This is a genomic window from Sphingomonas molluscorum, assembly GCF_039522995.1.
Taxonomy (GTDB): Bacteria; Pseudomonadota; Alphaproteobacteria; order Sphingomonadales; family Sphingomonadaceae; genus Sphingomonas; species Sphingomonas molluscorum.
Genome location: NZ_BAAAEL010000001.1, coordinates 872,609 through 922,372, shown reverse-complemented (window position 1 = coordinate 922,372; position 49,764 = coordinate 872,609). Strand labels below are relative to the sequence as shown.

Genomic DNA, 49,764 nt, shown 5'->3' with positions numbered 1-49,764 from the left:
CCGGTAGCTCGTCAGGCTCATAACCTGAAGGTCACAGGTTCAAATCCTGTCCCCGCAACCAAACACACAACACAACAAAGCCCGCTTGTCGCAAGACAGCGGGCTTTGTTGCGTCCGGGGCATGGCGGTGGAGGACGACCTGAAGCGGCGATCGCGCACGGGAGCGGTCGTGCGCGTCCGAGCCTTGGCGCTTCGCTCGCGCGCGTCAGACCTACCCTGCCTCATACGCTGCGCTCCCCAACAGGGCTCACCGCAACTGGGCCCCGGCCTCCGCCGGGGTACGATGAAGTGGTTCCCGGGATCGACGGCGTCTTTCGAGCGCGGGCGCCAGGCGCGGTTTCGCTGCTTTGCTGGTGTTGCGTGGGTGCGCAGAGGATCGTCGCGGTGCTGCGGCCGACCACGGGCGGTCGCTAGCGGCGGGCGGGGGCGGTGCTGTTGCGGATGACGAGGTCGTGGGTGAGGGTCAGCTGGCGGCGGGCGGGGGTGCTGCCGCGCAGGATGTCGACCAGCAGCTCCACGGCGCGCTGGCCGATCAGGCCCTTGGGCTGGGCGATGGTGGTGAGCGGCGGCGAAAAGAAGCGGGCGAGGGGCAGGTCGTCGAAGCCGATCACCGAGACCTGGCCGGGACAGGAGAACCCTGCCTGGGCGATCGCGCTCATTGCCCCCATCGCCATCTCGTCGCTGAAGCAGAAGATCGCGGTGACCCCGCCCGCAAGCAGTTCGCCCGCGCGCTGGAAGGCGGAGGCGGCGGAATAGTCGCCGGCACGCAGCTGCAACTGGTCGCCGAGGCCGTGGCGGTCGGCGGCACGCAGGGCGCCCGTCAGGCGATCGCGGCTGATCGGGCTGATCGCCGGGCCGGTGATCACGCCGATATCGCGGTGCCCGAGCGCGATCAGATGCTCCATCGCGTCGCTGCTGGCGGCCGCGTTGTCGATGTGGACGCTCGGCACGCCGATGTCGGGGCTGTATTCGCAGCCGTTGACGATCGGCGCCGCCGGTCCCTGGTCGGCGAGCAGCGGGGCGAGGCTGGCCGGCAGGCGATGCCCGAGGAACACCAGCCCGTCGACCTCGCGGCGCGAGAGCATGTCGGCGTATTGATCCTCCACCTCCGGATCGTGGCGGGTGTCGCCCACCACCACCGAATAGCCGGCATCGCGCGCCGCCTCCTCCGCGCCACGGATCACGCTGGCGAAGAAGGGATTGGAGATGTCCGGGACGGTCAGCAGGATCTTGGCCGCGCGCAGCGTGCGCAGGCTGCGCGCGGCGACATTTGGCTGGTAGCCAAGCGCGTCGACGGCATCGAGCACGCGCCGGCGCGTCTGCTCGGCCACGCGCGCAGGCTGGCTCAGCACGCGCGACACCGTGGCGGTGGACACCCCGGCGACGGCGGCGACCTGGATGATCGTCGTCATGCCCACTTCATGTCGCGTGCCGCGTACGCTGTCGATAGCGGGTGATGTAATCCTTTACATGGCGGTTCGCGCTGTTAGGCTGTCCTCAAGAGCAGGAAAACTGCGGCGGAGGGGATAAGCGCATGGTCGCTGCCGAAGGGACGTTGACGGGTGACGTGCGCCCGGCGTCGGGAATGCTGACGGGGCGGCTGAGCGCCCTGATGTTCATGCAGTTCTTTGTCTGGGGCGCGTGGAACGTGACCCTGGGTCTGGTGATGCAGACCGTGGGCATCGGCAATTTGATCGCCAACGCCTTTTCGGTGGGGCCGATCGCCTCGATCGTGGGCTCGTTCCTGCTCGGCATGGCGGCCGCGCGCTATTTCAGCCCCAAGATGCTGATGGTGATCCTGCACCTGGTGGGCGGCGTGCTGCTGTTCGTGCTGCCCTCGCTGGTGACGCCCGAGCATGGCGACAGCTTCGTCTGGCTGCTGCTGGGCTACATGATCCTCTACATGCCGACCGTCGGCCTGGCGAATACCATCGCCCTCAAGAGCTTTGGCGAGCGGGTCGATCGTTTCCCGTTCGTGCGCGCGTTCGGCACGCTGGGCTGGATCGCGGCGGGGCTGATCATCGGCTGGGCGGGGCTGTCGGCGAGCCCGCAGATCTTCACCGTCGCCGCCGTCGTCTCGATCGCGCTCGGGGTCTACAGCGCCACCCTTCCCAATGTGGAGGCGGACGCGCCGCGTGACGAGAGCGTGATCCGGCAGGTGCTGTGCGTCGAGGCGTTCGGCCTGATGCGCCAGCGCTCGTTCCTGATCTTCATCGCGGCAGCGACGCTGATCTCGATCCCGCTGGCGATGTATTACGCCTATGCCTCCGCCTATATCGGCACGGCGGGCATCGAGAATGTCGGCGGCACCATGACGATCGGGCAGATGTCCGAGCTCGCCTTCATGTTCTCCATGCCGTGGCTCTATCGCCGCTTCGGGGTGAAGCCGCTGCTGCTGGTCGGCATGATCGCCTGGGCAGTGCGCTATGCGCTGTTCGCGATCGGCGACGGGGGCGACTCGCTGTGGGCGATCTACCTGGGCGTGGCGCTGCACGGCGTGTGCTACGACTTCTTCTTCGTGGCGGGCGCGATCTACACCGGCACCATCGCGTCGCCCAAGGGCGTCAACGCGCAGGCGCAGGGGATGCTGACGCTGTTCACCTATGGCGTGGGCATGTTGCTGGGCTCGCAGATCGGCGGCCTGCTCTATGCCCAGCTGCCCGAGACGCCGAGCGTCGCCGACTGGCAGCACATGTGGTGGTACCCCGCGATCGCGGCGGCGGTGGTCGCGATCCTGTTCCAGATCAGCTTCCGCGACGAGACCAAGGGAGAGGCGCGCGCATGACCGCGATGAAGGGGCCGGGCATCTTCCTGGCGCAGTTCCTGGGCGACACCGCGCCGTTCGATACGCTGGACGGGCTGGCCGAATGGGCCGCGGGCCTGGGCTTCGTGGGGGTGCAGATCCCGTGCGACCCGCGGCTGATCGACCTGAAGACCGCGGCCGAGAGCAAGGATTATTGCGACGAGCTGCGCGGGCGGCTCGCGCGGTTCGGGATCGAGCCGACCGAACTGTCGACGCATCTCCAGGGCCAGTTGGTGGCGGTGCACCCGGCCTATGACGCGCTGTTCGACGGCTTCGCGCCGGCCGAGGTGCACGGCAAGCCCGAGGCGCGCCAGGCCTGGGCAGTCGAGCAGGTGACGCTCGCCGCCAAGGCGAGCGCCAACCTGGGGCTGTCGGCGCATGCGACCTTCTCGGGCGCGCTGGCCTGGCCCTATGTCTATCCCTGGCCGCAGCGGCCCGCGGGGCTGGTCGAGGAGGCGTTTGCCGAACTGGCGCGGCGCTGGACGCCGATCCTGGACGCGTTCGAGGATGCGGGCGTGGACTGCGCGTTCGAGATCCACGCCGGCGAGGACATTCACGACGGCGCGTCGTGGGAGCGGTTCCTGGCGGCGGTGGGCGAGCACCCGCGTGCGCGCATCCTGTTCGATCCGTCGCACTATGTGCTGCAGCAGCTCGACTATCTCGACTTCATCGACCGCTATCACGACCGGATTGCGTGCTTCCATGTGAAGGATGCCGAGTTCAACCCGACCGGTCGCTCAGGCGTCTATGGCGGCTATGAGAGCTGGGTGAACCGGGCCGGGCGCTTCCGCTCGACCGGGGACGGCCAGGTCGACTTCGTCGGCGTGTTCAGCAAGCTTGCCCAATATGGCTACAAAGGTTGGGCGGTGCTGGAGTGGGAATGCGCGCTCAAGCGTTCCGAGGATGGCGCGCGCGAGGGGGCGCCGTTCATCCGCGACCATATCATCCACGTGACCGAGCGGCCGTTCGACGATTTCGCTGCGAGCGGCGTCGACCGGGCCGCGATCCGATCGCTGCTGGGCCTGAAGGAAGGCGGCGAGTGATGCGGCAGCCGCTCCGGCTCGGCATGGTGGGTGGCGGCGAGGGCGCGTTCATCGGCGCCGTGCATCGCATGGCCGCCGCGCTGGATGGCGACTGGCGGCTGACCGCAGGGGCGTTCAGCACCGATGCGGGGCGCAACACCCGCACCGGCGAGCAACTGGGGCTCGATCCCGCGCGCGTCTATGACTCGCTCGATGCCCTGCTGGCAGGCGAGCGTGCGCTGCCGGCGGAAGTGCGCATCGATGCGCTGGCGATCGTAACGCCGAACCATCTCCACGCGCCGATGGCGATCGCCGCGCTCGAGGTGGGCTTCCACGTGTTCTGCGAAAAGCCGATGGCGATGAGCGTCGCCGAGGCGGAGGCGATCGCGGCGGCGGCCGAGGCGAGCGGGCGGACGTTCGCGCTGGCCTTCACCTACAGCGGCTATGCGCTGGTCGAGGAGGCGCGGGCGCGCATCGCGCGCGGCGACCTGGGCGCGATCCGTCTGGTGCAGGTCGAATATCTCCAGGGCTGGCTGAGCGCGCCGATCGACGAGGCCGGCAACAAGCAGGCCGAGTGGCGCACCGACCCGGCGCGGGCCGGGATCGGCGGCTGCCTGGGCGACATCGCCACCCATGCGTTCCAACTCGCCGAGCATGTCTCCGGCCTGCGCGCCGAGGCGGTGGCGGCGGACCTGACCATCCATGTGCCGGGGCGCCGGCTCGACGACGACGTGAGCGCGCTGCTGCGCTTCGAGGGCGGCGCGCGCGGCACGCTGAAGGCGAGCCAGGTCGCGGCCGGCGAGGAAAATGGCCTGAAGCTGCGCATCCATGGCGAGCGCGGCGGGCTGGAATGGGCGCAGATGGAGCCCAACACGCTGACGCTGCGCTGGCTCGACCGGCCGGCGGAGATCCTGCGCGCGGGCGGGCCGGGCTTGAGCGACGGTGCGAGCGGGCTGCTGCGCACGCCCGCGGGGCATCCCGAGGGCTATGTCGAGGCGTTCGCCAACCTCTACCGTGGCTTCGCGGCGGCGATCCGTGGCGAAGGGGAGCGGTGGTTCCCCGGGGTCGGCGACGGGCTTCGCACCATGAAATTCGTCGAGGCCGTGGTCGCCAATGCGGCCTCGGACCGGAAGTGGACCAGCATCGATCCGGGAGAGAGTGTATGAAGCGTATCATCAGCCTGGGGGCGGCGGCAGCGATGCTGGCCGTCACCGCGGCACCGGCCGTCGCGCAGACCGCGCCGCCGCCGGCCTTTGCCGCGTGCAAGGCCTGCCACACGGTCGACAAGGGTGGCCGCAACGGCGTCGGGCCGAACCTGAACGGCGTGGTCGGCCGGCCCGCGGCCGCGGTGCCGGGCTTCAACTATTCCAACGCCATGAAGGCGTCGAAGCTGCGCTGGGACGAGGCGACGCTGGACCAGTTCCTGGCCGCGCCGACCAAGAAGGTGCCGGGCACGCGCATGCCGATCGGCATGGCCGACGCCGCCAAGCGCAAGGCGATCATCGCGTTCCTGAAGGCGCAGGGCGGCAAATGATCGGGCGGGGGGCATGACGGTCTCGCGTCGCACCGTGCTGGCTGCCGGCGCGGTCGCGCCGCTCGCGGCGAGCGCCGGCCTGGCGCAGGGCGGCGGCGGCTCCAACGCCGCCCGCTTTTCGCTCGGCTATGCGCCGCACGAGGGCAGCTTCGCCAGCCGCGGCGGCCTGCTCGAGCAGATCGCCTATGCCGCCGACCAGGGCTTCACCGCCTGGGAAGACAATGAGGCGCGCAGCCGGCCGGTCGCGGAACAGCAGCGCATGGCCAAGGCGCTGCAGCAGCGCGGCATGGCGATGGGCGTGTTCGTCGCCAGCATGCCGAAATGGTCGCAGTCGCGGCCGCTGCTGGGTGCCAACGACGGCGCCGAGCGCGAGGCGTTCCTGGCCGACGTCCGCAGCGCCATCGACGTCGCCAAGCGCCTGAATGCGACGCGGATGACGGTGGTCACCGGCTTCATGGACCCCAAGGTGCCGGTGGAGATCCAGACCGCGCGGGTGATCGACGTCATGCGCCGCGCCGGCGACATCGTCGCACCCCACGGCATCGCGATGGTAATGGAGCCGCTCAACACGCGCACCAACCATCCCGGCGTCTACATGCAGAGCATCGCCCAGGGCTATGCCGTGGCGCGCGGCGCCAACAGCCCGGGCGTGAAGATCCTGGCCGACCTCTACCACGAGCAGATCCAGTCCGGGAACCTGATCCCGGTGATGGACGCCTGCTGGAGCGAGATCGGCTATATGCAGTTCGGCGACAATCCCGGGCGCAACGAGCCCGGCACCGGCGAGATCCATTACGCCAACATCGTCCGGTGGCTGCGCCAGCGCCGCTATGCCGGGGTGATCGGCATGGAGCACGGCAATTCGGTCAAGGGCCGCGCCGGCGAGGACCGGCTGATCGCCGCCTATCGGGAAATCGACGCACAATAAGAAGGGGAGGCACGAATGCTTCGCACCACGGGAGGAGAGGCCAAGTGATCGATCGCAGAACGGCGCTTGCCGGCGTCGTCACGATGTTCGGGGCGGGACTGTTCGCGCCGATCGCGCGCGCGGCCGGTGCGGCCCAGGCATCGCGGGTGCCGGTGATCTCCGACGGCCCGCCGAGCACGGCCGTCTTCACACCCGACCAGCGCGCGCTGGTGACGGCGCTGAGCGAGCGGATCATCCCGACCACCGACACGCCGGGCGCGATCGCAGCGGGCGTGCCGATGTTCATCGAAAAGCTGCTCGCCGATTGGGGCGTGCCGGACGATCGCAAGCCGATCCTGGCCGGGCTGGAGGCGGTCGAAGCCCGCAGCCTGAAGGACTATAAGGTCTCCGCCGCCAAGGCGACGCCCGAGCAGCAGGATGCGCTGCTGACGCTGGCGATGAACGGCCAGATCCCGGGCGGCAAGGACTTCTTCGAAGCGATGCGCCAGATGGTGATCACCGGCTATTACACGTCGGAGATCGGCATCACCCAGGAGCGCGAATATCTGCCGGTGCCGGGCGAATACAACGGCGCCTTCCCCTATTCCCAAGTCAACAAGGTCTACAGCGCATGATCAGCCGCCGTACCCTGCTCGCGGGCGCCGGGGGCGCCGCGGCCATCGCCCTGTCGAACCGGATCATCCCGGCCGCCCATGCAGCCCAGATCCCGGCGGTGGGGCTCCAGCTCTACACCGTGCGCGAGCTCTTCCAGAAGGACCCGGTGGCGACGCTGGGGCAGGTGGCGCGCATCGGCTATCGCGAGGTCGAGTTCGGCGGCGGCGGCTATGACGCGATGGATCATGCGCTGCTGCGCCGGACGATGGACCGGCTGGGGCTGCGCGCGCCGTCGGTGCACATCGGCTATGACGCGCTGCTCGGCCAGTTCGAGCGATCGGTGACCATGGCGAAGACCTTGGGCGCCGACACGGTGGTGCTGCCGTACATGACGGACCAGCACCGCACAGAAGCCGGGTGGAAGGCGGCGCTGCCCAACATCGCGCGCTTCGGCGCCGAGTTGAAGAAGGCGGGGCTGGGCTTTGCCTACCACAACCACGACTTCGAATTCACGGTGAAGCCGGGCGGCAAGAGCCTGTTCGACCGGCTGATCGAGGAGACCGACCCGTCGCTGGTGCAGGTGGAGCTCGACCTCTACTGGGCAGCACACGCGGGCGAGGACGTGGCCGGGCTGATCGAGCGGCTGAACCGCCGCATCTATGCCTATCACGTCAAGGACATGCGCGCCGACCGCAGCATGACCGCCGTGGGCCAGGGCAAGACCGACTTCGCCGCGCTGTTCCGCCTGAAGGGAAGCGCCGGGGTCCGCCACTTCTATGTCGAGAACGACGAGGCGCCCGCGCCCTATCTTCCGGACATCACCACCAGCTTCAAGACGCTCCGCGCGCTGCGGTTCTGAGCACGTACGGGCAGGGGAACAACATCATGGCTTCGACCAACAGGTTCGACGCGATCGTCATCGGATCGGGCGTGAGCGGAGGCTTCGCCGCCAAGGAACTGACCGAAAAGGGGCTGCGCGTCCTGATGCTCGACCGGGGCGTCATGGTCGAGCATGGCGAGGGCTATCCGTACGACGGCAAGCCCGCGTTCGAGGTGCCGGCGCGCAACATCATGCCCAAGCCGGTGATGGACAGCAATTACTTCATCGCGCGCCACGGCTATGTGCAGCCCAGCAACCAGCGCTTCTACAACGACGACCGGCAGAACCCCTATGCCTATGACGAGGGGGACAAGTTCTACTGGATCCGCCCGGGCGCGGTGGGCGGCAAGTCGCTGATCTGGGGCCGGTGGAGCTTCCGCTGGGCGCCCGAGGACTTCGAGGCGAACAAGCGCGACGGCATCGATGGCGCCTGGCCGATCGGTTATGACGACGTCGCCCCCTGGTACAGCTATGTCGAGAAGTATGTCGGCGTATCCGGCTCGCGCGAGAACCTGCCCTATCTGCCGGACAGCGAGTTCCAGCCGCCGATGCCGATGAACGTCGCGGAGCAGTGGCTGAAGCAGCGGCTGGAGACGAAGTTCCCGGGCCGCAAGCTGATCCACACCCGCCTGTCGAACCTGACCGAGGACAAGCCCGAGCAGAACCGCACCAAGTGCCAGATGCGCAACCAGTGCAGCAACGGCTGCTCGTTTGGGGCCTATTTCTCGACCCAGGCGGTGACGCTGCCGGCGGCGCGCGCGACCGGGCGGCTGACGCTCCAGTCGGACGCGGTGGTCACCAACGTCGAATATGATTCCGCGCGCAAGCGGGTGACGGGCGTGCGCTATGTCGATGCCAAGACGGGCCAAGCGCAGACGGTGTCGGCGGATCTGGTGTTCGTCTGCGCATCGGCGATGGCGTCGGTCCAGATCCTGATGAACTCGCGCGCGCCGGGAAGCGAGCGCAGCCACTTCGACAGCAGCGGGACGCTGGGCCGCTATGTGATGGACCATATCTTCCGCGTGGGCGTGTCGGGCGAGATCCCCGGCATGACCGATTTGATCGAATATGGCCGGCGTCCGGGCGGCGTCTATATCCCGCGTTTCCGCAACATCGGCGGCGAGGAGGGCGTGGGCTTCAGGCGGGGCTATGGCTATCAGGGCAGCGCCAGCCGCGACCCGTCACCGCCGGTCGGCTTCGGCGCGTCGATGAAGCAGGGCCTGCGCCGCTATGCGCCGTGGAAGTTCAGCATGGGCGCGTTCGGCGAATGCCTGCCGTACAAGGACAACCGCGTCTCGCTCCACGCCAGCAAGGTGGACCGGTTCGGGATCCCGCTGATGCGCTTCGACGTGCGCTTCCGCGAGAACGAGCTCAAGATGATGGCGGACGCGCGGGTGCAGGGCGAGGCGATGCTGAAGGGCGCCGGCCTCCTCAACGTGCGCAGCTGGGAGGGCGAGCATGTGCCCGGCGACGCCATCCACGAGATGGGCGGCGCGCGCATGGGCGCCGACCCCCGCACCTCGGTGTTGAACGGCTGGAACCAGGCGCACGACGCGTCCAACCTCTATGTGACGGACGGCGCGCAGATGGCGTCGGCGTCCTGCGTCAACCCGTCGCTGACCTACATGGCGATGACCGCGCGTGCGGCCGACCATGCGGTGAAGCAGCTGCGGGCGTAACCGGCAGCGCCCCGGGGGATTGCCCCCGGGGCGCTGCGCCTGACCGCGAGAGGCTTTGCGCGTGCTGCTGCGGGTCGGGTCCGCCCCAGGCGGGGCCTAGCCTCCGAACAGCTGCGCCAGGTGCACGTCGACGCGCAGGCCCAGCACCACGGCATCCGGAATGTCGGTCTTGCGGCTGGTCGCATAGATCGGGTCCGGATTGATGACGTACTGGACGTTGGGCATGATCCGGAGCCCGGGCAGCGCCGCCCAGCCATAGTTCAGTTCGGTGATGATCTCGTTCGCCTCGGGCGATCCGGTGCCGCCCGCCTTGGCGCGCAGGTCGCGGAGATAGGCGATCTGCTGGTCGCTGAAATGCGTGTTGGTGACGAGCAGGCCGATCGTGTCGTTGTCGCGGCCCTTGAACGTCCCGGTCTTCACGAACCCGGCCGAGGCGAACCAGTCGATCGACTGGACGTTGCCGGCGTTGAGGAAGAAGCGGCCGAACAGCGCCAGGTTGCGCTTGCTGGCGCCTTGCGCGCGCGCCACCGTCTGGTCCGCCATCGCATACAGGCCCAGCCGGTTGCCGCCGCGCCCGGCGCGGGGAAGGCCGCTCAGCGCCGCGGAATTGCCGTTCGCGTCAAAATAGGGGCTCTGGCCGCCGTCGGTGTTGAGATAGAAGCCGAGGCGGTAGCGACGCGGCAGGCGCTCCTGCGCGAAGCTGGTCTGGTAGCCGACTTCGCCGGGGATCAGCACGCCCGTTCCCTTGCCGAGCGAGAAGTCGAGCCCGCCCTTGCCCTTGGCGTTGAGGTCGTTGTTGTATTCGAAGGCGCCGGTCTGGACGTACCAGCGGTCGTCGATCGCATAGCGCGCCTTGGCCGCCCAGGACGAGTTCGGATAGGCGGTGATGCCGATGTCGCTGATCGCGCCATAGGCGGTGAGGCAGCTGGTGTTGCTCATGAACGCGCAGTTGAGCGGCGAGTTGTTGAAATAGCTGTTCACCGCCGCGCGCCCCACCATCAGGTTGAGCTTGCCGAAATCATGCTCGATGTTGAGCTGGGTGAGGCGAGGGCCGGAGACGGGCCGCCACGTCTGCTGGAAGCTGATCGAGTTTCCGATCGAATCGCGTCCCAGGCTGTCGCCGGTGAACCAGGCGCCCTGGACGTGGAGCTTGGTGTCGGACCAGCCGAGCGCCTTTTCGAGATCGATGTCGGCAGCGGCCATCACCCAGTGCGATTCCGCGCTGCCGTGGCGCACGCCGCCGATCGGATTGGCGGCGACGTTGCCGACGAAGTCGAGCGTGAGATCGACGCCCTGGTCGTTGAGCGAGCGTAGCGCCTTGCCGATCGCGTTGTTCCGCTGGAACCGCGCGAAGCCGGTGGGCGCCTTGCTCTGGTCGGCGGGGGCGGCTTGGGTTGCGCCCGGGGAGAAGGCGGCGGCGGCATCGCGGCCGCTCTCGCGCTCGCCCTCCCCGGTCAGCGGCGGTGCGCTGGTGGTGGGGGTGGCGGTGGCGGGCACGTCGCGCGTGTCGGGCGGCAGCGGCGCCGCCTGCGCCTGTCCGGCGAGCAGCAGCGCGGCTGCGGTGGTGGTCAGAACGGGCATCGAAATCTCCTGTCCGGCCGCGTTCGCGCCGCGGCCGGTTGTCATGGTCGTCGCAGCCGGATCAGGCGGCGGCGATGTTGTGCTTGGCGCGCAGCTTGCGCGTGCCGATGGTGGCGGCGAGGGTGCGTTCGTCGAGCTTGCCCTCCCACTTGGCGATCACGACGGTGGCGAGCGCATTGCCGATCAGGTTCACGAAGGTGAGCCCTTCGGCGAGGATGCGGTGGATGCCCAGGATCAGCGCGATGCTGGCGACCGGGATGACGCCCGTGGTGTTGAGTGTCGCGGCCAGCACCACGAAGGCCGCACCGGCGATGCCCGCCGCGCCCTTGGACGTGAGCAGCAGCACCGCGATCAGCGCCAGCTCGTGGCCGAAGGTCAGGTGGGTGTTGGTCGCCTGCGCCAGGAACACCGCGACGGTGGTGAGATAGAGGCAGGTGCCATCGAGGTTGAACGAATAGCCCGCGGGGATCACGAAGCCGACGACGCTTTCCTCGCAGCCGACCTTCTGCATCTTCTGGATGAGGCGCGGCAGCACCGTCTCGGTCGAGGTGGTGGCGGCGACCACGACGATCTCGTCCCACAGATAGCCGAGCAGGCGCCACAGGCTGACGCCGCACCACCAGGCGACGCCGCCCAGCACCACCGCGGTGAACAGGGCGCAGACGACGAAGAACTCCAGGATCAGCTCGCCCAGCGACAGCAGCGAGGCGGTGCCGAACTGGCCGACGGTGAAGGCGATCGCGCCGAACGCGCCCAGCGGCGCGAAATACATGATGTAGCCGATGATCCGGAAGAAGCCCTGCGACGCGCTGTCGATCACGTCGATGACGGGCTTCGCGCGCTCGCCGATGGAGGCGATGGCGATGCCGAACAGCACCGCCACGAACAGCACCTGCAGCACATGCGCCTCGGTCAGCGCGCTCACGAAGGTGTCGGGGATGATCGCCATCAGATAGCTGGTGATCGACTGGTCGTGGGCGGAGGCGACATAGCCCTGGATCGAGGCGGTATCGATCGCGGCGGCGTCGATGTTCATGCCCGCGCCCGGCTGCCACAGGTTGACCGCGACCAGGCCAAAGACCAGCGCGATGATCGTGATCACCTCGAAATAGAGGATCGACTTCAGCGCGACCCGGCCCACGGCGGTCATGTCGTTCATGCCGGCGATGCCGTGGACGACCGTCACGAAGATGATCGGGCCGATCATCATGCGGATCAGCTTGATGAAGGCGTCGCCGAACGGCTTCATCGCGACGGCGGTGCCGGGTGCGAAGTGGCCGAGCAGGATGCCGATCACCGTGCCGGCGAGCACCTGGAACCACAGCTGGCCCAAGATGCCGAACCGTCCGGCCCGCTTCGTCGTCTCTCCTATGCTTGTCATTCTTTTTATCTCTCGTTGGGGCGGCGGGCGGCGGTTCAGCCGAACAACATGCCGTCGAACAATTTGCGGGCGGTGCGCAGCATGGCCGCGCCGGTGATCGTGCCGCGCTCGTCCACGTCGATCACGCAGCCGGTGGCACCGGTCGGATGTTCGACGTCGAGCGTCTTGGAGCGGCCCTCCGGCACCACCGCCAGCGCGTGCGCGGGCGATCCGTCGATCAGGCAGGCGGTGGCGACGCTGACGGCTCCCAGCACGCCGATCGAGGCGTGGCAGCGGTGCGGGATGAAGGAGCGCACGCTGATGGCGCCGCCGTGTCGCGGGGCGGCGACCAGCATCATCTTGGGCACCGATTGGTCGGCGACATCGCCCAGGTTCATCATCGGCCCAGCCTCCAGCCGGATCGCCTCGATCCGCGCCTTGAGCGACTCGTCGGCGTCGAGGGTCTCGCGATCCTCATAGCCGGTGATGCCGACATCGGCGGCCCGCAGCACCACGCAGGGCATGCCGTTGTCGATCAGCGTGGTCTCCACGCCCCCGATCACGTCCACGGCGTTGCCGGTGGGGAGCAGCGCGCCGCAGCTGGAGCCGGCGATGTCGGCAAAGGCGAGCGGCACCGGCGCGGCGGTGCCGGGCACGCCGTCGATGCGGGCGTCGCCTTCATAGGTGACGGTGCCGCCGGGGGTGCGGACGGTCGCGGTGGCGAGCTTGCCGGTGTTGACCATGAAGATCGAGACCGGGGTCTCGCCGTCCTGCGCCTCGACCAGCCCGCGCTCGATCGCGAACGGGCCGACGCCGGCGAGCATGTTGCCGCAGTTCTGCGCATCGGTGACGATCGTCTGGTCGACGAACACCTGCAGGAACAGATAGTCGACGTCGGCGCCTTCGTGCGCCGAGCGCGAGACGACCGCGACCTTGGACGTCAGCGGGTCGGCGCCGCCCATGCCGTCGATCTGGCGGGGATCGGGCGAGCCGAAGGCGCGCAGCAGGAAGGCGTCGCGTGCGGCCGGCTCCGCGGGCAGGTCTTCGGCGAGGAAGAAGCCGCCCTTGGACGTGCCGCCGCGCATCCACATCGCGCGAATGCCCTCAGACATAGCGAAGGCCCTTCTGTTCCAGCCGCTCGCGCATCGCATAGATGTCGAGGCCGAGTTCGCCCTTGGCCAGCCGCTCGCGCTTCTCGGCTTCCTTGGCCTCGCGCGCCTGGGCCTTCTCGAGCACCGCCGCGGCATCGGTGCGGCGGACCACGCAGACGCCGTCGTCGTCGGCGACGATCACGTCGCCCGCGTTCACCAGCTCGCCGGCGCAGACGATCGGCACGTTGACCGATCCCAGCGTCTCCTTGACCGTGCCCTGCGCCGAGATCGCGCGCGACCAGACGGGGAAGCCCATCTCGGTCAGGTCGCGCACGTCGCGCACGCCTGCGTCGATCACCAGCCCGCGGCAGCCGCGCGCCAGGGCGGAGGTGGCGAGCAGGTCACCGAAATAGCCGTCCTCGCACGGGGAGGTCGGTGCCACCACCAGGATATCGCCTTCTTTTACTTGCTCGATGGCGACGTGCATCATCCAATTGTCGCCCGGCGGCACCGACACGGTGACCGCACAGCCGGCGATGCGCGCGCCGGAATAGATGGGGCGCAGGCGGCTGCCGAGCAGGCCGATGCGGCCCTGCGCCTCGTGCACGGTGGCGACGCCGGCATGGGCGAGACCGGCGACGACGGCCGGATCTGCGCGTTCTACGGTGGTGACGACGCTGGGCATCCTGGCTCCTTCGACAAACTCGTTGCGCCGCTCTCTAGGCCGCCGTTCCGGAATCGGGGACGTGGATTTGCGCACGAGCCATAAGCTGTGCTGAAGTGTGTCACATGATCGCATTCGCTCAGATGAACCTGCGGCACCTGGATGCGGTGGCGCAGGCGGCGCGGCTGGGAAGCATCAGCGCCGCGTCCCAGGCCATGAACCTGTCGCAGCCGGCGCTGACCCAGGCGGTGGCCAAGGTCGAGGCGCAGCTGGGCCACGCATTGTTCGACCGCCAGCCCGGCGGCGTGAGCCCCACCGAGGCCGGGCGGCTGATGACCGCGCGCATCGAGCGGGCGCTCGGCTATGTGGCGCGCGGCGGACATCGCGTGCGGCGGGGCGCGCGCCTGCCGCCGCTGCCGCGCGTGGAACGGCGGATCACGCTCGGCCAGCTGCGCGCGCTGATCGCGGTGGACGAGGCGGGGAGCTTCGCGCTCGCCTCCACCCGCACCGGCATGTCGCAGCCGGCGCTGCATCGTGCCGCGCGGGAACTGGAGCAGCTGCTGGGCGTGCCGCTGCTCACCCGGCAGGGGCGCACGGTGCAGCCGACCCGGGCGGCGGTGCGGCTGCTGCGCTTCGCCAGGCTGGCGCGTGCCGAGCTGCAGGCGGGCGTGGATGAGCTGGAGGCGCTGCGCAACCAGGGGGCGGGACGCGTCACCGTCGGCACCATGCCGCTCGCCCGCGCGATCCTCCTGCCGCAGACCCTGGCGCGCTTCGCCCGCGCCTACCCGGGTGCGTCGGTGAACGTGGTCGAGGGGCCGTATCTGGAGATGCTGGGGGCGCTTCGGCAGGGCGACCTGGACCTGCTGGTCGGGGCGATGCGCGATCCGCTGCCGGTGGGCGACGTGGTGCAGGCGCCGCTGTTCCTGGACGATCCGGTGATCGTCGGGCGCGCCGGGCACCCGCTACGCGCCGAGCCCGGCTTCGCATTCGAACGGCTATTGGATTTCCCGTGGGTCATCGCCGCGGAAGGGGCGCCGGTGCGCGCGCGCTGGGAGCGGATGTTCGTCGATCGCGGGCTGGAGCCGCCGCGGCTGCGGATCGAGTGCGGATCGGTGCTGGTGCTGCGGGGACTGATGCTGGAGGACGACTGGCTGACGCTGATGTCGCGCGACCAGTTCCTGTTCGAGCAGCGCGCGGGGCTGCTGGTCGAGATCGCCGGCGCGGGCGAGACGCTGCGCCGGAGCATCGGCCTCACCCACCGCGACGACTGGCACCCGACGCAGCTGCAAAGCACGTTCGTGGCACTGTTCCGGGAGGTGTGCGCGGACTGGACTTCCGGAAAAGCAATGGAGAGCCAACCGTTCCGATATGCCTGAGGACGTGCCGGCGCACTAGCTCGGGACCATGGACCGAGCAGTATCCCTGGCGTTCATCGGCTTCGGCGAAGCCGCGCAGGCCTTTTGCGAAGGCTGGGGCGCGCAGCCGCCGGGCGCGATCCGCGCCTTTGACATCAAGACCGAAGGCGGGGCCGCCGTCGCCAAGCGCGCCGACTATGCGCGCTGGCAGGTCACCGGCTGCGACCGCGCCGCCGACGCGCTCCGTGGCGCCGGGGCGGTGCTGAGCCTGGTCACTGCGGACCAGGCGCTTGCGGCGGCGAGCGATGCGGCGGCGGGGCTCATGGCCGGAAGCCTGTTCTTCGACATGAACAGCGTCGCGCCCGAGACCAAGCGCGCCGCGGCAGCCGCGATCGAGGCGGCCGGCGGCCGCTATGTCGACGTGGCGGTGATGGCGCCGGTGCGCCCGGCGCTGCTGTCGGTACCGCTGCTGGTGGCGGGACCCCATGCCGAGGCGGGCCGGGCGCTGCTGGAGCGGATCGGCTTCCGGGCGCGCGTGGTTCCCGGCGACGTCGGGGCCGCAAGCGCGATCAAGATGCTGCGCTCGATCGTCATCAAGGGGCTGGAGGCGCTGACCGCCGAATGCCTGCTGTCCGCGCGCGCTGCCGGGATCGAGGAGGAAGTGCTCGCCTCGCTCGACGCGAGCTTCCCCGGCTGGGACTGGCGGACGCGGGGGGACTACAACCTCGACCGCATGCTCGTCCACGGGCTGCGCCGCGCCGCCGAGATGCGCGAATCCGCCGCCACCGCCGCCGCGCTCGGCCCGTCGGGTGCCATGGCGGCCGCGACCGCCGACTGGCAGCAGCGGCTGGGCAGCCTCGGCCTTTCTCCGCTTCCCGAGGGGCTGGCCGCCAAGGCCGATGCCGTCCTCGCCGCCACAGGAAAGCACGACCAATGATCATCGACTGCCACGGCCATTATACGACCGCACCCGCCAAGCACACCGAGTGGCGCGAGCAGCAGAAGGGCGCGTTCAAGGCGGGCGGGGACATCGATCCCGCCTATCCGCAGATCAGCGACGACGAGATCCGCGAGACGATCGAGGCCAACCAGCTGCGCCTGCTGCGCGAGCGCGGCGCCGACATGACGATCTTTTCGCCGCGCGCCTCCGCCATGGCGCCGCACGTCGGCGATGCCGCCACCAACCGCATCTGGGCCGAGCGCTCCAACGACCTCATCAAGCGGGTGGTCGACCTCTACCCCGAGACGTTCGTCGGCGTGTGCCAGCTGCCGCAGACGCCGGAGCTGTCGATCGACCAGTCGATCGCCGAGCTGGAGCGGTGCGTGACCGAGCTGGGCTTCGTCGGTTGCAACCTCAATCCCGATCCGTCGGGCGGCAAGTTCAGCGCGCCGCCGCTCACCGACCGCGCCTGGTACCCGTTCTTCGAGAAGATGGTCGAGCTGGACGTGCCGGCGATGATCCACGTGTCGGGCAGCTGCAACCCGGCGATGCACGCGACCGGCGCATACTACATCGCCGCCGACACCATCGCCTTCATGCAGTTCATCGAGGGCGACCTGTTCCGGGATTTCCCCGACCTGCGCTTCATCATCCCGCACGGCGGCGGCGCGGTGCCCTATCACTGGGGGCGGTATCGCGGGCTTTCGGACATGCTCAAGCGCCCGCCGCTTACCGAGCACGTCATGAAGAACGTGTTCTTCGACACCTGCGTCTATCACCAGCCGGGAATCGACCTGCTGTTCGAGGTGATCGACGTGGACAACATCCTGTTCGGGTCGGAGATGGTGGGCGCGGTGCGCGGCATCGACCCGCAGACGGGCCAGTATTTCGACGACACCAAGCGCTATATCGACGCGCTGGCGATTCCCGACGCGGACAAGCGCAAGGTGTTCGAGGGCAATGCCCGCCGCGTCTATCCGCGGTTGGACGCGCAGCTGAAGGCACGGGGGCTCTGATGGCCGACTTTCAGATAGATCCGAACTGGCTGTGCTGGGACCCGGCGCCGAGCACGCCGCGCTTCACCCCGCCGCCGGGCGCCGTGGACGCGCATTGCCATGTGTTCGGGCCGGGCGACGTGTTTCCCTATGCGCCGGAGCGCAAGTACACGCCCTGCGACGCCAGCAAGGAGCAGCTGTTCGCGTTGCGCGATCACCTGGGCTTCGCGCGCAACGTGATCGTGCAGGCGACCTGCCACGGCGCCGACAATCGCGCGCTGGTCGATGCGCTTCAGGCGGCGGACGGGCGCGCGCGCGGCGTGGCGACGGTGCGCGACACGGTGACGGACGCGGAACTGGCGGCGCTGGACGCGGCCGGCGTCCGCGGCGTGCGCTTCAACTTCGTGCGGCGGCTCGTCGATCCCAAGCCCGACGCCTATTACCGCGCGATCATCGACCGTATCGCGCCGCTCGGCTGGCACGTCGTCATCTATTTCGAGGCGGCCGACCTGGAGGAGCGCTGGAACTTCTTCACGTCGCTGCCGACGACGGTGGTGGTCGACCATATGGGCCGCCCGGACGTGACCAAGCCGGTCGACGGGCCGGAGTTCGGCCGCTTCGTCCGGCTGATGGCCGAGCACGAGAATGTCTGGAGCAAGGTCAGCTGCCCCGAGCGGCTGTCGAAGTCGGGTCCGCCGAGCTACGACGACGTGGTCCCGTTCGCGCGCACGCTGGTGGAGCGCTTCCCGGACCGGGTGCTGTGGGGCACGGACTGGCCGCACCCCAACATGACCAGCCACATGCCCGACGACGGCGCGCTGGTGGACATCATCCCGCGCATCGCCCCGAGCGAAGACCTGCAGCGGCGGCTGCTGGTCGACAATCCGATGCGGCTCTACTGGGGCGCCCGCTAGGAGCGCCCCGTCCGGTCAGGCGGCGCTGCGGCCGCCGGCCGGCGGCGTCTCGCGAAGGCTGGAGGAGCCTTCCCACAGGTTGATCCCGCCTTCGGCCGCATGGGCGTCGATGCGGGCGAGCTCGTCCTCGGAAAAGTCGAGGCGGTTCAGCGCATCGAGGCTGTCGTCGAGCTGGGCGACGGTGCGCGCGCCGATCAGCGCGGAGGTGACGCGGGGATCGCGCAGCACCCAGGCGATCGCCATCTGGGCGAGGCTCTGGCCGCGCGCCTGGGCGATCTCACCCAGCGCCCGTACCCGCGCGAGATTCTCTTCCGTCAGCAGCCCCTGCGATAGCGAGCCGCCGCGCGAGGCGCGGGCATCGGCGGGGACGCCGCCGAGATATTTGTTCGTGAGCATGCCCTGCGCGAGCGGGGAAAAGGCGATGCAGCCGGTGCCGAGGTCGGCGAGCGTCTCCAGCAGGCCCCCTTCGATCCAGCGGTTGAGCATCGAATAGCTCGGCTGGTGGATGAGGAGCGGCACCTTGTGCTCGGCGAGGATGGCCGCGGCCTGGCGGGTCAGCTCGGGCGAATAGGAGGAGATGCCGACGTAGAGCGCCTTGCCCTGGGCGTGGATCTGGGCGAGCGCGCCCATCGTCTCCTCGAGCGGCGTGTCGGGATCGACGCGGTGCGAATAGAAGATGTCGACATAGTCGAGGCCCATGCGCTTCAGGCTCTGGTCGCAGCTGGCGATCAGATACTTTTTGCTGCCGCCGATGCCGCCGTACGGCCCGGGCCACATGTCCCAGCCGGCCTTGGTGGAGATCAGCAGCTCGTCGCGATGGGCGCGGAAGTCGTGCGCCATCACGCGCCCGAAATTCTCCTCGGCCGAGCCATAGGGCGGGCCATAGTTGTTCGCGAGATCGAAGTGGGTGACGCCGCGGTCGAACGCGCGGCGCAGGATCGCGCGGCCGGTCTCGAACACGTCCGCGCCGCCGAAATTCTGCCAGAGGCCGAGGCTGATCGCCGGCAGGTCCAGGCCGCTGCGACCGCACCGCCTATAGGGCATGCGCCCATCATAGCGGGCGGGATCGGGCTGGTAGGGGGGCTCGAACGACATTCGGCAGGTCTCCGGTTGCGGGGGCCTGCGCCTTGTAGATGCAACGGCGTGCCGGAGCTATTCCGGACGCGGCCCCGGGCAGGGAAAGCGCGCGCCAGCCAGCGGCGTCGTGCCGCCGGCTGGACGTGCGAAGGGTCCCGGCGGGTGCCGGGAGGGGCGATCAGCGACCGCCCGAGCTGCCGCCGGTGCCGCCACCCGAGCTGCCACCGGTGCCGGTGGTTCCGCTCCCGGTGCTGCCGGTGCCCATCGTCCCGGTCGTGCCGGTGGTGCCAGTCGTTCCGGTGACGGTGGTGCCGGTGGTGCCGGTGCCCGTGGTGCCGCTGCCGCCGGAGCTGCTCCAGCTACCGCTGGTGCCGCCCGAGCTGCCGGGGAGGCCGTCCGGAGACGTGGTGGTCGAGCCGGGCGTGTTCGAACGGTCCGGCATGGTCGTGGTGGAACCGCGGTTCGTCCGCGAACCCCGGCGCGACGGACGATCGGACCGGTTGGGGGTCGTCGTCGTCGACGTGTCGGGGCTGGTGGTCTGCGTCCCGCGCTGCAAGTCGGTGGTCGTTTCCGTGCCCGGCGTGGTCGTCGGATTGGCCGTCGGGTTCGTCGTCGTCGGGCTCGTGGTCGTCTGTGCGATCGCGGCGGCTGAGCCACAAACCGCCAGCATACCGATCAGGATTGTCTTGCGCATGATGGGGTTTCCTTCTCCAAAACCGAGGGCTCAACGCCGTGGATTGCGAGAAGTGCCATGTTTTCGCCAAGATTCTCGGCCGAAAAATCCTTATTTTATCATAGGTTGATTCCGCCGCATTGGGCGCGGTGCAGCAGTTTCTGATCGGCGAGGACCAGCGCGACCATCGCCTCGACTACGGGGACGCCGCGAATGCCGACGCAGGGGTCGTGCCGGCCGCGGGTGGCGAGCGTCGTCGCCTCTCCGGCGCGGTTGATGGTCTCCATCGGCGTCAGGATCGAGCTGGTCGGCTTGAAGGCGACGCGCAGGCGGACCGGCTGGCCGGTGGCGATCCCGCCCGCGATGCCGCCGGCGTGGTTGGCGAGGAAGCGGGGGCCGTCCTCGCCCGGGCGCATCGGATCGGCATTCTCCTCGCCCGAAAGCGCCGCGGCCGCGAAGCCGTCGCCGATCTCGACGCCCTTCACCGCATTGATCGACATGGCTGCGGCGGCGAGCTCGCTGTCGAGCTTGGCATAGAGCGGCGCGCCCCAGCCGGCGGGCACGCCGGTCGCCTCGCAGGCGACCACGGCGCCAAGCGACGAGCCGGCCTTGCGCGCGCGGTCGACCAGCGCCTCCCAACGGACGGCGGCTTCGGGATCGGGGCAGAAGAAGGGATTGCGGCCGATCTCGGCAGCATCGAAGCGGGCGTAGTCGATCGCGTCGCCGCCGATCGCCTCGACCCAGGCGGTGATCGTCACTTCCGGAATCACCAGCCGGGCGACGGCGCCGGCGGCCACCCGCGACGCGGTTTCGCGCGCGGACGAGCGCCCGCCGCCGCGATAGTCGCGGAAGCCGTATTTGGCGTCGTACGCGTAGTCGGCGTGGCCGGGGCGATAGGCCTGGGCGACCTCCGAATAATCCTTGGAACGCTGGTCGACGTTCTCGATCATCAGCGAGATGGGCGTGCCGGTGGTGCGGCCCTCGAACACGCCGGAGAGGATGCGGACTTCGTCGGGCTCGCGGCGCTGGGTGGTGAAACGTGAGGTGCCGGGACGGCGCGCGTCGAGGAACGGCTGGATCTCGGCTTCGGTGAGGGCGATCCCCGGCGGGCAGCCGTCGACCACCGCGCCGATCGCCGGGCCGTGGCTCTCGCCCCAGGTGGTGAAGCGGAACACCCGGCCAAAGCTGTTGACGCTCATGCGGCCTCCCCCAGCAGCGCAAAGGCGCCGGCGTGCGTCGCTTCGCCGCGGACGCCGCAGGGCATGGCGCCCTGCTGCAGCGGCAGCGCCATCAGATAGTCGCCCGCGTAGGGCGAGGCGAAGCCCTTTGCCCAATCGGCGGCAAAGCCGAAGCGGCCGTAATAGTCCGGATCACCGAGCACGAAGCACAGGTGCACGCCCGCGTCGGCGAGATGCTGGAGCCCGGCGCGCACCAGCGCCTCGCCCACGCCCTGGCGGCGGTGGGAGGCGGCGACCGCGACCGGCGCCAGCGCGACGGCGGCGACGGGCTTGCCCGCGATGTCCACGGCCATGCGGCTGAACGCCACCATGCCCGCGAGCATGCCGTCGTCCTCGTCGTCCGCGACCAGCGTCAGCACCATGTCGCCGTCGATGCACAGCCGCTGGACCAGCATCGCCTCGTCGGGTGCCGGAAAGGCGGTGCGCAGCAGCGCGTCGATGGCGGCCACGTCCCCGCCCGAGGCCGGGCGGATGGTGATGCTCACGACAGTGCGATGTCGGGTGCGTCCTCGGCCTTCATGCCGATGACGTTGTAGCCACCGTCGACGTGGTGGATCTCGCCGGTGACGCCGCTCGCCAGGTCGGAGAGCATGTACAGGCCGGCGCCGCCGACATCCTCGATGGTGACATTGCGGCGGAGCGGCGAGTTGAGCTCGTTCCACTTCAGGATGTAGCGGAAGTCGCCGATGCCCGAGGCGGCGAGCGTCTTGATCGGGCCGGCCGAGATCGCGTTGACGCGGATGTTGTCGCGCCCGAGGTCGACGGCCAGATACTTGACCGAGGTGTCGAGCGCGGACTTGGCCACGCCCATCACGTTGTAATGGGGGACGACCTTTTCCGAGCCATAATAGGTCAGCGTCAGCAGGCTGCCGCCATTCGGCATCATCTCCCGCGCGCGCTTGGCGACGGCGGTGAAGCTGTAGACCGAGATGTTCATGGTCATCAGGAAGTTTTCGAGGCTGGTGTCGTAATAGCGACCGCGCAGCTCGTTCTTGTCGGCAAAGCCGATCGCATGGACGACGAAGTCGATCGTCGGCCACTTCTGCGCCAGCTCGTCGAACGCGCGGTCGAGGGCGCCCATGTCCGACACGTCGCATTCGATCAGCGTGTCGGAGCCCAGCTGCTCGGCGAGCGGCTTCACGCGCTTGCCCAGCGCCTCACCCTGGTAGGTGAAGGCCATTTCCGCGCCCTGCTCGTGGAGCGCCTTGGCGATGCCCCATGCCAGCGAACGATCGTTGGCAAGCCCCATGATGAGCCCACGCTTGCCCTGCATCAGTCCCGTCACGCCGCTGTATCCTCCTTCAACTCGGCCGGCTCCTCTAGCCCCGCTTCGGGGGTTTCCGCCAGCGCCGCGTTCAACTCTGCGCCGACGACCACCCCCAACCCCACGACGAAGAAGAAGATCAGCGCGATCATGACGCCTGCCAGGCTCCCGTAGGTGAGATCATAGCCCCCGAGCAAGTCGAGCGACAGCGGCAGCAGCGCGGTGGTGCCCAGCCACCAGCCGGCCGTCAGCGCCGCACCCGGCCATTTGGGGCACTTGCTGTAGCGATACTTGCTGGGGGTGAGGGTGTAGAAGAGCATGTAGAGCGCGACGAACAGCGCGACCGCCGGCGCGAGCCGCGCGACCGAGAGGATGCGCGCCGTGTCGGTCAGGAAGGGCATCACGCGCAGGATGAACTGCTCGACGCCCAGGAGCGCCACCTGAAAGCTGAACGCCGCCATCGCCAGGATCACCGAGCCGACGATCAGGCCGATCGAGCCCAGGCGATATTCCCAGAACGGCCGGCTGAAGGGGATGCCATAGGCCTGGCGCAGGATCGAGCGCACCGTCTCGATGAAGCCGGTGGTGGTCCACAGCCCGACCAGCGCGCCCAGCCACAGGAGCGAGCCCGAGCGCGCCTGGAGCACGTCCAGGATCGGCTTTTCGAGCACGCTTGCAACTTCGGGCGGGACGGTGCGCAGGAACGCCTCGACCGCGTGAACGCCATCGCCGGTGCGCCCCACCAGCCGCGCGACCGCAGCCGCCACGATGAAGAAGGGGAACAGGGTGACGAGCGAGAGATAGGCGAGGTTGCCGGCGTGGGTGAAGCCGTCGGTATAGGTGCCGACCGCGACCCGGCGGACGATCTCGATCACCCGCTCGCTCAGCCCCATGCGCGACAGGAGCGGCGCGCGGCGGTGCCGCCGTGCCTCCGGGCTTTCGGGGGAAACCGCGCCGACCGGAAGGTCGGAGCCGGCGCGGGGATCACTCACAGGCCGAGCTTCGACCGGGGATCCTGGTCGCGGCCGGGCCAGCCCTGCACGAACTCGACCAGCGCGTCGTCGCCGACCGGCAGGTCCACCATCAGCGTCACCAGCTGGTCGCCGCGACCGCCGCCCTTCTTGTGGAAGCCGCGGCCCTTGAGGCGCAGCACCTTGCCCGAGGTCGAGCCCTTGGGCACCTTCAGCATCACCGCGCCCTCGACGGTGGGCACGCGCACCTCGCCGCCCAGCACCGCCTCTGCCAGGCTGATCGGCAGGTCGAGCCGCACGTCGTCGCCGTCGCGGGTGAAGAAGCGGTCGGGCTGCACCTCGATGGTGACGATCGCGTCGCCGGCGCCGCCAGGGCCCGGATCGCCCTTGCCCGCGAGGCGCATCTGGGTGCCGCTTTCGAGGCCGGCCGGAAGCTTCAGGTCGATGGTCTTGCCGTCGCGCAGCATGATGCGCTGCGGGCTGAGCGTCGCGGCATCGGTGAAGGAGACCGCGAGGCGATAGGGGACGTTGGCGCCCTTGGGCGCCTGGCGCCGGCCGAAGCTGCCGCCGCCGAAGCCGCCGCCACCACGCTGGCCGCCGCCGAACAGCCCCTCGAACAGATCCTCGAAGCCGCCGGCATCGCCGCCGCCGCCGAAGTCGAACTGGGTGCGCCCGCCGCCGCCCGGCCGGGGGCCGCCGCCGCCGAAGCCGAAGGGCGCGGTGGGATTGCCGTCGCCGTCGATCTCGCCGCGATCGAACCGGGCGCGCTTGTCCTTGTCGGTGAGCAGGTCATAGGCCTGGGTCACCTGGCTGAAGCGCTCGGCGGCGTTGGGATTGTCCTTGTTCCGGTCGGGGTGCAGCTCCTTCGCGAGCGTACGATACGCCTTCTTGATGTCCGCTTCGCTCGCGTCGCGGGCTACGCCCAGGGTTGCGTAAGGGTCTGCCATGCCCGTTAGCTAGGCGGTGCAGGGCGCGGCGGCAATGGGGGCACGGCATCCATTTCCGGAGCGGAACGAAGCCGGGGCGCACCCGTTTCGCAGGCCATGACCGCCTGCGCTTCCCCCGCCCGCCGCCGCCTGCTCGTCCAGTCCGCGCTGCTGCTGCCGCTGCTTGCCCTGCCGGGCTGTGCCACGACGCTGGGAAGCTATGGCGTGGAGGAGGGCGTGCGGCGGCTGCTGACGCTGTCGAGCCAGCGCGCCTTTGCCCGGCTGACGGAGCCCGGCGGCTTCTATGACGACCAGCTGACGCGGCTGACGCTGCCCGACACCGGCGGCAACGACGTGCTGGGCGCGCTGCTGCGGACCAATGCGGTGCGCAGCCGGGTGGCGATGGCGCTGAACGACGTGGCGGTGGACGCGGCCGAGCGGGCGACGCCGGTGGTGCTCGATTCGATCCGGTCGATGACCGTCACGGACGCGATCGCGATCCTGCGCGGCGGCCCGACGGCGGCGACCGACCTGCTGCAGCGGCAGGTGGGCGGCGCGCTGGTGGAGGCGATGTTCCCCGAATTCTCGACCGGCCTGCGATCAGACGCTCTGGAGATCCTGACTGCGGTGGCGGGTGCGCGCACCGGCATCGACTATATGGCGCTGGCACGCACCGGCGCGGAGCAGGCGGGGCAGGCGATCTTCCGGGCGATCGGGCGCGAGGAATCCGCGATCCGTGCCGATCCGCGCAGCACGCGGGACCCGGCGCTGATCGCGCTGCTGACGGGAAGCGCGCTGGTGCGCTGAGGCGCGCCTTCAGTCCTCGATCGGCGCGACGTCTACCGAGACGGACATGGTTTGGGCGCCCGACCCCAGCACCACGCCGTCGATGGGCGCGATCTCTGGATAGTCGCGGCCGACGGCCACGATAACATGGTCGTTCGCCATCCAGATGCCGTTGGTCGGATCGACCCCGATCCAGCCGAGGCGGTCGCCGCACCACAGCAGCACCCAGGCGTGGGTCGCGTCCGCCCCCACCAGCCGCGGCGCGCCCGGCGGGGGAAGCGTGCGCAGGTAGCCCGAGGCATAGGCGGCCGGCAGCCCGGCGGCGCGGAGGCCCGAGATCATGATCTGCGCGAAATCCTGGCAGACGCCGCCGCGCTGGGCAAAGGCGACGTGCGGGGGCGTGTCGACCAGCGTGGCGGTGGTGTCGAAGGCGAACTCGCGCTGGATGCGCTGGGCAAGCGCGATCGCCGCCTCCAGGGCGCCGCGGTCCGGATCGAGCTCCTCCGCGCACCAGGCGCCGATGTTGCGATCGAGCGGGATATGGGGGGAAGGAAAGAGGTAGCTGGCGGGGCTCGCCGGGCCGACGTCGCGGCTGTCGCGCGCCCAGGCGGCGATCTCTGCCAGGGTCGGGTCGTCGGCGGCGGGCATCGGCAGCGGCCGGTCGACCGTCATCAGCGCGCGGCTTTCGATGGTGAGCTCCCGCTCCGGCTTTTCGACCACCAGCCGCATGACGTTGGCGAGCCCTGCCTGCGCGCGTGCGGGGGCGATCTCGCCGCCCGGCTCCACGGAGAGGTGATAGTCGTCGAGCGTCTGGCCGGACCAGAGGATCGGCTTGAGCCGGAGGTTGCACCGCGCGAAGCCCGCCGCATCGGCATATTCGAAGCGGGTCACATGCCGGATGGCGTAGCGCATCATGCGAGCGTCAGCCCGGAGCCGCGCAACGGCTCGGCCCCCTGGAGGAAATAGCGCGCGGCGATCGCGTCGGAGAGGTCCATGAGCCTGGCCTCCAGTGCGCCTATGGCGGCCGGGTCGAGGCTGGCGGCGGTGGCGGTAGTGACCATCGCCTGCACCGCGGTCGCGAGTGCCTGCTGCGGTTCGGCGATGCCGGAGTCGGACAGCACGGGTAGCCGGGCGAGATGATCGGCGATCGCCCCCACCTGGAAGGCGATGGCGCGCGGGTTGCCGGGGTCGAGCGCGACCAGGTCCAGCACGGGCAGGCGCCCGAAGCTGGTGAGATAGCGCTGGCGATAGCTGATCTGGCTGTCGGCGAGGTCCAGCAGCGTGGAGAGGTCGTCCGAGGTCGCCTCGCAGCCGGCAAAGGTGCGAAGCGCGCGGGTGATCGCGAGCGCCCGCTCCAGCCGCCGGCCGAGATCGTGGAAGCGCCAGGCGTCGGTGCGCGCCATGTGCTCGGCCGAGAGTCCGGCCAAGGCGGCGTAGCGGCGCTGGAGCGAGCCGGCACGGTCGAGCAGCCCCCCGCGGCTGGGGTGGGGCGCGTCGAGCAGGCGCATCATGTCCGCCGACAGTCGATCGCGCGAGATGGCGCCGATGCCGGCGGCCAGCCGGTTGATCTGGCGGACGTTGTGCCACTGGCCCTCGGTGCCGTCGATCGCGATGCGGGCGAACTCGACGAGCTCGCGGCGGCGGCGACCGGCAGGCGCAGGGGCGGCACCTGCGTCGGCGATCAGCGCGACCAGCCGCGCGACGGTCTCGTCGGCGAGTGCGGCGCCGGTGTCGGCGCTGATCGAATGGCCGAGCAGCACGCGGGTCGCGCCCAGCAGCGCCTCGCCGCGTTCCAGGTAGCGGCCGAGCCAGAAGAGATTGTCGGCGACCCGGCTGGGCAGGGTGCCGGGATTGCGGCGCAGCTCGACCGCGCCGGCGACGGGCAGGAGCGAGACGGGGAGCACCGGATCGGCGCCGTGGACGCAGACGTCGGCGGACCAGCTTCCCTCGCCCATCACGGTCGCGCGGGTATCCGGCTCACCGCCCAGGCGCGCGAAGCCGCCGGGAAGCACCGCCCACCGGCCGTCCGCGTCGCGCGCGGCGAAGACGCGGAGGGTGAACGGCCGCGGGGCGAGCCGCTCCCCCTCGGCAAAGGGCATGGTCGAGAGGCAGACCGCTTCCTGGCCGACATAGTCCTGCGGCCGGCGCGCCATGTCCTCGGCCAGGAGCCGGCGCGCGTCGGCATCGAGATCGGCACCGAGCACCGGGCCCCCGCCCGGAAGGCCGAGCGGGGCGGGGCCGAAGGCGGGTGCCACCACCATCTGATCGAGGTTGGCGAGCACGTGCGCGCGCTCGGCCGGCTGGCCGCACCACCAGGTGGCGATGTTGGGAAGCTGGAGCGGGGCGCCGTTCAGCCGCTGTGCGAGCGCGGGCAGGAAGGCGGAAAAGGCGGGTGCCTCGAGCATGCCCGCCCCCGGCGCGTTGGCGACGACGACGTTGCCGGCTGCCATCGCGTCGACGAGACCCGGCACGCCGATCGTCGAGCTGGCGTCGAAGGCGAGCGGATCGAGCAGGCGGGGATCGACCCGGCGGCACAGCGCGTCGATCCGCTTCAGCCCGGCGATGGTGCGGACGTAGAGCCGGTCGTCGCGGACGGCGAGGTCGGCGCCTTCGACCAGCAGGAAGCCCAGATAGCGCGCGAGATGCGCCTGCTCGGCATAGCTGGGGTTAAGCCGGCCGGGGGTGAGCAGGCCGATGCGCGGTTCGCTGCGGCGGCAAGTGGCGGCGAGGCCGTCGCGCATGGCGGCAAAGAAGGGGGCGTGTCGGCGGACGTTGAGCCGGCCCTGCAGGCCCCCCAGCGTGCGCGCGATCGCCAGCCGGTTCTCCAGTGCATAGCCGGCGCCCACCGGCGCGCGCAGATGATCGGCGAGGACGCGCCAGCGCCCGTCCGCGTCGCGGCAGAGGTCGGCAGCAAAGAAATGGAGATGGTGGCCACCCGGCGGGGTCACCCCGACCATCGGCCGCAGGAACAAGGGGCTGCCGGTGACCAGCGCGGCGGGAATCGCCCCCTCCGACACCAGCCGCCCGGGGCCGTAGAGATCGGCGGTCACCGCCTCGACCAGCTCGGCGCGTTCGGCGATGCCGGCGGCGATGCCCTGCCACGCGTCGCTGTCGATCAGCAGCGGAACGGGCGACAGCGGCCAGCGACGCTCCTCGCTCTCACCGGGCATGCGGTGGCCGAGGCCGACATCGTCGGCCTGGCGCTGCGCGCGTTCACGGGCGTGGTCGAGCGAGTCGCCGGTGGTGGCGGCAAGCTCCTCCAGCGCCGCGAGCCAGGCGGCGCGGTCCGCCGAGTCGCACAGCACGTCGCCCGCAGGCGCGTGCGCGCAATAGTCGGCGGCCCAGCGGCCGGCGATCGTCCGTGCGTCGAACAGGCTGGCTAGGGCGCGGCTCGCCAATTCAACACTCCGGTTGCAGCTGGAGGGTGTCGACCATAATCCGTGCTGCAGCGCAACCGTTCGCGGTGGCGGGGTGCCCCGTCAAAGATCGGGCAAGGGCTGGTCGGCGATGCCCCAGCCGGCGAGGCCGCGGCCGTTGGCGCGCTCGATCAGCTCGGCAGCATCGTGGATCGAGAAGCGCTTGGGGCTTTCGATGTCGCCGAACTCGGCCCAGCTGACCGGGGCTGCGACATGGGCGCCGGGGCGGGCGCGCGCGGAGTACGGCATGACGGCGGTGGCGCCGCGCTGGTTGCGCAGCCAGTCGATGAAGATGCGGCCCACGCGCTTGGCCTTCGACATGGTGGCGGTGAACCGCTCGGGCTCGGCGGCGGCCATGGCGCGGGCGAAGCGATCGGCAAAGGACTTCACCGCCGGCCATTCGGCCTGGGGGGTGAGCGGGACGACGACATGCACGCCCTTGCCGCCCGACAGCATCGGGAAGCTCGCGAGGCCCATGTCGGCGAGGTGGCGCTTCAGATCCTCGGCGGCGCGCTGGACGTCCTTCCAATCGAGGCCTTCATCGGGGTCCAGGTCAAACACCAGCCGGTCGGGGCGCTCGACATCCTCGGCGCGCGATCCCCAGCCGTGGAACTCGATCGTGCCCATCTGCACACAGGCCATCAGCCCATCGAGGTCGCGGACATAGAGATAGGGCTGGGTCGAGCCGTCCTTTTCGCGAATGTCGACATGGTCGACATGGTCGCCGAAGCTGCCGGCGTCGTGCTTCTGGAAGAAGCATTGCTTGGCGCGCCCCTGGGGGCAGCGGACCAGGCTGATCGGGCGGTTGGCGACCCAGGGCAGCATGATTGGCGAGACCTGGGCGATGTAGGTGGCGAGGTCGCCCTTGGTGGCGCCGTCCTCGGGGAAGATCACCCGGTCCGGGTTGGTGATCTTGATCGAGGAAGTCGGCACCTCGGCCTTGCCGCGCGCCGGCGCGGCCTCGGGCGTTTCGGCGACCACTTCCTCCGGGCGCTTGTCCTCGCGCAGGGCGACGAAGCTCGCGTGGCGGATGACCTGCTCGGCGGTGAATTCGGCGAAGGCGACTTCGGCGACGAGCTTCGGCTTCACCCAGTGCGCGCCGCGCGCCGCCGCGCGGGGGACGGAGACCGGCGGCGTCTTGGTGGCGATGGTGTCGAGGCGCTCGCGCAGGTCGTCGATGGTGTCGGCGTTGAAGCCGGTGCCGACCTTGCCGGCGTAGACCAGGCCGTCGGGCCCGTTCACCGCCAGCAGCAGCGAGCGCAGGCCGCGGCTGGCGGCGGTGGAGGGCGACCAGCCGACGATCACGAACTCCTGCCGGCGAATGCACTTGGTCTTGAGCCAGCCCTTGGAGCGGGTGCCACGATAGGGGGCGTCGGCGCGCTTGGAGACGACGCCCTCATAGCCCTCCCGGCACATCGCCTCGAACAGCTTCTCGCCGGCGCCGACGACATGCTCGGAATAGTGGAGCCGCGCGTCGACATTCTCGATGAGGGGGCGCAGCCGGTCCTTGCGCTGCACCTGGGGCAGGGCGCGTAGGTCCTCGCCGTCCACCTCGAGCAGGTCGAAGGCGAAGAAGGCCATGTCGCCGCCGTTGCTGATCGCCTCCTGCAGCGTCGAGAAGTCGGGGCGGCCATCCTTGAAGGCGACGATCTCGCCGTCGATCAGGGCGCTGCCGGCGGGGATTGCGGCGGCGGCCTCGGCGATGCCGGGGAACTTGGCCGTCCAGTCGAGGCCGCTGCGGGTGTAGATGGTGGGGCCGCCCTTGCCGATCGCGACCAGCGCGCGATAGCCGTCGTACTTCACTTCGTGCAGCCAGCTGTTGCCGGCGGGCACAGCGTCGACCAGCGTGCACAGCTGCGGTTCGGTGAAGGCGGGACGCTTGCCGGCTTGCGCGGTCTTCGCGCGGGACTTGGCGGGGGCGCGGGGCTCGGGCCTGGCGGCGGCCTTGGTGGCCGTCTTGGCGGCCGGCTTGGCCTTTGCCTTGGGCTTGGTCGCGGCCTTCTTGCCAGCGGCGATCTCGTCCATCGTCCTGCCGGTCTTCACGCTGGTGAGCGCGGTTTCGACCAGGGTGTCGGCGCCGCCGGCCTCCGCGTCGTCGATCTTGCGCAGCAGCCAGTTCTCGTTCTTCTCGCGGCCGCGCGGCTTCAGCCGGATCAGCAGCCACTCGCCCTTCATCCGCTCGCCGTCGAGGACGAAGTGGAGATGGCCCTTCTCCAGGTCCTTGGCGGACTTACCTTTGATCGGCGCCCAGGTGCCGTCGTCCCACAGCATCACCGTGCCGCCGCCGTACTCGCCCTTGGGAATGGTGCCTTCGAAGTCGCCATAGGAGAGCGGATGGTCTTCGGTCCGCACCGCCAGTCGCTTCTGGTCGGGATCGAGGCTGGGGCCGCGCGTCACCGCCCAGCTTTTGAGCACGCCGTCGAGTTCGAGGCGGAAGTCCCAGTGAAGGCGGGTCGCGTCGTGCTTCTGGACGATGAAGCGGTTGCCGTGGCCGGGCTCCAGCGTGCCGGCCGGCTCTGCGGTGCGGCTGAAGTCGCGCTTGGCGTTGTAGAGGGCGAGGGGGTCTTTTTCAGCCACGCAGATCACCTCCGGTTGGTGCCTCGGCGATCCGCCTATCCCGTACCCCGGCGGAGGCCGGGGTCCAGGTGGGACTCACTGGCCGTTGCACTGCTGGGCTCTGGATCCCGGCCTGCGCCGGGATACGGGTGTGGGGCGCGGGGCGAGCGTCAAGCACGTTTGCGGGCCGGGGCCTTGGCGGCGGGCTTGGCGGCCGGCTTCTTCGCGGCCGGCTTGCGCGCGGGCTTGTCTTCGGCCGCGTCGTTCGCCGCCTTGCTCGTCGTGCGCTTCTTGGGTGCGGGCTTGCCGCTGGTGTCGCCTGGCTTCTCCAGCGACTTCTTGAGCGCGGCCATCAGGTCGACGACGTTGGAGCCGGTGGGACGCGCGTCCTCGTCGTCGGTGGTGTCGACGATCTTGCCCTTGGACTTCTTCTTTCGCTCGATCAGGTCTTTCAGCGCATCGACATAGCGGTCGTGGAATTCCTGCGGATCGAACTTGGCGGTTTTCTTGGCGATCAGCGTCTCGGCGAGGTCGAGCAGGTCCTCGTCGGGCTTCTCGTCGGGGATGTCGCGGAAATAGCCCTGCGCGCGGCGCACCTCGTCGGCATAGCGCAGCGTCTCCAGGATCATGCCGCGCCCGCAGGGCTTCAGGCTCACCACATATTCGCGGCCGCGCAGCGCGAGCTGGCCGAGGCCCACCTTCCTGCTGCGGCGAAGCGCCTCGCGCAGGACGATGAACGCCTCTTCGGCGAGGTCATCGGCCGGCACCACGAAATAGGGCTTTTCATAGTAGAGCACGTCGATCTCGTCGGCATCGACGAACTGGGTGAGCTCAAGCGTCTTCTTGGACTCGAGCTTCACGGCGTCGATCTCATCCTGTTCGAGCAGGATGTAGTTGCCCTTCTCGACCTCATAGCCCTTGACGATCTCGTCGGGATCGACCGGGCCGACGCCGGCCACGCTCTTTTCATACTTGATCGGCTTTCCGGTCGGCTCGTGGATCTGGCGGAAGGAGACCGCCGCGCCCGACTTGGTCGCCGGATAGATTTCCACGGGGATCGACACCAGCGCGAGCCGTATCTGCCCCTGCCAATACGCCCTTGCCGCCATCGCCGTTTCCTTGTTGCGCAACCGATTCAATTCCCAGGAGAAAGAGTCGTTCCCGGCTCCGCTCGGAATCGGCACGAGGGCCAGGGGTGCGAAACGGGCCGAAGCGGCGTATAGGGCCGCGCATGACGACCGACCCTTTCGCGCTGTTCGACACCTGGCTGGACGAAGCCGCGGCGAGCGAGCCCAACGACCCCAATGCCATGGCGCTGGCCACGGCGGACGCGGGCGGGCGCCCGTCGGTGCGCGAGGTGCTGCTGAAGGGCCATGGCCCGGAGCTGGGCTTCGTCTTCTACACCAATCGCGAGAGCCGGAAGGGCAGCGACCTCGCCGCCAATCCCCAGGCGGCGCTGCTGTTCCACTGGAAGGGGCTGCGCCGGCAGGTACGAATCGAAGGCGCCGTGGTGCAGGCGAGCGATGCCGAGTCGGACGTGTATTTCGCGTCGCGGCCGCGCGACTCGCAGCTCGGCGCCTGGGCGTCGCTCCAGTCGCGGCCGCTGGCGGCGCGCGAGCGGTTCGAGGAGCGGTTCGCCGAGGTGCAGGCGCGCTTTGCGCGCGGCGACGTGCCGCGCCCGCCGCACTGGGGTGGCTATCGCGTCGTGCCCGACACGATCGAGTTCTGGCAGGACCGCGCCTATCGCCTGCACGAGCGGCGGCTGTTCACCCGCACGGCGGACGGCTGGACCGAGGGGCTGCTGTTCCCATGACCGAGGCCGAGCGCGGGCGGATCATCCCCTATGCGGTGCGCGCCGCCATCGCGTCGGTCGCGATGGCGGTGTCGCTGCTGTCGCTCAAGGGCGTGGCGGCGTGGACCACGGGCTCGGTGGCGATGCTCGGCAGCCTTGCCGACACCGCGCTCGACCTGCTCGCCAGCCTCGTGACGCTGTACGGCGTGCGGCTGGCGGCGACGCCGGCGGACCACGACCACCGCTTTGGCCATGGCAAGGCGGAGGCGCTGGCGGCGCTGTTCCAGGTGGCGCTGATCGCGGCTTCCGCCGTTGGCATCGCCTGGCGCGCGATCGCCGCCTTTGCCGAGCCGGGCGAGACCGCCGACCCCGAGTTCGGCATCGGCGTGTCGATGGTGGCGATCGTCGGCACCTTTGCGCTGCTCGCCTATCAACGTTCCATCATCCGCAAGACCGGATCGGTCGCGGTGCGCGCGGACAGCGTCCACTATCAGTCGGACCTGCTGCTCAACCTGGCGGTGATCGTGGCGATCGCGCTCGACCACTATGTCGGCTGGTCCGGCGCCGACCCGGTGTTCGGCATCGCCATCGCGCTGTGGCTCGCCTGGGGTGCGTTCCGCGCGTCGAGCCAGGCGATCGACCAGCTGATGGACAAGGAATGGCCCGAGGCCGAGCGGCGGGCGTTCCTGGACGTGGCAGCGCGCCAGGAGGGGCTGCGCGGCATCCATGACTTCCGCACGCGCCGCTCCGGCAGCCACGACTTCGCGCAGTTCCACATGGAGGTGGACCGCACGCTCAGCGTCGCCGAGGCGCACGACATCGTCGAGGCGGTGGAGAAGAACCTGCGCCGCGCCTATCCGCGGGTGGAGGTGCTGATCCACCTCGATCCCGAGGGCCACGTCGACACCGACAATCCGCTGGTGGAAGCGGACGTGACACCGCACTGGTTCGGCAAGCGGGTGGGAGGATGAGCATGCGGGTACCCTTCACGCAGGTCGACGCGTTCGCCGATGCGGCCTTCGGCGGCAATCCGGCGGCGGTGCTCCAGCTCGACGCCTGGCCCGAGGACGCGGTGCTCCAGCAGGTCGCGGCCGAGAACAACCTGTCGGAGACCGCCTTCCTGGTGCCCGACGCGAGCGGCGAGGCCGACCGCGAGCTGCGCTGGTTCACCCCCACGGAGGAGGTGATGCTGTGCGGCCATGCGACGCTGGCGAGCGGCCACACGCTGCTGTCGGCCGATCCCGCACTGGAGCGGGTGCGGTTCCGCACGCGCCGTGCCGGGGTGCTGGAGGTGGCGCGCGACGGGGACGGCTATGCGATGGTGCTGCCCGCCTGGACGCCCGAGCCGAAGCCGCTGCCGGAGATCGTCGCGGCACTGGGCTGTGCGGTCGAGGAGACGCTGTGGCACGCCAACGGCTATGCGCTGGCGGTGGTGGCGCATGCCGAGACGGTCGAGCAGCTCCAGCCCGATCCCGCCGGGTTGATGGTGGAAGGCGAGGCGATCGTGATCGTCACGGCACCGGGCCGCGACACCGACGTGATCAGCCGGGTGTTCGCGCCGGGCTGCGGGATCGCCGAGGACCCGGTGACGGGCTCCGCCCATGCGGTGATGGCGCAGTATTGGACGCAGCGGCTGGGGCGCGACCGCTTCACCGCCTATCAGGCGAGCGCGCGCGGCGGGCGGCTGAACGTGCGGCTGGATGGGGAGCGCGCGGTCCTGGGCGGGCGCTGCGTCACGGTGATCGAGGGAAGCTTCCTGCTGCCGTGAGGGTGGGCGGGCTGAGGGTATTGTGCCCTTCCTTCCCCGTTCGTGCCGAGTAGACCGAGTAGCTGCGCCAGCAACGTATCGAGGGCTCGTATCGAGGTACGGTTCCGAGCGCCAACCTGTCTCTCGATACGCGGCTGCGCCGCTACTCGATGGCTACCCGGGATAAACGGTGTTGGTGGGGAGAGCGCTAAGACTCCGTCAGGCCGCCAGCGCCATCGCCGACTCGGTTGCCGCGATCCAGCCGCCGCCGAGCACGCGGTCGCCGGCGTAGAGCACCGCCGCCTGGCCGGGTGCCACGCCATATTCCGGAGCCTCGAACACCAGCCGGTCGCCCTCTAGCCGCGCGGGCACGGGCTTGGCCATCGAGCGGACCTTGGCGGTGAGCGGCTGGCCGCGGTCGCCGCCCAGCCAGTTGATGTCGGCGAGGCGCGCAGCGCCCACCGCCAACGCGATGCGCGGACCGACCACCAAACGCCGGTTCTCCGGCTCCAGCCGGACGACATAGAGCGGCTCGGGTTGGCCGCCGATCTCGATGCCGCGGCGCTGGCCGACGGTGAAGCCGACGAGGCCCGTGTGGCGGCCGAGGACGCGGCCTTCCAGGTCGACGATCTCGCCGCCGGCGTCGGCGCCCGGGCGCAGCTTGCGGACCAGCCCGGCATAGTCGCCGTCGGGCACGAAGCAGATGTCCTGGCTGTCGGGCTTGGCCGCGACGCCCAGGCCCATCTCCGCGGCGATCTCCCGCACCCGCGCCTTGGGCATGCCGCCCAGCGGGAAACGAATGAAATCGAGCTGCGCGCGGGTGGTGGCGAACAGGAAGTAGCTCTGGTCGCGCGCTGGATCGACGGCGCGGTGGAGCTCGGCACCCTCGCTCCCCAGCACGCGGCGGACATAGTGGCCGGTCGCCAGGCAATCGGCGCCCAGATCGCGGGCGAGCGCCAGCAGGTCGGTGAACTTCGGGCCCATGTTGCACTTCACGCACGGGATCGGCGTGCGGCCGGCGAGATATTCGTCGGCGAAGTCGTCGATCACGTTCTCGCGGAAGCTGGTCTCGTGATCGAAGACATAGTGGGCGATGCCCAGGCTGTCGCACACCGCGCGTGCGTCGCGGATGTCGCGGCCGGCGCAGCAACTGCCCGCCCGGCCGACGGCGGCGCCATGGTCGTAGAGCTGGAGCGTGACGCCGATCGTCTCCGCGCCCGTGCGCGCGGCCAGTGCGGCCACCACCGAGCTGTCGACGCCGCCGGACATGGCGACGACGATGCGGCGTGCGCGCACCGGGGACTCGAGCTGGAAATCGCCTTCGATCATGGGCGGCCACATAGGAGGCGCGACGAGCGGATGCAAAAAGCAGGACGGAAGGGAGCCGCTTTTACGGGCTGTTTAGCATCTTTCCCTAGACCGGACGGCTACCGAACGGTTGGAAGGAGCCTCGTTGGACCTGAGTTTCGCCCGATTGGAGCGCGGCATTGCGGTCACCGCCCTGCCCGTCGATCTGGCCGTGCTGCTTGCGGGGGCAAGCGCGCGCCAGGCGGCAAGCGCCACCGCCCGGGTGCAGGCAAAGGTCGCCATGGCACGGGCAAGCGAAGGCTTGCTGTCGCCGCGCCACGGGGCCTTCCATCCGGCGGTGGCGGAAGCGCTGCGGCCGCCGCGGGTGGCGGCAGGGGAAGGGGCGGGATGAAGGGAATCTTTACCCGCCAGGCATAACAGGGATCAGAACCGGGAGTCGGTCGTGTTGGGGCAGGCCGGCGCCCCTAGAGGTAGAAGATGATCGAGAACCAGAAGATCCGTCCCGCAAAGGTGATCGGGCCGCTCGGCGAGCCGCTGACGCTCGACTCGCTGCCGCCGCCCGATACGACGCGGTGGGTCGTCCGGCGCAAGGCGGAGGTGGTCGCGGCGGTGAACGGCGGGCTGCTGACCATCGACGAGGTCTGCAGCCGCTACAGGCTTTCGCCCGAGGAGTTCGCCAGCTGGCAGCGCGCGATCGACCGGTCCGGCATGCCGGGGCTGCGCGTGACTCGTATCCAGCATTACCGCTCGCTCTACGAGCGCCAGCAGAAATACTGATCGGGCTGCGTCCCGGCTGCCCGCTGCGCCGCGCGTGTCCTCTACGGGTGGACGCGGACGCCCCCGCGCTTTAGGGCGGCCCCGCTTTTCACGCATATAAAGGAACTGGCGTGGCGAACGTGGCGGTAATCGGCGCTCAATGGGGCGACGAGGGCAAGGGCAAGATCGTCGATTGGCTGGCGGAGCGTGCCGATGTGGTGGTGCGCTTCCAGGGCGGGCACAACGCCGGCCATACGCTGGTGGTCGACGGCAAGACCTACAAGCTGTCGCTGCTGCCGTCGGGCATCGTGCGCGGCACGCCGTCCGTCATCGGCAACGGCGTGGTGCTGGACCCCTGGGCGCTTCGCGACGAAGTGGCGCGGCTGCGCGAGCAGGGCGTGGAGGTTACCCCCGACACGCTGCGCATCGCCGACAATTGCACGCTGATCCTGCCGTTCCACCGCGACCTCGACGGGCTGCGCGAGGATGCGAGCGGCGCCGGCAAGATCGGCACCACCCGCCGCGGCATCGGTCCGGCGTACGAGGACAAGGTCGGCCGCCGTGCGCTGCGCGTGTGCGACCTGGCGCATCTCGATTCGCTCGATCCGCAGCTCGATCGCCTGTCCGCCCACCACGACGCGCTGCGCGCGGGCTTCGGCGAGCCGCCGATCGACCGCGCCGCGCTGCTCGAGCAGCTGCGCGAGATCGCGGGCTTCGTGCTGCCGTTCGCACGGCCGGTGTGGCGCGACCTCAACGAGGCGCGCACCCGCGGCCGTCGCATCCTGTTCGAAGGCGCGCAGGGCGTGCTGCTCGACATCGATCACGGCACCTATCCGTTCGTCACCTCGTCCAACACCATCGCCGGCACGGCGGCGGGCGGTTCGGGCCTGGGTCCGGGCGCGGTCGGCTTCGTGCTGGGGATCGCCAAGGCCTATACCACCCGCGTCGGTTCGGGCCCGTTCCCGACCGAGCTGGAGGACGAGACCGGCCAGCGGCTGGGCGAGCGCGGGCATGAGTTCGGCACGGTCACGGGCCGCAAGCGCCGCTGTGGCTGGTTCGACGCGGTGCTGGTGCGCCAGTCGGTCGCGGTGTCCGGCGTGACCGGCATCGCGCTGACCAAGCTCGACGTGCTCGACGGGTTCGAGGAGATCTCGATCTGCACGGGCTACAAGCTCGGCAACGAGACGCTCGACTATTATCCCGCCCACGCCGCCGACCAGGCGAAGGTGGAGCCGATCTACGAGACGATGCCGGGCTGGCAGGAGTCGACGGCGGGTGCGCGCAGCTGGGCCGAGCTTCCGGCGCAGGCGATCAAGTACATCCGCCGCGTCGAGGAGCTGATCCAGTGCCCGGTGGCGCTGGTGTCGACCAGCCCCGAGCGCGAGGACACGATCCTGGTGCGGGATCCGTTCGCGGACTGAGGCGTACTTGCGCCCCGGCGGAGGCCGGGGTCCAGTTGGGAAGGCGGTGGTGGGCCGCGGCACACCCGCCGTGCTGACTCAAGAAGCAGGCCCGTTCGCCCCTTCACCGTATCCCCGCGCAGGCGGGGATCCAGGGCCAAGCAGAGCAACGGCGATCATGCGCGGAACCCTGGGCTCCTGCCTTCGCAGGAGCACGGCGAGGATATGCTCCATCACGGCCTGCTGCCCAACTGGGCCCCGGCCTTCGCCGGGGTACGGTGGTGGGTGAGCCCCCCTATTCGTGGCTGCGGCCGAAGTCGGCGCGGGCGTCGTCCTGGCCTTGCTCGACGATCGAGCGGCGGATCGCGCGGGTGCGGGTGAAGCGGTCGAACAGCTCGTCGCCCTGGCCCCAGCGGATCGCGCGCTGCAGCGCCGACAGATCCTCCGAGAAGCGCTGGAGCATGTCGAGCACCGCCTCGCGGTTGTTGAGGAACACGTCGCGCCACATCGTCGGATCGGACGCGGCGATGCGGGTGAAGTCGCGGAAGCCGCCTGCCGAATATTTGATCACCTCGCTCTGGGTCACTTCCTCCAGGTCCGAGGCGGTGCCGACGATGGTGTAGGCGATCAGGTGCGGCAGGTGGCTGGTGACCGCGAGCACGCGGTCGTGGTGCTCGGGCGCCATCTGCTCGATGTCGGCGCCCAGCCGGCGCCAGAATTCGGCGACGCGCTCGACGGCGACGGGGTCGGCGTCCTCGGCCGGCGTCAGGATGCACCAGCGGTTGCGGAACAGCGTCGCAAACCCCGCGTCCGGCCCCGAGCGTTCGGTGCCGGCGACCGGGTGGGCGGGGACGACGGCGACGCCGGGAAGCGCCTCCGCCAGCGCCTGGGCGACGCTCGCCTTGCTCGATCCGACGTCGGTGACGATCACGCCTTCGGGCAGGTCGGGCGCGAGCTCTGCCGCGACGGCGCCGATCGCGCCGACCGGCACGCACAGCACGACCAGCTCGGCATCGAGCACGGCGGCGCCGGGATGGTCGGCGACGTCGTCGACGAGGTTCAGCGCACGGGCGGTCTCGCGCACCTGGGGGTCGGCGTCGTGGCCGGTGAGGCGGACGCCCGGCATCGCCTCGCGCACCGCGCGCGCGACCGACGAGCCGATCAGCCCCAGGCCGATCACGGCGACGCGGGCGAACGGCAGCATCAGCCGACGATCCCCCGCAGCGCCTCGGCTAGGCCGCGCATCTGCTCTTCGGTGCCGATGGTGATGCGCAGGCCGTTCGCGAGGCCCTGGCCCGGCAGCCAGCGGGTGATGTAGCCGGCGTCCATCAGCCCCTTGTAGGCGGTTTCCGCCGAAACCGGCCCCTCGAACAGGACGAGGAGGAAGTTGGTTTCGGACGGCACCGCGCGCAGGCCGGCGTTGCCGAGGGCTGCGACCTCGCCCGCCAGCCACTCGCGCCACTGGCGGTTGTGGGCGCGGCTGCGCTCGACGAAGCCGGTATCGCCGACGGCGGCGATCGCCGCCATCTGGCCTGCGGTGGTGACGTTGAAGGGGGCGCGGATGCGGTGCATCGCGTCGATCGCCGCGGCCGAGCCATAGCCCCAGCCGATCCGCTCGGCGGCAAGGCCGTGGATCTTGGAGAAGGTGCGGGTGACGAACACGTTGTCATGCGCCTCGACCAGCTGGAGGCCGAGATCGTCGTCCTCCGGCTCCAGATATTCGGCATAGGCCTGGTCGAGCACCAGAAGCACATGCGACGGGAGTCCTGCGTGCAGGCGCGCGATCTCGGCGGCGGGCGCGAAGGTGCCGGTCGGGTTGTTGGGGTTGGCGACATAGACCAGCGTGGTGCGATCGGTCACCGCGGCCAGGATCGCGTCGACGTCGGTGGCATAGTCGCGGTCGAGCGCCACCACCGGGGTGGCCCCCACGCGGCGGATCGCGATGTCGTAGACCGCAAAGCCGTAGCGAACATAGATCGCCTCGTCGCCCGGGCCGGCATAGGCGCCGGCGGCCAGGTGCAGCAGCTCGTCCGAGCCGGTGCCGTAGATGATGCGTGCAGGGTCCAGGCCGTGGGCGGCGGCGAGTGCTTCGCGCAATGCGGTGGCGCTCGGGTCGGGATAGCGTTCCAGGCTTGCGTTGGCTGCCGCGAACGCCGCCTTCGCCTCGGGCGAGGTGCCGAGCGGGTTCTCGTTGGCCGAGAGCTTCACGACCGGCCGGCCGCCGTCGTTGGTCGCGCGGCCCGGGATGTAGGGCGCGATGTCGAGGACCCAGGGCTTGGGAGCGGGAGCGTTCATGCGCCGGGGAGTGGCGCAACGCCTCGCCGAAGGCAAGGCATGGGCGGAGGCGTGGAAACACGGAGGGGTGGTGAGCTCGTCCTTCAGTTCCTGATCCCGCAGGCGCAGCGGGGTAGGGCCGACCTGTACCTCGACGAACGCGGGACATCTGCGAAACCCTGACAGTGCTCCTGCGGAGGCAGGAGCCCAGGGTTCCAAGCACCGCAAGTCGTTGGTCTGCTTGGCCCTGGATTCCTGCCTGCGCAGGAATACGGGTGTGACCAGAGGATGGCGGCGCCCGTTTCGCAGAAGGCGCGGCCTTCGCCGGGGTACGATGCCCAGCTGGCAGTGGAGAGGCCCCCCTCGCGGCGGGCCTGCCGTGCGCCTACTCCTCCGGCTCCACCTTCGCGCGGCCCTTGAAGCCTTGGGCGATCACATACCATTCCGACGAACCCTTGCGGCTCGCCGGCGGCTTGGCGTGCTTCACGGTCTGGAAGTTGCGCTTGAGCTCGGCGATCAGGGCATTGTCCGCGCCGCCGGCCAGCGACTTGGCGACGAACGCGCCGCCGGGGCGCAGCACTTCGCAGGCGAACATCACGCCCGCCTCCACCAGCGCCATGGTGCGCAGGTGATCGGTCTGGGGATGGCCGACGGTGTTGGCCGCCATGTCCGACATCACCAGGTCCGCCTCGCCGCCCAGCGCCTCGCGCAGGAGGTCGGGCGCGGTTTCGTGGAGGAAGTCGAGCTGGAAGATCGTGACGCCGTCGATCGGATCGACGGGCAAGAGGTCGATGCCGGCGATGGCGGCCGAGGGCGCGAGCTTGCGCACCACCTGCGACCAGCCGCCCGGCGCGATGCCGAGGTCGACCACGCGCTTGACGCCGCGCAACAGGTGGAAGCGCTCGTTGAGCTCCAGCAGCTTGAAGGCGGCGCGGCTGCGATAGCCTTCGGCCTTGGCGCGCTTGACGTAGGGATCGTTCAACTGGCGTTCGAGCCAGCGGGTCGATTGCGCGGTGCGGCCGCGGGCGGTGCGGACGCGCTGGCGCCCCGGAGGTGCGCCCCTCATGCGTAGCGCCCCTGCATCAGGCGGCGCAAAATCCCCTCGCGGATGCCGCGATCGGCGATGCCGAGGCGCTCGGCCGGCCACAGGTCCAGGATCGCCTCCAGGATGGCGCAGCCGGCCACCACCAGATCGGCGCGCTCGGGCCCGATGCAGGGCACCTTGGCGCGGCCGGAGAGCTCCAGCCCGGCGAGCCGGCGGCTGACCTGGCGCATGGCGTCGGCCGGCACGATCAGCCCGTCGATCGCCGAGCGATCATAGCTGTCGAGCCCGAGGTGGACGCTGGCAAGCGTGGTCACGGTGCCGCTGGTGCCGAGCAGCCGGCGCTGGCCGGTGACCTCGGGCAGGCGCGCGGCAAAGGGTGCGAAGCTTTCGGACACGCAGGCGCGCATCGCGTCGAACGCGCCGCTGGCAATCGGCGCGGCGCGGCCGGCGCCCAGGCTTTCGGTCAGCGACACCACGCCCCAGGGGGTGCTGTGCCAGTCCACGACCCGGGGGACCGGCCCCGCGGTGTCGAGCAGGACCAGTTCGGTCGAGCCCCCGCCGATGTCGAACACCAGCGCGGGGCCGTCGCCCGGCTCCAGCAGCGCATGGCAGCCGAGCACGGCGAGGCGGGCCTCCTCCTCGGCCGAGATCACGTCCAGAAAGATACCGGTCTCCTCATGTACGCGCCGGATGAAGTCGGCGCCGTTGGTCGCGCGCCGGCACGCCTCGGTCGCGACGGCGCGCGACAGGGTGACGTTGCGGCGGCGCAGCTTGTCGGCGCAGATCCGGAGCGCGGCGATGGTGCGTTCGATCGCGGCTTCGCTCAGCCGGCCGGTCGCCGCAAGCCCTTCGCCGAGTCGCACGATTCGCGAAAAGGCATCGACGACCGCGAAGCCCGATCCTTGCGGCCGCGCGATCAGCAGCCGGCAGTTGTTGGTGCCGAGGTCCAGCGCCGCGAAATGGCGTGCCTTGGCAAAGCGCGATTGCGCTGGTGCATGTGGTCCCGAACGGGCGGGGGCGACGCCCCGCCGGTGCGGCAACCGGGCGGTCGATTCCCCCATGCCGTCACTTTCTTCTTATGTTCTGTTCCGTCACGGCGGAGATCCGCCGCTCGGTGCTTGACGGAAAAGCTAGCGGAACCTTCTGGCAACGGCAAGGCGAGGCTGGAACCGGAACGGCGGCGACGGCGAGTTCCGCGACGGGGCGCCCGCTGGGGTCGCCGGAGCGTGCGCGGCGCGTCGATCGCGCATCCGCGTGAAAACAGGCTTGACCGCGCCGCGCGCGCCCCCTAACAGCGCGCCCTCACGACGTTGCCCTGTCGTCTAATGGTAAGACTACGGACTCTGACTCCGTCAATCGTGGTTCGAATCCACGCGGGGCATCCACTCTCCCACATCGCCGGATCTTTTCTCCCGCCTTGTGCGAAGGCGGTTGCAGTTGCGCGCCGAATGCCGATGAAGCGGCGGGCGGCCGGAGAGGCGGCGCATCGGGAGAGACGCATGAAGTTCGCACGCTGGATCGGAATCGTGGCGGCAACGCTGCTGGCGGGGACGGCGCCTGCGGGCGCGGAGACGATCCTGTTCGTCGGCAACAGCTTCACCTTCGGCGCCAACTCGCCCGCGTGGAAATATCGTCCCGACACGGTCACCGATTTGAACGGCGAGGGGCTGGGCGGCGTGCCGGCGCTGTTCAAGCGCTTCGCGGACCAGGCCGGGCTCGACTATCAGGTGTCGCTGGAGACGGCCGGGGGCCGCACGCTCAACTGGCACTGGCAGAACCGGCGCGACCGGCTGGACCGCGCCTGGGACCATGTGGTGCTGCAGGAATACAGCACCCTCGATCCGGAGAAGCCGGGCGATCCCGCCGGGCTGGTGGAGGGCGTGCGGCGCCTGTCCGCGCTGTTCGCGGCGCGCAATCCCAAGGTGGACCTGCGGCTGATGGCGACCTGGTCGCGGCCGGACCTGGTGTTCCAGAAGCCCAGCCCGTGGAAGGGCAAGCCGATCGAGACCATGGGACGCGACCTGCGCCGCGCGTACGACCGGGCAGCGACGGTGCGGCCGGGCACGCGGGTGCTGCCGGTGGGCGAGGGTTTCAACTGCGCGATCGCGCGCGGGGTGGCGGATGCGAACCCCTATGACGGCATCGCTTACAACCAGGCGCCGCTCTGGTCCTACGACCAGTATCACGCGAGCGTGTACGGCTATTATCTGGAGGCGCTGATCGTGTTCGCCGAGATCACCGGCCGCGATCCGCGGACGCTGGGCCGCGACGAGGCTTCGGCGATCGAACTCGGCATCGGCAGCGACATGGCCGCGCGGTTGCAGGCGGTGGCGTGGGAGGCGACGCGGCCGAACACCACCTGCCGCTGAGGCGTCAGCCGATCCGCGCCTGCTTGCGCTGGCGGACGGCGAGCCAGCCGAAGGCGGCGTAGACGCCCAGCGCCGGCCAGCCGCCGTCGGTGACGAACAGATAGGCGATGCCAATCGCGGCGCTGCTCGCCAGTAGCGCCGCCAGCCACCTGGGCGGGAACTCGCGCGCCAGCAGCATTCCGCCGGCGATGGTGAGCGCGAGCGCGTTGGCGGCGAGCCAGAGGTAGGAGGCGGTGGCGCCGATCGAGCCGGCGAACGGCAGCTTCACCGTCGCATAGCCGGTCATGGCGTTGGGAAAGGTGTCGGCCGCGACGTGCAGGCCGATGCCGAGCGCGAGCCCCGCCGCCGCGGCTCGCCAGCGAGGCGGCCCGAGCAGCAGCAGGGCCGGCAGCAGCGGCCCGTGGGTGAGGATGCTGCGGTGGACCAGGCCCAGCGAGAGGTCGAGGTCGGGCAATGTCGTGCCCGACAGGCAGGCGAGCAGCACCGCGCCGGCGCAGGCGGCACGGTGGCGCGACACTTCCGCCAGCAGGATCGCCCCTGCAAGCCACAGCACTGCCGTCATTCTCTATGCCTGTCCTGCATCAAGCCCCTTCCGCCCGCGTGCCCGCCCGCCTAACAGCAAAGCCATGTGGCAGCTCCTGCAATTCCCGCTGTGTCCCTTTTCGCGCAAGGTCCGCCTGCTCTTGTCGGAAAAGGGCGTCGGTTATGAACCCGTGCGCGAGTCGCCCTGGGCGCGCCGCGACGAGTTCCTCGACCTGAACCCTGCCGGGCAGACGCCGGTGATGGTGGATGTCGAGCGCGGCGTCACGCTGATCGATTCGATGGCGATCTGCGAATATTTCGAGGAGACGGTCGACAAGGCGGCGATGCTGAACGGCACCGCGGCCGACCGGGCGGAGATCCGCCGGCTCGTCACCTGGTTCGACACGCATTTCTTCCGCGAGATCACCGGGCCGCTGCTGCTGGAGCGGATGGAGAAGCGCATCGTCCATCGCCTGCCGCCCGACACGCGCGCGCTGCGCGACGCGATGAAGGCGGCGGTCGAGCATCTCGACTACATCGACTATCTGCTCGACCACCGCGCTTGGCTGGGCGGGGCGACGATGAGCCTGGCCGATCTGGCGGCCGCGGCGCAGATCTCTGTCGCGGACTATCTGGGCGGGATCGACTGGAAGACGCACACGACGGCCAAGCGCTGGTACGTGGGCATGAAGAGCCGCCCGAGCTTCCGCCCGCTGCTTGCCGAGCGGATGGAGGGCGTGGCGCCGCCGCCGGATTACGAAAAGCTCGACCTGTAGGGTCGCCCGACGTTCAGAACGAGCGTCGAATCCTCACCTTCTTCCGTTCGTCTCGAGTAGCCGTCGAGCTCGTCGAGACGGCGTATCGAGAGACCGGTTGTTGTGGCTCTCTCGATACGGGCTCTCGACGGGCTCGATCCCTACTCGAGACAAACGGGGTGGGCGTAAGGGGCAATCGGGCCGAGGCGACCACGTCGGAACATCGGCTGCGGCCTCCCGTTCTCCGGCTAACCCCCAGAGACGAAAAGGCCTTCCGCGATGAGCGACTTCGACCCGATGATCCATGAGGATGCGCTGCCCGGCCATGAGAGCCGGATGGATGACAAGCCCGACTGGACGCCGCGCTATCCCGGCTCCGGGCGGCTGAAGGACAAGGTGGCGATCGTCACGGGCGCCGACAGCGGCATCGGCCGTGCGGTGGCGGCGCTCTATGCGCGCGAGGGCGCGGACGTCGCGATCGTTTATCTGTGCGAGCATGACGATGCCGAGAAGACCGCGGAGATCGTGCGGGGCGAGGGCCGGCGCGCGCTCACCATCGCCGGCGACGTCGGCGACAAGGCGTTTTGCGAGCAGGCGGTGGCGCAGGTGATCGCCGAGTTCGGCAAGCTCGACGTACTGGTGAACAATGCCGGCGAGCAGCATGCCGACAAGGAGATCACCGACATCACCGAGGAGCAGCTGCGCCGCACCTTCCAGACCAACATCTTCGGCATGTTCTTCCTGGTGCAGGCGGCGATGCCGCACCTGAAGCCGGGCGCGGCGATCGTGAACTGCACCTCCGTCACCATGTACCAGGGGTCGAAGGAGCTGCTGGACTATTCGTCCACCAAGGGGGCGATCACTGCCTTCACCCGTAGCCTGTCGGAAAACCTGATCGAAAAGGGCATCCGCGTGAACGCGGTGGCGCCGGGGCCGATCTGGACGCCGCTCAATCCCTCGGGCGGCGCGACGCCGGAGAAGCTGGAGAGCTTTGGCGAATCGACGCCGATGGGTCGGCGCGGCGAGCCCAATGAGGTGGCGCCGTCCTTCCTGTTCCTGGCGTGCGAGGATGCGAGCTACATGTCGGGGCAGGTGCTGCACCCGAACGGCGGTACGATCGTCAACGGGTAAGCGCGTCCGCCCGTGCTCCCGCGAAAGCGGGAGCCCAGGGTTACACGCGCTGCCGTGTGTTCTGGTTGGCCCTGGGTCCCCGCCTGCGCGGGGACACGTGGGGTTCAGGCGGGCACCGCGCTTCCGACCGGGCCGATGTCGGCGGGTTCGTCGCGCGAATAGGTGGCGGTCAGCAGGCCGGCGGCGAGCACGCGGCCGGCCATGGCATGGACGACGGCGCCACGGCCGGGAGTGGGATCGAGATCCTCGCCCGGCCCGAGCGCGAACAGCTGGAAGACATAGCGATGCTCGCCATGGCCGCTCGGTGGATCGGGCGGCAGCCAGCCTTCACGCAGATAGCTGTTGCGGCCGACGTCGCTGCCGTCGAGCGCGCCGTCGCCATCCGCCTGGATCGCACCCTCGCGCAGCTGGTCGGTCGAGGGCGGCATGCCCCAGACGATCGCGTGCACCAGCGGCTGGGCGGCGGGGGCGTCGGGATCCTCCACCACCAGCGCGAGCGACTCGGTGCCGGCCGGGACGCCCGTCCAGTAGAGCGGCGGCGACACGCCGGTGCCGTCGGCGGTGAAGCGTTCCGGCAGCCGCGCGCCATCGGCAAAGGCCGGGCTCGCGAGGTTCAGCGCGGCGAAGTCGCCGAGCGCCGGGTCCACGATGGTGAGCTTGCTCGCCCCGGCGCGCACGTCGTGCAGGAGCGCACCGAGCCAGCGTGGTAGATGTTCGAGCATCCCAGTTCCTCTTGCTGCTTTCCGTCCTGGAGAACCGCTGAGCGGCGGCTTGGCTCCCCGGCACACCCTAAGGGTCGTTGCGGAGACGGAACAAGGGGCGGGCGCAAAGACGGGTTCGCGTCAGGCGATGCCGCCGGTGAAGGGCACGCTGGTCGCGACGATCACCGTGGCGGTGGTGACGAAGGATGCGAGCGCGATGAAAAAGGGGCGCATGGCAGGTCTCCGGTTCGAAGGAGAAGCTGTCCCGGTCAGGCGACCGGGACGACCGATGCGGCGGCGCTGATCGTCAGCGAGGCGAAGGCGACGGCGGCGACGAGCGAAGCGAAGCTGAACTGCAGCGTCTGGAGACGGGTCGACATGGTGGAAACTCCCTGATCCTTTCGGCCGCCGGACCATCCGGCGATCGATGCGAGGGACTTTGCAGGGGTCGTGCCAATTTCCTAAGTGCTTGAAAACACGAGTACGGGAACAGCCGCCTGCATCATGTTGGCGAAAGTCACCGGGCGCTCGCGGTGTGATGCGCCACCAGTTGGTGCGTGGCGCGGCGGCGGGTCAGCTGCGCCCGCCACCGTGCTGGCGGTGCCAGCTCTGGACCGCCGCCAGCGTGCGCTGGACGTGCTCGAGCGGGCTGGCGTCGTCATGGGCGTAGAGGATGCGGCCGTCCGGCGCGATCACATAGCTGGTGCGGCTGGTGCGGACCGGCGCGTTCTTGCCCGGAGCCGGGCGGCCCAGCGCGACGTCATAGCCGCGCACCACGCGCGGGGTGGCGCTCGCCACCGCGAACTTGCCCGCGCAATGCTGGGCGGAGAACGCCTCCAGCTTGTCCAGCGGATCGGCCGACATGCCGATCACGGTGGCACCGGCGGCGCGGAAGTCGTCGACCGCCTCGGCAAAGGCGCGTGCCTCGGCATTGCAGCCGCCCGTGAAGGCGGCCGGGAAGAAGTAGAGCACCACCGGCCCCTTGCGGAGCTGCGAGCGCAGGTGGAGGGTGAAGGGCTTGCCCGCGATCGCGCCCTTGGCGACGAAGTCGGGCGCCTTGGCTCCCGGCGCGAGTGCCGCACTGGCGGGCGCGGCGAAGGGCAGCAGCAACGAAGCGATCAGCAGCATCGGACGCATGGTCGAACTCCCGCAGGACATGCGCCAGCCTAGCCGGGCGGCCGGGCGCCGTCACGCGGCTTCGCGCGGCTTGGTGGTTGGCGCGCGGCCGTGCCGGGGGTAGGGATGGGCATGGCCGTTTCCCAGACCGACATCGACCTCGCCCTGCGCCTCGCGGATGCCGCGGGCGCCGCGATCCGCCCCCGCTTCCGCACCGAGTTCGGGCTGGAGACCAAGGAGGACGCCTCCCCGGTGACGCTCGCCGACAAGGAGGCGGAGGCCGCCATGCGCCGGCTGCTGATCGCCGAGCGGCCGATGGACGGCATCCTGGGCGAGGAGGAAGGCGAGCGCGCCGGCACCAGCGGCCGGCAATGGGTGCTCGATCCGATCGACGGCACCCGCGCCTTTATCGCCGGACGGCCGATCTTCGGCACGCTGATCGCGCTGGTGGAGGACGGCTGGCCCGTGCTCGGCATCATCGACCAGCCGATCCTGCGCGAACGCTGGCTGGGGGTGGTGGGGCGCCCGACGACGCTCAACGGACAGGAGGCGCGCACCCGCCGCTGTCGCGACCTGGCCGACGCGCTGCTGGCGACGACCAGCCCCGCGCTGTTCACCGACGACCAGCTCCATGCGTTCGAGCATGTCGACGGGGCCGTGCGCAGCACCGTGCTGGGCGGCGACTGCTATAATTATGCGTGCCTGGCTTCCGGCCACCTCGACGTGGTGATCGAGGCGGGGCTGAAGCTCCACGACTTCGCCGCGCTGGTGCCGGTGGTGGAGGGTGCTGGCGGGCGCATGTGCGACTGGGCGGGCGACCCGCTCCACGCGGCCAGCAACGGCGAGGTCATCGCCGCGGGCGACCCGGCGCGAATCGAGGAACTGGTCGAGGCGCTCGCCTGCCGCGGCGGGCACTGAGGGGCGGGGCCCCTCTCTTCCGTTTGCCCTGAATAGCCGTCGAGTAGCTGCGCCAGCAGCGTATCGAGGCGACGTATCGAAGGGCGGGCGCCTGGGGCGGTACCTCGATACGAGCCCTCGACACGCTCCTGCGGAGCTGCTCGGTCTCTACTCGGCACGAACGGTTCGGCGTTTACGCGCCCGCATCGTCCCTGCGCGCGCGCAGCTCGTCGCGGATCTCGCGCAGCAGCGCCACTTCGGGCGGATCGGCGGCGGGGGGTGCGGTGCCGGTCTTCTGCTCCTCGTGCACGACCGCGATCGCGCGGTTCACGAACTTCACCAGCAGGAAGACGATGAAGGCGAGGATGATGAAGTTGATCACCACGCTCACGAACTGGCCATAGCCGAACAGCGGCACGCCGGCGGCCTTGAGCGCGGCGTAGTTGTCGGGCGAGCCGGTGTAGGTGGCGGGGATCGGCCCCAGGCGCAGGAAATAGCTCGAGAAATCGAAGCCGCCGAACAGCCAGCCGATCACCGGCATGATCATGTCGTCGGTCAGCGACTTGGTGATGGTGCCGAACGCGGCGCCGATGATGACGCCGACCGCCAGGTCGAGCACGTTGCCGCGCGCCACGAACTTTCGGAACTCGTGCAACAGCGTCATGAATCCCTCGTTGATCGATTGCCCTTCGCGGAGCGTTCCT

General features: G+C 69.9%; 48 protein-coding genes and 1 tRNA gene. 24 read left to right on the top strand and 25 right to left on the bottom strand.

The genetic code is table 11. From position 1 onward, the window contains the following. Positions 1-410: 410 nt before the first annotated feature. Entirely contained in the window at positions 411-1,412 is a 1,002-nt protein-coding gene (locus ABDZ92_RS04400) for a LacI family DNA-binding transcriptional regulator (protein WP_125961341.1), read from the bottom strand. A gap of 122 nt (positions 1,413-1,534) precedes the next feature. On the opposite strand from ABDZ92_RS04400, the gene ABDZ92_RS04395 reads away from it, so the two are divergent. Genes ABDZ92_RS04395 through ABDZ92_RS04360 form a run of 8 tightly spaced genes read left to right on the top strand, consistent with a single transcriptional unit; the run spans position 1,535 to position 9,440 of the window. After that, positions 1,535-2,785, top strand: a complete 1,251-nt coding sequence (locus tag ABDZ92_RS04395; RefSeq protein WP_125961340.1) for an MFS transporter — start codon at positions 1,535-1,537, stop codon at positions 2,783-2,785. After that, positions 2,782-3,846 (top strand): sugar phosphate isomerase/epimerase family protein, encoded by a 1,065-nt coding sequence (locus tag ABDZ92_RS04390; RefSeq protein ID WP_125961339.1) that lies wholly within the window; start codon positions 2,782-2,784, stop codon positions 3,844-3,846. The genes ABDZ92_RS04395 and ABDZ92_RS04390 overlap by 4 nt, the downstream gene beginning before the upstream one ends. Then, positions 3,846-4,991: a Gfo/Idh/MocA family protein gene (locus tag ABDZ92_RS04385; protein ID WP_206432220.1), complete on the top strand. Its 1,146-nt coding sequence runs from the start codon at positions 3,846-3,848 to the stop codon at positions 4,989-4,991. The genes ABDZ92_RS04390 and ABDZ92_RS04385 overlap by 1 nt, the downstream gene beginning before the upstream one ends. After that, positions 4,988-5,359: a c-type cytochrome gene (locus ABDZ92_RS04380; protein WP_125961338.1), complete on the top strand. Its 372-nt coding sequence runs from the start codon at positions 4,988-4,990 to the stop codon at positions 5,357-5,359. The genes ABDZ92_RS04385 and ABDZ92_RS04380 overlap by 4 nt, the downstream gene beginning before the upstream one ends. 13 nt (positions 5,360-5,372) lie before the next feature. Beyond that, positions 5,373-6,287: a hydroxypyruvate isomerase family protein gene (locus ABDZ92_RS04375; protein WP_125961337.1), complete on the top strand. Its 915-nt coding sequence runs from the start codon at positions 5,373-5,375 to the stop codon at positions 6,285-6,287. A gap of 44 nt (positions 6,288-6,331) precedes the next feature. Further along, positions 6,332-6,901, top strand: coding sequence for a gluconate 2-dehydrogenase subunit 3 family protein (locus ABDZ92_RS04370; protein WP_125961336.1), 570 nt, complete (start codon positions 6,332-6,334; stop codon positions 6,899-6,901). After that, complete coding sequence (locus ABDZ92_RS04365; protein WP_125961335.1) at positions 6,898-7,740, top strand: sugar phosphate isomerase/epimerase family protein; 843 nt, start codon at positions 6,898-6,900, stop codon at positions 7,738-7,740. The genes ABDZ92_RS04370 and ABDZ92_RS04365 overlap by 4 nt, the downstream gene beginning before the upstream one ends. A 26-nt stretch (positions 7,741-7,766) precedes the next feature. Further along, the gene (locus ABDZ92_RS04360) at positions 7,767-9,440 is read left to right on the top strand and encodes a GMC family oxidoreductase (RefSeq protein ID WP_125961334.1); all 1,674 of its coding nucleotides are present in this window, start codon (positions 7,767-7,769) and stop codon (positions 9,438-9,440) included. Between the two features lie 96 nt (positions 9,441-9,536). Here ABDZ92_RS04360 and ABDZ92_RS04355 read toward each other — a convergent pair whose 3' ends face one another. The 4 genes from ABDZ92_RS04355 to ABDZ92_RS04340 form a co-directional block, all read right to left on the bottom strand. Continuing rightward, complete coding sequence (locus ABDZ92_RS04355; RefSeq protein ID WP_164521301.1) at positions 9,537-11,021, bottom strand: carbohydrate porin; 1,485 nt, start codon at positions 11,019-11,021, stop codon at positions 9,537-9,539. 61 nt (positions 11,022-11,082) lie between these two features. Then, on the bottom strand, positions 11,083-12,402 hold the full coding sequence (dctA, locus tag ABDZ92_RS04350) for a C4-dicarboxylate transporter DctA (protein ID WP_125961332.1): 1,320 nt from the start codon (positions 12,400-12,402) through the stop codon (positions 11,083-11,085). A 35-nt stretch (positions 12,403-12,437) separates the two neighbouring features. Next, a complete protein-coding gene (locus ABDZ92_RS04345; protein ID WP_125961331.1) occupies positions 12,438-13,493 on the bottom strand; it encodes a 4-oxalomesaconate tautomerase in 1,056 nt (351 codons plus the stop codon). Next, positions 13,486-14,157 carry a 4-carboxy-4-hydroxy-2-oxoadipate aldolase/oxaloacetate decarboxylase gene (locus ABDZ92_RS04340; protein ID WP_125961330.1) on the bottom strand — a complete coding sequence of 224 codons (672 nt, stop codon included), beginning with the start codon at positions 14,155-14,157 and terminating at the stop codon, positions 13,486-13,488. Before ABDZ92_RS04340 ends, ABDZ92_RS04345 begins: the two co-directional genes overlap by 8 nt. A 104-nt stretch (positions 14,158-14,261) precedes the next feature. On the opposite strand from ABDZ92_RS04340, the gene ABDZ92_RS04335 reads away from it, so the two are divergent. Genes ABDZ92_RS04335 through ABDZ92_RS04320 form a run of 4 tightly spaced genes read left to right on the top strand, consistent with a single transcriptional unit; the run spans position 14,262 to position 18,340 of the window. Continuing rightward, positions 14,262-15,512, top strand: coding sequence for a LysR family transcriptional regulator (locus ABDZ92_RS04335; protein ID WP_125961329.1), 1,251 nt, complete (start codon positions 14,262-14,264; stop codon positions 15,510-15,512). A gap of 28 nt (positions 15,513-15,540) precedes the next feature. Next, a complete protein-coding gene (locus tag ABDZ92_RS04330; protein ID WP_125961328.1) occupies positions 15,541-16,428 on the top strand; it encodes an NAD(P)-dependent oxidoreductase in 888 nt (295 codons plus the stop codon). Continuing rightward, positions 16,425-17,447: an amidohydrolase family protein gene (locus ABDZ92_RS04325; protein ID WP_125961327.1), complete on the top strand. Its 1,023-nt coding sequence runs from the start codon at positions 16,425-16,427 to the stop codon at positions 17,445-17,447. The genes ABDZ92_RS04330 and ABDZ92_RS04325 overlap by 4 nt, the downstream gene beginning before the upstream one ends. Then, positions 17,447-18,340 carry an amidohydrolase family protein gene (locus ABDZ92_RS04320; RefSeq protein WP_125961326.1) on the top strand — a complete coding sequence of 298 codons (894 nt, stop codon included), beginning with the start codon at positions 17,447-17,449 and terminating at the stop codon, positions 18,338-18,340. The genes ABDZ92_RS04325 and ABDZ92_RS04320 overlap by 1 nt, the downstream gene beginning before the upstream one ends. 15 nt (positions 18,341-18,355) lie before the next feature. Here ABDZ92_RS04320 and mgrA read toward each other — a convergent pair whose 3' ends face one another. The 7 genes from mgrA to ABDZ92_RS04285 form a co-directional block, all read right to left on the bottom strand. After that, a complete protein-coding gene (gene mgrA, locus ABDZ92_RS04315; RefSeq protein WP_125961325.1) occupies positions 18,356-19,435 on the bottom strand; it encodes an L-glyceraldehyde 3-phosphate reductase in 1,080 nt (359 codons plus the stop codon). Positions 19,436-19,595: 160 nt separating this feature from the next. Next, entirely contained in the window at positions 19,596-20,111 is a 516-nt protein-coding gene (locus ABDZ92_RS04310; RefSeq protein ID WP_343761681.1) for a hypothetical protein, read from the bottom strand. A 98-nt stretch (positions 20,112-20,209) separates the two neighbouring features. Then, entirely contained in the window at positions 20,210-21,289 is a 1,080-nt protein-coding gene (gene aroC / locus ABDZ92_RS04305) for a chorismate synthase (protein ID WP_125961324.1), read from the bottom strand. Continuing rightward, entirely contained in the window at positions 21,286-21,813 is a 528-nt protein-coding gene (locus ABDZ92_RS04300; RefSeq protein ID WP_125961323.1) for a GNAT family N-acetyltransferase, read from the bottom strand. The genes aroC and ABDZ92_RS04300 overlap by 4 nt, the downstream gene beginning before the upstream one ends. Next, a complete protein-coding gene (gene fabI, locus ABDZ92_RS04295; RefSeq protein ID WP_125961322.1) occupies positions 21,810-22,613 on the bottom strand; it encodes an enoyl-ACP reductase FabI in 804 nt (267 codons plus the stop codon). The genes ABDZ92_RS04300 and fabI overlap by 4 nt, the downstream gene beginning before the upstream one ends. After that, entirely contained in the window at positions 22,610-23,485 is an 876-nt protein-coding gene (locus ABDZ92_RS04290) for a YihY/virulence factor BrkB family protein (protein ID WP_125961352.1), read from the bottom strand. Before ABDZ92_RS04290 ends, fabI begins: the two co-directional genes overlap by 4 nt. Before the next feature lie 95 nt (positions 23,486-23,580). Beyond that, a complete protein-coding gene (locus ABDZ92_RS04285) occupies positions 23,581-24,510 on the bottom strand; it encodes a DnaJ C-terminal domain-containing protein (RefSeq protein ID WP_125961321.1) in 930 nt (309 codons plus the stop codon). A gap of 96 nt (positions 24,511-24,606) precedes the next feature. On the opposite strand from ABDZ92_RS04285, the gene ABDZ92_RS04280 reads away from it, so the two are divergent. Continuing rightward, positions 24,607-25,296, top strand: a complete 690-nt coding sequence (locus tag ABDZ92_RS04280; protein WP_125961320.1) for a DUF4197 domain-containing protein — start codon at positions 24,607-24,609, stop codon at positions 25,294-25,296. A 9-nt stretch (positions 25,297-25,305) separates the two neighbouring features. Here the strand turns inward: ABDZ92_RS04280 and ABDZ92_RS04275 are convergent, their stop codons facing one another. The 4 genes from ABDZ92_RS04275 to ku all read right to left on the bottom strand — a co-directional run bounded on the left by ABDZ92_RS04275 (position 25,306) and on the right by ku (position 32,356). Then, the gene (locus ABDZ92_RS04275; protein ID WP_125961351.1) at positions 25,306-26,187 is read right to left on the bottom strand and encodes a transglutaminase family protein; all 882 of its coding nucleotides are present in this window, start codon (positions 26,185-26,187) and stop codon (positions 25,306-25,308) included. Beyond that, positions 26,187-28,673 (bottom strand): circularly permuted type 2 ATP-grasp protein, encoded by a 2,487-nt coding sequence (locus ABDZ92_RS04270; RefSeq protein ID WP_125961319.1) that lies wholly within the window; start codon positions 28,671-28,673, stop codon positions 26,187-26,189. Before ABDZ92_RS04270 ends, ABDZ92_RS04275 begins: the two co-directional genes overlap by 1 nt. 81 nt (positions 28,674-28,754) lie before the next feature. After that, complete coding sequence (gene ligD / locus ABDZ92_RS04265; protein WP_125961318.1) at positions 28,755-31,268, bottom strand: DNA ligase D; 2,514 nt, start codon at positions 31,266-31,268, stop codon at positions 28,755-28,757. A gap of 149 nt (positions 31,269-31,417) precedes the next feature. Continuing rightward, positions 31,418-32,356, bottom strand: coding sequence for a non-homologous end joining protein Ku (ku, locus tag ABDZ92_RS04260; RefSeq protein ID WP_343761676.1), 939 nt, complete (start codon positions 32,354-32,356; stop codon positions 31,418-31,420). A gap of 122 nt (positions 32,357-32,478) precedes the next feature. On the opposite strand from ku, the gene pdxH reads away from it, so the two are divergent. From pdxH to ABDZ92_RS04245, 3 genes are read left to right on the top strand one after another with little or no spacing between them, the layout of a single operon-like run. Then, a complete protein-coding gene (pdxH, locus tag ABDZ92_RS04255; RefSeq protein ID WP_125961316.1) occupies positions 32,479-33,060 on the top strand; it encodes a pyridoxamine 5'-phosphate oxidase in 582 nt (193 codons plus the stop codon). Beyond that, complete coding sequence (locus tag ABDZ92_RS04250; RefSeq protein WP_125961315.1) at positions 33,057-34,010, top strand: cation diffusion facilitator family transporter; 954 nt, start codon at positions 33,057-33,059, stop codon at positions 34,008-34,010. Before pdxH ends, ABDZ92_RS04250 begins: the two co-directional genes overlap by 4 nt. Positions 34,011-34,012: 2 nt before the next feature. Beyond that, entirely contained in the window at positions 34,013-34,807 is a 795-nt protein-coding gene (locus tag ABDZ92_RS04245; RefSeq protein WP_125961314.1) for a PhzF family phenazine biosynthesis protein, read from the top strand. A 198-nt stretch (positions 34,808-35,005) separates the two neighbouring features. On the opposite strand, the gene mnmA is transcribed toward ABDZ92_RS04245, so the two are convergent. Beyond that, positions 35,006-36,115 carry a tRNA 2-thiouridine(34) synthase MnmA gene (gene mnmA / locus ABDZ92_RS04240; RefSeq protein ID WP_125961313.1) on the bottom strand — a complete coding sequence of 370 codons (1,110 nt, stop codon included), beginning with the start codon at positions 36,113-36,115 and terminating at the stop codon, positions 35,006-35,008. 124 nt (positions 36,116-36,239) lie between these two features. On the opposite strand from mnmA, the gene ABDZ92_RS04235 reads away from it, so the two are divergent. The 3 genes from ABDZ92_RS04235 (at position 36,240) to ABDZ92_RS04225 (ending at position 38,271) form a co-directional block, all read left to right on the top strand. Continuing rightward, entirely contained in the window at positions 36,240-36,485 is a 246-nt protein-coding gene (locus tag ABDZ92_RS04235) for a hypothetical protein (protein WP_206432219.1), read from the top strand. 86 nt (positions 36,486-36,571) lie between these two features. Next, the gene (sciP, locus tag ABDZ92_RS04230; RefSeq protein WP_125961312.1) at positions 36,572-36,871 is read left to right on the top strand and encodes a CtrA inhibitor SciP; all 300 of its coding nucleotides are present in this window, start codon (positions 36,572-36,574) and stop codon (positions 36,869-36,871) included. 110 nt (positions 36,872-36,981) lie between these two features. Continuing rightward, a complete protein-coding gene (locus ABDZ92_RS04225; RefSeq protein ID WP_125961311.1) occupies positions 36,982-38,271 on the top strand; it encodes an adenylosuccinate synthase in 1,290 nt (429 codons plus the stop codon). 274 nt (positions 38,272-38,545) lie between these two features. Here ABDZ92_RS04225 and ABDZ92_RS04220 read toward each other — a convergent pair whose 3' ends face one another. The 4 genes from ABDZ92_RS04220 to ABDZ92_RS04205 all read right to left on the bottom strand — a co-directional run bounded on the left by ABDZ92_RS04220 (position 38,546) and on the right by ABDZ92_RS04205 (position 42,630). Next, positions 38,546-39,454, bottom strand: a complete 909-nt coding sequence (locus ABDZ92_RS04220; protein ID WP_125961310.1) for a prephenate/arogenate dehydrogenase family protein — start codon at positions 39,452-39,454, stop codon at positions 38,546-38,548. Then, positions 39,454-40,545 (bottom strand): histidinol-phosphate transaminase, encoded by a 1,092-nt coding sequence (gene hisC / locus ABDZ92_RS04215; protein ID WP_125961309.1) that lies wholly within the window; start codon positions 40,543-40,545, stop codon positions 39,454-39,456. The genes ABDZ92_RS04220 and hisC overlap by 1 nt, the downstream gene beginning before the upstream one ends. Positions 40,546-40,909: 364 nt before the next feature. Continuing rightward, on the bottom strand, positions 40,910-41,590 hold the full coding sequence (locus ABDZ92_RS04210; protein WP_125961308.1) for an RlmE family RNA methyltransferase: 681 nt from the start codon (positions 41,588-41,590) through the stop codon (positions 40,910-40,912). After that, positions 41,587-42,630: a Ppx/GppA phosphatase family protein gene (locus ABDZ92_RS04205; protein WP_204991306.1), complete on the bottom strand. Its 1,044-nt coding sequence runs from the start codon at positions 42,628-42,630 to the stop codon at positions 41,587-41,589. The genes ABDZ92_RS04210 and ABDZ92_RS04205 overlap by 4 nt, the downstream gene beginning before the upstream one ends. Before the next feature lie 250 nt (positions 42,631-42,880). Here ABDZ92_RS04205 and ABDZ92_RS04200 point away from each other — a divergent pair. Both ABDZ92_RS04200 and ABDZ92_RS04195 read left to right on the top strand, forming a co-directional pair. After that, positions 42,881-42,954: transfer RNA gene (locus ABDZ92_RS04200), tRNA-Gln, on the top strand. Positions 42,955-43,068: 114 nt separating this feature from the next. Next, complete coding sequence (locus ABDZ92_RS04195; protein ID WP_125961307.1) at positions 43,069-43,938, top strand: SGNH/GDSL hydrolase family protein; 870 nt, start codon at positions 43,069-43,071, stop codon at positions 43,936-43,938. Positions 43,939-43,942: 4 nt separating this feature from the next. Here the strand turns inward: ABDZ92_RS04195 and ABDZ92_RS04190 are convergent, their stop codons facing one another. Next, the gene (locus tag ABDZ92_RS04190) at positions 43,943-44,500 is read right to left on the bottom strand and encodes a hypothetical protein (protein WP_125961306.1); all 558 of its coding nucleotides are present in this window, start codon (positions 44,498-44,500) and stop codon (positions 43,943-43,945) included. A gap of 64 nt (positions 44,501-44,564) precedes the next feature. Here ABDZ92_RS04190 and ABDZ92_RS04185 point away from each other — a divergent pair, with 64 nt between their 5' ends. After that, positions 44,565-45,236, top strand: coding sequence for a glutathione S-transferase family protein (locus tag ABDZ92_RS04185; RefSeq protein WP_125961305.1), 672 nt, complete (start codon positions 44,565-44,567; stop codon positions 45,234-45,236). Between the two features lie 258 nt (positions 45,237-45,494). Further along, complete coding sequence (locus ABDZ92_RS04180; protein WP_125961304.1) at positions 45,495-46,346, top strand: glucose 1-dehydrogenase; 852 nt, start codon at positions 45,495-45,497, stop codon at positions 46,344-46,346. Positions 46,347-46,450: 104 nt separating this feature from the next. Here ABDZ92_RS04180 and ABDZ92_RS04175 read toward each other — a convergent pair whose 3' ends face one another. Both ABDZ92_RS04175 and ABDZ92_RS04170 read right to left on the bottom strand, forming a co-directional pair. Next, the gene (locus ABDZ92_RS04175) at positions 46,451-47,068 is read right to left on the bottom strand and encodes a YbhB/YbcL family Raf kinase inhibitor-like protein (RefSeq protein WP_125961303.1); all 618 of its coding nucleotides are present in this window, start codon (positions 47,066-47,068) and stop codon (positions 46,451-46,453) included. Between the two features lie 552 nt (positions 47,069-47,620). Next, positions 47,621-48,184 (bottom strand): peroxiredoxin, encoded by a 564-nt coding sequence (locus tag ABDZ92_RS04170; protein ID WP_241211886.1) that lies wholly within the window; start codon positions 48,182-48,184, stop codon positions 47,621-47,623. 111 nt (positions 48,185-48,295) lie between these two features. Between ABDZ92_RS04170 and hisN the strand changes: the two genes are divergently transcribed. Then, positions 48,296-49,081, top strand: coding sequence for a histidinol-phosphatase (gene hisN / locus ABDZ92_RS04165; protein WP_125961302.1), 786 nt, complete (start codon positions 48,296-48,298; stop codon positions 49,079-49,081). Between the two features lie 172 nt (positions 49,082-49,253). Here the strand turns inward: hisN and mscL are convergent, their stop codons facing one another. Then, a complete protein-coding gene (mscL, locus tag ABDZ92_RS04160) occupies positions 49,254-49,724 on the bottom strand; it encodes a large conductance mechanosensitive channel protein MscL (RefSeq protein ID WP_125961301.1) in 471 nt (156 codons plus the stop codon). Positions 49,725-49,764 lie beyond the last annotated feature (40 nt).

Coding starts and splice junctions, on each gene's coding strand:
- ABDZ92_RS04400 (WP_125961341.1), bottom strand. CDS start 1,412: ATGACGACGATCATCCAGGTCGCCGCCGTCGCCGGGGTGTCCACCGCC.
- ABDZ92_RS04395 (WP_125961340.1), top strand. CDS start 1,535: ATGGTCGCTGCCGAAGGGACGTTGACGGGTGACGTGCGCCCGGCGTCG.
- ABDZ92_RS04390 (WP_125961339.1), top strand. CDS start 2,782: ATGACCGCGATGAAGGGGCCGGGCATCTTCCTGGCGCAGTTCCTGGGC.
- ABDZ92_RS04385 (WP_206432220.1), top strand. CDS start 3,846: ATGCGGCAGCCGCTCCGGCTCGGCATGGTGGGTGGCGGCGAGGGCGCG.
- ABDZ92_RS04380 (WP_125961338.1), top strand. CDS start 4,988: ATGAAGCGTATCATCAGCCTGGGGGCGGCGGCAGCGATGCTGGCCGTC.
- ABDZ92_RS04375 (WP_125961337.1), top strand. CDS start 5,373: ATGACGGTCTCGCGTCGCACCGTGCTGGCTGCCGGCGCGGTCGCGCCG.
- ABDZ92_RS04365 (WP_125961335.1), top strand. CDS start 6,898: ATGATCAGCCGCCGTACCCTGCTCGCGGGCGCCGGGGGCGCCGCGGCC.
- ABDZ92_RS04360 (WP_125961334.1), top strand. CDS start 7,767: ATGGCTTCGACCAACAGGTTCGACGCGATCGTCATCGGATCGGGCGTG.
- ABDZ92_RS04355 (WP_164521301.1), bottom strand. CDS start 11,021: ATGCCCGTTCTGACCACCACCGCAGCCGCGCTGCTGCTCGCCGGACAG.
- dctA (WP_125961332.1), bottom strand. CDS start 12,402: ATGACAAGCATAGGAGAGACGACGAAGCGGGCCGGACGGTTCGGCATC.
- ABDZ92_RS04345 (WP_125961331.1), bottom strand. CDS start 13,493: ATGTCTGAGGGCATTCGCGCGATGTGGATGCGCGGCGGCACGTCCAAG.
- ABDZ92_RS04340 (WP_125961330.1), bottom strand. CDS start 14,157: ATGCCCAGCGTCGTCACCACCGTAGAACGCGCAGATCCGGCCGTCGTC.
- ABDZ92_RS04335 (WP_125961329.1), top strand. CDS start 14,262: ATGATCGCATTCGCTCAGATGAACCTGCGGCACCTGGATGCGGTGGCG.
- ABDZ92_RS04330 (WP_125961328.1), top strand. CDS start 15,541: ATGGACCGAGCAGTATCCCTGGCGTTCATCGGCTTCGGCGAAGCCGCG.
- ABDZ92_RS04325 (WP_125961327.1), top strand. CDS start 16,425: ATGATCATCGACTGCCACGGCCATTATACGACCGCACCCGCCAAGCAC.
- ABDZ92_RS04320 (WP_125961326.1), top strand. CDS start 17,447: ATGGCCGACTTTCAGATAGATCCGAACTGGCTGTGCTGGGACCCGGCG.
- mgrA (WP_125961325.1), bottom strand. CDS start 19,435: ATGTCGTTCGAGCCCCCCTACCAGCCCGATCCCGCCCGCTATGATGGG.
- ABDZ92_RS04310 (WP_343761681.1), bottom strand. CDS start 20,111: ATGCGCAAGACAATCCTGATCGGTATGCTGGCGGTTTGTGGCTCAGCC.
- aroC (WP_125961324.1), bottom strand. CDS start 21,289: ATGAGCGTCAACAGCTTTGGCCGGGTGTTCCGCTTCACCACCTGGGGC.
- ABDZ92_RS04290 (WP_125961352.1), bottom strand. CDS start 23,485: ATGGGGCTGAGCGAGCGGGTGATCGAGATCGTCCGCCGGGTCGCGGTC.
- ABDZ92_RS04285 (WP_125961321.1), bottom strand. CDS start 24,510: ATGGCAGACCCTTACGCAACCCTGGGCGTAGCCCGCGACGCGAGCGAA.
- ABDZ92_RS04280 (WP_125961320.1), top strand. CDS start 24,607: ATGACCGCCTGCGCTTCCCCCGCCCGCCGCCGCCTGCTCGTCCAGTCC.
- ABDZ92_RS04275 (WP_125961351.1), bottom strand. CDS start 26,187: ATGCGCTACGCCATCCGGCATGTGACCCGCTTCGAATATGCCGATGCG.
- ku (WP_343761676.1), bottom strand. CDS start 32,356: ATGGCGGCAAGGGCGTATTGGCAGGGGCAGATACGGCTCGCGCTGGTG.
- pdxH (WP_125961316.1), top strand. CDS start 32,479: ATGACGACCGACCCTTTCGCGCTGTTCGACACCTGGCTGGACGAAGCC.
- ABDZ92_RS04250 (WP_125961315.1), top strand. CDS start 33,057: ATGACCGAGGCCGAGCGCGGGCGGATCATCCCCTATGCGGTGCGCGCC.
- ABDZ92_RS04245 (WP_125961314.1), top strand. CDS start 34,013: ATGCGGGTACCCTTCACGCAGGTCGACGCGTTCGCCGATGCGGCCTTC.
- mnmA (WP_125961313.1), bottom strand. CDS start 36,115: ATGATCGAAGGCGATTTCCAGCTCGAGTCCCCGGTGCGCGCACGCCGC.
- sciP (WP_125961312.1), top strand. CDS start 36,572: ATGATCGAGAACCAGAAGATCCGTCCCGCAAAGGTGATCGGGCCGCTC.
- ABDZ92_RS04220 (WP_125961310.1), bottom strand. CDS start 39,454: ATGCTGCCGTTCGCCCGCGTCGCCGTGATCGGCCTGGGGCTGATCGGC.
- hisC (WP_125961309.1), bottom strand. CDS start 40,545: ATGAACGCTCCCGCTCCCAAGCCCTGGGTCCTCGACATCGCGCCCTAC.
- ABDZ92_RS04210 (WP_125961308.1), bottom strand. CDS start 41,590: ATGAGGGGCGCACCTCCGGGGCGCCAGCGCGTCCGCACCGCCCGCGGC.
- ABDZ92_RS04205 (WP_204991306.1), bottom strand. CDS start 42,630: ATGGGGGAATCGACCGCCCGGTTGCCGCACCGGCGGGGCGTCGCCCCC.
- ABDZ92_RS04195 (WP_125961307.1), top strand. CDS start 43,069: ATGAAGTTCGCACGCTGGATCGGAATCGTGGCGGCAACGCTGCTGGCG.
- ABDZ92_RS04190 (WP_125961306.1), bottom strand. CDS start 44,500: ATGACGGCAGTGCTGTGGCTTGCAGGGGCGATCCTGCTGGCGGAAGTG.
- ABDZ92_RS04185 (WP_125961305.1), top strand. CDS start 44,565: ATGTGGCAGCTCCTGCAATTCCCGCTGTGTCCCTTTTCGCGCAAGGTC.
- ABDZ92_RS04180 (WP_125961304.1), top strand. CDS start 45,495: ATGAGCGACTTCGACCCGATGATCCATGAGGATGCGCTGCCCGGCCAT.
- ABDZ92_RS04175 (WP_125961303.1), bottom strand. CDS start 47,068: ATGCTCGAACATCTACCACGCTGGCTCGGTGCGCTCCTGCACGACGTG.
- ABDZ92_RS04170 (WP_241211886.1), bottom strand. CDS start 48,184: ATGCGTCCGATGCTGCTGATCGCTTCGTTGCTGCTGCCCTTCGCCGCG.
- hisN (WP_125961302.1), top strand. CDS start 48,296: ATGGCCGTTTCCCAGACCGACATCGACCTCGCCCTGCGCCTCGCGGAT.
- mscL (WP_125961301.1), bottom strand. CDS start 49,724: ATGACGCTGTTGCACGAGTTCCGAAAGTTCGTGGCGCGCGGCAACGTG.